This window comes from Aliivibrio salmonicida LFI1238 (genome assembly GCF_000196495.1).
In the GTDB taxonomy this organism is placed as follows: Bacteria; Pseudomonadota; Gammaproteobacteria; order Enterobacterales; family Vibrionaceae; genus Aliivibrio; species Aliivibrio salmonicida.
The window spans coordinates 288,357-346,027 of record NC_011312.1 but is presented as its reverse complement, the minus strand read 5'-3'; the positions used below and the strand labels follow the sequence as shown (position 1 = coordinate 346,027).

The window sequence follows — 57,671 nt, the reverse complement described above, 5'->3', positions numbered from 1 at the left end:
TGAGTCATTGCCTCCATCATACAGACTATTTCCATATCGACAATCTTCCCTCTTCCGCCTACTATGCTCCTCGTATTCTACATTTAGCCAATAAAGAGATGAACACCACAGCATGATTACTTTTTCAGACATTCAATTACTTCGTGGCGGGAAGCCATTATTAGAACAAGCATCAGCAACCATTCACCCTGGTGATAAAGTTGGCTTGGTCGGAAAAAACGGCTGTGGTAAATCCACTCTTTTTGCCTTAATTAAAGGCGAACTAAGTGTTGATGGCGGCTCAAATCGAGTTCCTCACCATTGGGAACTCGCGTGGGTAGCGCAAGAAACTCCGGCATTAGAGCGTAAAGCACTGGATTATGTTATTGATGGCGACCGTGAATATCGCAACTTAGAAGCTCAACTCATCGAAGCCGAAGAAGCCGATAACGGAACATTAGTTGCTGAATTACACAGTAAGATCGACATCGTTGGTGGTTATACCATTAACTCACGTGCGGCTGAATTATTAAATGGTTTAGGCTTTTCACAACAACAGATGGATTGGAATTTAACTCAATTCTCTGGTGGCTGGCGTATGCGTTTAAACTTAGCTCAAGCACTACTTTGCCACTCGGATCTTTTGTTACTCGATGAACCAACCAACCACTTAGATTTAGATGCCGTTATGTGGCTAGAGCGTTGGTTACAAAACTACCCAGGCACCTTAATGCTCATTTCTCATGACCGCGATTTTCTGGATCCAGTAATCAATCGTATTGTTCATGTTGAGAATCAGCAACTAAACGAATATACCGGTAACTACTCATCGTTCGAGATCCAGCGTTCTGAAAAACTAGTGCTGCAACAAGCGAAATATCAGAAGCAACAAAAGAACATGTCACATATGCAGTCCTACATAGACCGTTTCCGTTATAAAGCCTCTAAAGCTCGCCAAGCGCAAAGTCGTATTAAAGCACTAGAGAAAATGGAAAAAGTATTACCTGCACAATTAGACAACCCATTTACGTTTAATTTTAGAGAACCTGATGCTCTGCCAAATCCAATTTTAATGATGGATGAAGTAAGTGCCGGTTACGAAAACAATACCATCCTAGAACAAATTCGATTGAATTTAGTTCCAGGTAGCCGCATTGGTCTATTAGGTCGAAATGGCGCTGGTAAATCGACCTTAATCAAAATATTGTCCGGTGAACTCGCACCTCAAAGCGGCATATTCACGTATTCTCAAGGCGTGAAAATTGGGTATTTTGCACAACACCAATTAGAAACGCTGCAAGTTGAAGAAACGCCACTGCAACATCTAATGCAAGTTGCCCCTAATCATACCGAGCAACAGTTACGTGATTACTTAGGCAGCTTTGGTTTTAAAGGCGAAAAAGCCTTAGATAAAGTGGGTCCGTTTTCTGGTGGAGAAAAAGCACGCTTAGTTTTAGCTCTCGTTGTATGGCAAAAACCAAACATGCTGCTACTCGATGAACCAACCAACCACCTTGATTTAGACATGCGCCAAGCCTTAACCATGGCGCTGCAAACCTTTGAAGGCGCAATGGTTATTGTTAGCCACGATAGATATCTACTGCGTGCAACAACGGATGATCTTTACCTCGTTCACGATCGTCAAGTAATGCCTTTTGATGGTGACTTAAACGATTACTACAAGTGGCTAACAGAACAAAATAAATCAGAGCGCAAAGAACAACTGCAACAAGATAAACAAGACAGTCCAAGCGCCTCAACCAGCTTAAGTGCGGCTGAGAAAAAAGAACAAAAACGCAAAGAGGCTGAATTCAGAAAACAAATCGCCCCACTGCGTAAAGAAGTAACAAAGCTTGAAAAGAAAATGGACGCTCTGAATAACACCATAAGTAAAGCAGAAGAAGAATTGGGTGATGTCTCCCTGTATGAGGCAGAAAACAAAAAACGCTTAACCGAAGTATTAGCAACTCAAGCATCAGCAAAATCAGAGCTAGAAGATGTTGAGATGGAGTGGATGGATCTTCAAGAACAAATTGAAGAAAAAGAAAATGAAGCCCGCTCATAACGGAATATTGACCCCAACCCAACAGGCGCAGTTAACCACTGATGCCTTTTGGGCTTTTTCTCTATCCCACTATAAAAAAGAAGGTGTGCAGCAAGCATGCCTTACTCTTCAAGACCAATATTCTGGTAACGTAAATTTAGTGCTCTTATTCATATGGCTAGATTCACTTGCCATTTCTATTTCAAAAACACAACGCCATCAGCTTCAAGATGCCCTTTTTTATACAGACCCACTACTTATCTCTTATCGTTCATTAAGAAAAAACATCAAACTTACTGAGTCAAAAACGCTTTATCAACAAGCCCTTAATTTTGAATTACAGTTAGAAAAGCAGCAACAACATGATCTATTACACACACTGCATCGTATTGATTTAAACCAAACTCAATTAACGCATTCAACGTTACTTTCTCTTTATTGCGTTTCGCTTAATGCCCAAAGTTTGCTCAATACATTACACCCTTAATGACCATAAGTGATGACCTATGATGGATCAATTTACGCCAATAACCGGGTTATCAAACGCCCATATTCAAACCTTATTACCGCGATTGCTGCGTCGTCACCCCTTATTTAATGCGTATTGGCAACGACTCGAATTACCCGATGGTGACTTTGTTGATTTAGCCTGGAGCGAAAATCCAAACACCGCAGGTAACAAACCTCTGTTCATTTTATTTCATGGGTTAGAGGGAAGCTTTGAAAGTCCTTATGCGAATGGATTATTATCTTCAGCCAAAGAACAAGGTTGGTTAGGGGTAATGATGCATTTTAGAGGGTGCAGTGACGTACCTAATCGTTTAGAAAAAGCCTATCATTCAGGTGAAACCGAAGACGCTCGTTTCTTCCTAGAAACCATCCATGACCGCTTTCCAAATCGAGTCAAAGTGGCTACTGGCGTTTCTCTTGGCGGCAATATGTTGGTTAACTACTTAGCAAAATATAACTCGAATACATTACTCAATGCCGCCACCATTATTTCCGCACCTTTAGATTTATCGGCGTGTTCAGAGCGAATTCAACAAGGATTCTCTCGTGTATACCAAGGGTATTTGTTACGCTCATTAAAAACCAATAGCATCAAAAAGTTAAATAGCACAAGAAAACATATCGTTGGTTTAGACAAAGACATGATTGCCGCCATTCCTGACTTACTGCAATTTGATAATTTAATCACCGCCCCCCTCAATGACTATGCCGATGCCCAAGATTATTATCAGCAATGCAGCGGGTTACAATTTCTCAATGACATCAATATTCCAACACGGATCATTCACGCCAAAGACGATCCTTTTATGACAACCGCGGTGATCCCTACTCATCCTCTTCCTAACTGTGTACACTATCAACTCACGGAACATGGGGGCCATGTTGGCTTTATTAATGGCTCAATGACCAAACCAAACTTTTGGCTAGAAGACACCGTAAATCGGTGGTTTCAAACTGTTGTGTAACGCTCTTTAATTTAGATTAGGATTAGATAGAAGTATGATCATTCCTTGGCAAGACATTGCTCCAGATACGCTAGAAAATTTAATTTCAGAATTTGTACTGCGAGAAGGCACGGATTATGGAGAAATGGAATGCAGCCATCAAGACAAGATAGAGCAGGTTAAACTACTACTCAAAAATGGTGACGCCATGGTGGTATTTTCAGAGCTTCATGAGACGGTAGATATTCAAACCAAAGCCCGTTTCAACCCAAATATGACCAATCACGACTTTGAGTAATTACGTCACCAAATCACTCACAATTTTTAAACTATAACGTATCATTTAAATCAACCCTGTTATAACATCTTCCCAATTAAGGAAAATAGACAGGGTTTGTCATGTCCGCTAAACATCCAATTATTGCCGTGACTGGTTCATCTGGCGCCGGCACTACCACCACCTCAGAAGCTTTCCGTAAAATGTTCAACATGATGGATATAAAAGCCTCATGGCTTGAAGGTGACAGCTTTCACCGCTTTACTCGTCCAGAGATGGATGTCGAGATCCGTAAAGCAAAAGAACAAGGTAAGCACATTAGCTACTTTGGCCCTCAAGCAAACGACTTTCCTGCCCTTGAACAATTTTTCCATCAATATGGTATTGATGGCAGCGGACAATACCGTCGTTATCTTCACACCTTTGATGAAGCGGTTCCTTTTAATCAAATGCCCGGAACCTTTACCCCATGGCAAGAACTGCCAGATAACACCGATGTCCTTTTTTATGAAGGCCTTCATGGCGGCGTCGTTGATGGAGATATCAATGTATCGCAGCATGTCGACCTATTGATTGGAATGGTGCCGATTGTAAACCTTGAATGGATTCAGAAATTTGTTCGAGATACCCGTGATCGTGGTCATTCTCGTGAAGCCGTGATGGATTCTATTGTTCGATCAATGGATGATTATCTAAATTACATCACACCACAGTTTTCACGTACTCATATTAACTTTCAACGCGTACCCACGGTTGATACCTCTAACCCATTAAACGCCAAAGGCATTCCAAGTTTAGATGAAAGTTTTGTTGTTATTCGTTTTCGTGGTATCGCCAATGTCGACTTCCCCTATTTACTTGCAATGATTGATGGTTCTTTCATGTCACGCCATAACACGTTGGTTGTTCCTGGCGGTAAAATGAGTTTTGCAATGGAGCTAATCATTCGTCCTTTGCTTCAGCAACTTATTGAAACTGGTAAGATTGGTTAATCTCTTTATTAAAAGATCAGTGACAAACTTGGGTATGTGTCGAAAATAGTGAATAATAGAGAGTCTATTCACTATTTTTGCGATGCCATGAAAACTTCTCCTTTTGCTATTTGGCTCAGTGCAGCCCGTCCAAAAACATTACCTTTAGCGCTTGCTTCTATCATGACCGGCTCGGCTCTGGCGTATTGGAATAACCATGCTTCTGCAACCATTACCATAATGGCCTTCGTTACCGCCACTTTACTGCAAATTTTATCCAACCTCGCCAATGATTATGGTGATGCAGTAAAAGGCACAGATAATGATGAACGCCTTGGGCCACAGCGTGCCATGCAATCCGGCCTTGTCACTCAAGCTACGATGAAGAAAGCCATTGGTATTAATATTGTCTTAACCATTATCAGCGGTTTAATCTTGGTTTTTAGCTCTCTTCATCAAACCATGGACATTATCGGATTCATTATTCTTGGTCTTTTAGCGATTGGCGCGGCTATCGCATACACCATGGGTGATAAACCTTATGGGTATCGTGGACTTGGTGATATCTCAGTATTTATCTTTTTTGGTCTACTGGGGGTTGCAGGAACTTACTACTTACAAACAGGCCATTTGTCCTCCTCTTTGCTTCTGCCTGCTATTGCTTGTGGCCTTTTGGCTGTTGCCGTCTTAAATATTAATAATCTGCGTGATATTGATAATGACGCCGCCTGTGGGAAAATGACACTGGCGGTACGCATGGGTCCAAATTGGGGTCGTAAGTATCACGCCATCATCATCGCGATCAGCTTTACGTGTCTCGCCCTATTTAGCGCAACGCAAATCCACTCTTTAGCTGGTTGGTTATTTTTAATCCCGGCACCTTTTGTACTGAATCATGTTATTTCAGTGATGCGAGCACCCGATGGCGAAGCCATTAGACCAATGATGGGAACGGTCGTGCAATGTGCTTTATTCACAAATATCTTCTTCTCACTTGGTTTGTATTTATCTATATAACCTTGAGACTTGTCATAGTAATGACCTAGAAAGTACGTATATTAAAATCTTCACACGTTTAACTGCCACCACAACCAGAAGGTAAGCCTCACGATGGAATATAATACTTCAGCACTTTGTGACATTTATTTAGACCAAGTTGATGTTGTTGAACCAATGTTTAGCCACTTTGGTGCAAAGAGTTCATTCTCAGGACAAATCACGACAATCAAGTGTTTTGAAGATAATGGACTTATTAGCCAACTACTGGATGAAAAAGGTGAAGGTCGTATATTATTAATTGATGGCGGTGGCTCATTACGTCGTGCATTGATTGACGCTGATCTCGCAGCAAAAGCGGCACACAATGGGTGGGAAGGATTGATCGTTTATGGCTGTGTACGTGAAGTCGATTATCTAGAAGAAATAGAATTAGGCATTCAAGCGCTTGCTTCTATTCCTGTGGGTGCAGCAAAGAAAAATGTCGGTGAAATAGATGTTGCCGTCAATTTTGGTAGCGTTACCTTTCTACCGGAAGACTACCTTTATGCCGACTCAACAGGGATCATTATCTCGCAAGAACCATTAGAAGAAATGGGCGAGGAAGAGTAGATCAGACGACTTCGCCTTAAATACCAAAATCTATGAAAGCGGTATAGTCAATAGAAGGGGGAATTAGAGGGGGTTGGGGTTGGTTATGCACATTATCGTAATTCAGATAAACCAAATCTCATCACTAGCAACCCTCCTAACCTCCCCTTATATCAACATCACCGATCTCAATAATCTATCAAGGGGATAAACGGTATTTTGGTCAACGACCACGATCACCTCTGAATCCTGCAAGGGAGCCGTAAGCGTGCGGGGAACTACACCTTGTCTTTTACATTCCAAGGTAAAAGTGAATCGATATCTGGCGATCCAACACATAAACGATCTAGACAATACCTAATATAATCGTAAGGGATTAATCCGTTTGCCTTTGCTGTTTCTACAATGCTGTAAAGCATTGCACTTGAATCTGCACCAGCCGTTGAACCCGAAAATAACCAGTTTTTCCGGCCGATAACAAACGGTTTAACCGCTCGCTCTGCTCGATTGTTATCAATAGATAACAATCCATCATCAATATAACGAACTAATTTATCCCATTGATTTAATGTATAGCTAATCGCCTCACCTAATTTTGTTTTAGGTGATACTCGACTAACTGCGCTATCAAGCCAATCACGGAGCTCTTTAAGTAAATCGCGGGCTTCTGTCTGCCTAGCAACATACTTGGCTTCAGGGGAAGCCTCTTTTAATAACGATTCGATCCGGTATAGCTTTTGGATTTTACTCAATACCCAATCTGCACTCCCTGTTTTCCCTTTTACTTGAACACGTTGAGCCTCAATAAATCGTCGACGTGCGTGTGCCCAACAGCCAACTAAAATCGCTTCAGTTTGTTCATAACCTTGGTAACCATCGGTATGTAAATACCCGTTATAACCTTTTAAAAAGTTAACTGGATGGTAGCCATGCCTGCTAGATTGATAATCATAAAGTACAATTCCAGGCAAAACACCAGAGCCTGGAGAATCATAGCCAGAGCAGTAGACCCACATATAACATTTTGCTTTTTCAACATCCAACACATTTACCGTTGTTTCATCACAATGCAGAGTGGGTTGTTCAAGCAAAATACGATGTAACTCGTTATTAAGAGGGGTAAATAGTACCGAGCATTTTATTAACCAATCCGCCATCGTTCGCCGTCCAATAATGATACCCCATTGCTGAAATAACGTTTCTTGACGATAAAGTGGAAGACTGTATTGAAATTTAGCCGTAATAATTTGAGCAAGTAAACTTGCGGTCGCAATCCCTTTAGGGATTGGTGACGCTGGCATTGGGGCTTGTTTAATGTCTACTGAAGTATTGTTTTTTTCACAATTTCGGCAAGCATATTTAGGACGAACATGTTGAATAACTTCCACTTTAGCTGGTACAAATTCCAACTTTTCACTGATGTCTTTACCCATCGCATGCATCTCTAGACCGCAACACTTACAAGTTTTATCTTTTATGTCGTGGATAATAACAGTACGCGGTAAGTCTTCAGGTAAGCGTTGGCGTTTTGGCTTTTGACGAGTGTAGGTAATCGTTTGTGTGTCATCATTTTCAATGATGATTTCTTCTTCTGTTTCATTGAATAAATCAAATTGAGTCGAGTCAGATTCACTGCTTTTACCAAAGCGCTGATGTTGAGCCAGTCGAAATTGCTCTAGAAGACGGTTATATTTATTTTCAAGCTGAAGCACAAGTGCTTTCAGCTCGTCAATGGTATCAGGAAGTGGTTTTATTTTATCAGTCATGTAGATGACTATATAACGATAATACAGGTAATCAATCGGTTGCCTCCTATTCTTGACTGAGAATCAACTATTTAAAGGGTTGTTTGATAATGTACCGGTTGATGTCCTAAGATATCAAAACCTTGTAATAGCAGTGTCAGTTGCTGCTCTGATAATGCTAACGTATCGTTATTTATATTTCGTGGCCATTTGAAGCGGTCTTCATCTAATCGCTTGTACCATAAAGCGAATCCTGTTTTATCCCAATACAATATTTTGAGTTTATCACGAGGCTTATTGCAAAATATAAATAGAGCATCACTAAACGGTGATAGTTGCATTTCTTGCTCAACAATCACGACAAGGCCATTAATGGCCTTGCGAAAATCGACAAAATCACGATGAAGATAAATGGTGGAAATATCAGTAAATACATTCATGATTGATACCCTTTTAATAAGAGTCCTATCCAGTGAGGTTCAGTATTAGCTGGCAATGTTAATCGCAATTTTCCGATAGAAAGTTGAATATCTGGTAATTGTGGAGTGGCGATGATAGTTGATGTTAACGCTTCTACTTTCAAGAAAGTAGAAGCGTTAATCTTTTGTTTCCATCGTGCTTTACGTGCACTAAATGTCTTTGGCAGAATATTATGGTTACGACAAAATTCAGCGGCACTAAGCTTGCTAGATTGCTGAGATTCAAATAGAGCGTGCCATTGCTCTGGTGTTCTCTTTTTATCTTTTTGCATAATTACGTTCTCGTTAAATGAAAGATCGTAAGATACGCATAATGAATTTTATTTGTTAGGTGTAGTTCCCCGCACGCTTACAGGGAGCCTGCGATCGATCTAAATTCTGATCGAAAAAAAACCGCAGATGCTTTCACATCTACGGTTTCAAATTCATTTCATTTTAACCAATTCTACATTTTGGCTAAATAGATTTCATTAGTTCAAAGTGAAAACACCGCGCTTACGATAGTAAGTGAGCATCGACAACGCAGAAATAATGAAAGCTATGACGAAAAAATAGAATTACTCTACTTCTTCCATCTTACCTAATAAACCACGGATGCGAGCTTCAAAACTAGCTTGCTCATCACGTGCTTTCTGAGCTTCTTGCTCAACTTCAGAACGACCGTTATTTGCTTGCTCAAGATTTTGAGTTAGCTCTGCGTTCGTTTCTTTTAATTCTTCAACTTCCATTTGTAGCAGTGCGATTGTATCTACTGCCATCTGAACTTTAGCTTCTAGTTGTTCTAATATTTCTAAAGACATTCCTGCCACCTTAACTGTAATTCTAATTGAAATGCAGGGGCATTATTGATTCCCTGCGAAACTTGTTTTCTATTCTACTCAGCAATTGCAATTCTGCCATAGTGTTATTCATTAAATTGCATTATATGAACAAAAAAAAGACAGTTTTAACCAACATCTGACCTTATTTCTTAAGATTAAAACGAACCTCATACTAAAACTAGAAATTTAGCCTGATTATTTGAGTTCAACCACATGATTTTTAGTCCCATTATCTTCTTTAAATTTCATCAAAAATAACTCTTTCACCTAAAAAGCAAACGTTTCCTTTTTTGTTGTGATAAAATCTTCGCGATTTTTATCCATTCATCGATTATTCGGAGCAAATATGAAACGCGATCTAGCAATGGCTTTTTCTCGAGTTACTGAAGGTGCCGCACTGGCTGGTTACAAATGGCTTGGCCGTGGTGATAAAAACGCTGCCGATGGCGCTGCTGTTGAAGTAATGCGTACTCTTCTGAACAAAACTGACATCAGTGGTGAGATTGTTATTGGTGAAGGTGAGATCGATGATGCACCTATGCTATATATCGGCGAGACCGTCGGTACCGGTGGTGATGCCGTAGATATCGCAGTTGACCCAATTGAAGGAACTCGCATGACAGCAATGGGGCAATCCAATGCACTTGCTGTACTTGCTGCTGGCGAAAAAGGCAGTTTCTTAAAAGCTCCTGATATGTATATGGAAAAATTAGTTGTTGGTCCTGGTGCTAAAGGTGCAATCGACCTTAACCTTTCTCTCGAAGAAAACTTAGAGAATGTCGCTAAAGCATTAGGCAAAACACTAGATACGCTAGTTGTAACCACCCTTGCTAAACCTCGTCATGATGTCATGATCGCGAAAATGCAAAAAATGGGCGTTCGTGTATTTGCTGTGCCTGATGGCGATGTTGCGGCTTCAATCCTAACGTGTATGCCAGACAGTGAAGTTGACGTAATGTACTGTATCGGCGGAGCACCTGAAGGGGTAATTTCTGCTGCCGCTATCCGCGCATTAGATGGCGACATGCAAGCTCGTCTTCTTCCTCGTCACGAAGTGAAAGGCGATACAGAAGAAAACCGAGCTTATGGTGAAGAAGAGCTCAAGCGCTGTAAAGAAATGGGCGTAGAAGCGAACGTTATCTTAAAAATGACAGACATGGCTCGTAGCGATGATGTTGTATTTGCAGCAACTGGGATCACGAAAGGTGATTTGCTAGAAGGCATTACTCGCCAAGGCAATATCGCAACAACGGAAACACTGCTTATTCGTGGACGTTGTCGCACCATTCGCCGCATTAAATCAATTCACTACCTAGAGCGTAAAGACGCAGAAGTGAGAGATTTTATTCTTTAATTAAAAGCGGGAAGATCGGTCCTATGGGCCTAGTTCCTGTGACGTAAATTTGAACCGTGGATGTGAGAGCATCTGCGGTTTTTTATTTTAAGAGAATTTAAGTTTCAGATCGGTCGCAGGCTCCCTTGCAGGATTCAGGGGGATCGTTGTGGTTACAGCGAATAATAAACAATCCCCTCCCCTTAATAAGGGGAGGGTTAGGGAGGGGTTACTACGATAAAGGTTGAATTGAGTTCATAGTTAACTTGATCTATGCGCTGTAAGTTCTGACCCCCTCCCAACCTCCCCCTTAGTAAGGGGGAGGAGCTAAAGTCAAAAGCAAGCGCCCTGAATCCTGCCCTTTCATCTCAAAAAAGACACATGCCTTAAATATCCCTCATCCCACTTTTCCAAATATCAAAAAGCCGACTAAGCTGAATGTATTGTTATAAAAAGACAAGGAGTCAGCCAATGCCTAATTCTTATCATCAAACCGCCTTACCTTCATTTGACGAACTTAAAGCATTAGCAGAAAAGGATCCTGAACAATTAGAGACATTACGCCACCAATTAAGTATGGAGTTTATTGAAAGCCTTCCAGAAGAGCATCAAGGACCATTACTTGCTCAGCAAAGTCATATAGAACGTGTCATAAAAAGAGGCAATAACCCTAACCATATCAATATATTATTAGGACACGAACTCGGTAAGCAATTTGTTCGTTTTGCCAATTGCCTAAATAACCTGAATTCTGGATAAAACATGCTTTAAGCGAGGATTAGTTCAAATTCACATTCTGATAGCTTAATTCGTGGCTTTTGTTTTTTTAAACAATAAGCCACAACGCCTGAAATTACATTTAGCATGAAACCAGTCACGCTACGATGACGGCTATGTTCAATTTGAGAGATATTCTTCAATTGGTCATTTATCGTTTCGATAATGTATCTCTTTGATAACATAGCCTTATCAAAAGCACTTATCTCTTTTGCTTTCATGTTTTTTCGCGAGGTAGTCACTAAATCGACATCAGAGTTCTTTAAGCTCTCACTCAACTTTTTACCTATGTACCCTTTATCAGCGTACAATTTCCCCGAGAGTTCTTTGCATAAATCAGGTACAGGAGTCCTATCATTTACATTGCCAGCTGTGATTTTCAGCGAAATAATTTCTCCAAGATGGTTAATCAATAAATGAAGTTTGAAGCCGAAAAACCATCCCATGGTACCTTTTCCTCTTTTCGCAACACCATCAAAGACTTTATGGCGAGGAATTCGAATGTTATGGCATACTTTAAGACTCGTGGAGTCAACAAAAGCAATGCCAGTCGGCTTACCTTTGATAGATTGAAAATAGGCACACATTGGGGCGATTAGGCTAGGCATTTTGCTCACAAATCGAGTGTAGCTAAGTAAATTTGGAAAGTATCCTTTCCAATATTGATGAACTAACCCGATATAGAAGTTCTTGAAATCTCTATGATTTGATTGATGAAAAGCGATGACAATAGTCATACATTCACTAGTAGACATTACTGACTGACGTTTTCTTTTTCTCTCACTAGCCTCAACAAGGTATTTTTCCCATTGAGATAAGAATTGATAACAAAAATCATCGACATCACAAAATATATCAACTAATTTATTCATCTTGCCCACCTTTTAAAATACGTTCAAATAATTCTTGGTCGAAAGATCTGATCGTTAGGTGGGCAATTAGTTCAGCCTTATCCAGAATTCAGGTTAAATAAACCCATGGATGAGCATCAAGCCGCCGATATTATTCAATTTCCTAATGCTCAATGTAAAATCAAACATTAAAAAATACGCAGGGGCTTTGTCTCGCAGCCGTACTTATTGACCCACTTTTTGAAAGCTTTCTTTTTCCATATCACGCACATTAATCGTGAGGCTATCAATATGGCTCGCCTGTTCTGCTAGTACATCCATTAATGCTCGACTGAGTTCTCTTTTTTGCTCAGTGGTTCTGCCTGACAGTAGCTCGATGGTAATGTGAATAAAGTCCACACTATTTCCTTTATCGCCAACTAACCATGAATGCACTCGAATCGCCCTTGATTTAACATCATCAACAGAAAACAGTTCCGACTCTATCGCCACTTGATGTAAATCTTCTAACAAGCCCTGCATATTTAATCGTTCGTCTGCTGAATTTGAATATTCCATAACTAAGTGCGGCATCATTACTTCCTTGTTTGTGTAGCAGAATAAAAGTGATTACTTTTCCATCATTCAGTGAAAGAGATTAAGTTACAATCCCCTCAATAAAAAAGTGCACAAGTTATCACACTTCATTCCACGTAAATTAATCTCAACATATTTCGCTTTTCAGTTCATAATCTTTCGCACTTCGAAATAAAAGCATTAAAATTATGCATAAAAATGATTTTAGACACTAAATCTGTCGTAAAATCTGTTATATTTTTACGCAAGTTTTTTACATTAATTTGAATTGGAGAGAATCCTATGCGTCATCCTGTAGTTATGGGTAACTGGAAATTAAACGGCAGCAAAGAAATGGTTGTTGATCTATTAAACGGTCTTAACGCTGAACTTGAAGGCGTTACAGGTGTAGACGTTGCAGTTGCTCCACCAGCACTATTTATTGACCTTGCTGAGCGTACGCTTACTGAAGCGGGCAGCGCGATCATCTTAGGTGCTCAAAACTCTGACCTAAACAACAGCGGTGCATTCACTGGCGACATGTCTCCAGCTATGCTGAAAGAATTTGGTGCTACTCACATCATCATCGGTCACTCTGAGCGTCGTGAATACCACAACGAATCAGACGAGTTTGTTGCTAAGAAATTCGCTTTCCTAAAAGAAAACGGCCTAACGCCTGTTCTTTGTATCGGTGAATCTGATGCACAAAACGAAGCTGGCGAAACAATGGCTGTTTGTGCACGTCAACTTGACGCTGTTATCAACACTCAAGGCGTTGAAGCTCTTGAAGGCGCTATCATCGCTTATGAACCAATCTGGGCTATCGGTACTGGTAAAGCGGCTACAGCTGAAGATGCACAACGCATTCACGCTCAAATCCGTGCTCACATTGCTGAGAAATCAGAAGAAGTAGCTAAGAACGTTGTTATCCAATACGGCGGTTCTGTTAAGCCTGAAAACGCTGAAGCTTACTTCGCACAACCAGACATCGATGGTGCTCTAGTTGGCGGCGCAGCACTTGACGCGAAAAGCTTTGCAGCTATCGCTAAAGCAGCAGCTAAAGCAAAAGCTTAATTAAGATTCGAGAACCGAGGACGCTTCGCCCTAGGGGCGAGGAAGAACTTGGCTCGGTGAACAATTTGAAACCGTAGATGTGAAAGCATCTGCGTTTTTTTTGTTTTTAATAGCAGGGTTGAGGGTGATTGCTGGAAACTATACGCTGCGCTGACTAGAACGCTTCGCTCTAGAGACTATAAAATCAAAAGCACTAATTTTGAACTCCATCGAAATTCTTTACTAACCACTATCCTTTGTCATCAGTAGCTTCTATGGTTTATCGTGTTTACCGATATAAGCCTAAATTCTAATGACGCTTATTTATAATAAATCAAAACACAAAACACTCAGGCAAAAGCTTAGATCTGAAGTTCCAACAGCAGAACGTGTATTATGGAATAAACTTCGACGAAATCAGCTCAATGTTAAATTTCGACGCCAATATGGTATTGGCCGGTATGTTTGTGATTTTTATAATGCTGAATATAAATTAGTCATTGAACTTGATGGTGATAGTCACTTTACTCCTGAAGCTGAAAACTATGATGCTATACGAAATGAATACATGCGTAATCTTGGAATGTCGGTACTGCGCTTCACAAACCAAGATATCATGAACAATATTAATGGTGTTATCGAATTTATTTTAATACATATAGATCAATTAAAATCCGAATAATACCTACCATCATCACAATAACCCCTCCCTAGACCTCCCCTTAGTAAAGGGAGGGAACTGTATTGTATTCGCTGAAATTACAACAACTACAATCGGCTCCTCCACCTTAATAAGGGAGAGGCTGGAAGGCGATAAAAAACCAACAACACATACCAAGCTCACTATGAATTTAATTCTACCATCACCGCAATAACCCCTCCCTACCCCTCCCCTTACAAAAGGGAGGGGACTGTATTATATTCGCTGAAATGACAACAACTACAATCAGCTCCTTCCACCTTAATAAGGGAGAGGCTGCGGGGGTAAAGAGCCAACAACACATGACCAAACTAACTATGAATTCAACTCTACCATCATCGCAATAACCCCTCCCTAACCCTCCCCTTAGCAAAGGGAGGGACTGTATTGTATTCGCTGAAATGACAACAACTACAATCGTAAACGTGCGGGGAACTACACCTTGTCTTTTACATTCCAAGGTAAAAGTGAATCGATATCTGGCGATCCAACACATAAACGATCTAGACAATACCTAATATAATCGTAAGGGATTAATCCGTTTGCCTTTGCTGTTTCTACAATGCTGTAAAGCATTGCACTTGAATCTGCACCAGCCGTTGAACCCGAAAATAACCAGTTTTTCCGGCCGATAACAAACGGTTTAACCGCTCGCTCTGCTCGATTGTTATCAATAGATAACAATCCATCATCAATATAACGAACTAATTTATCCCATTGATTTAATGTATAGCTAATCGCCTCACCTAATTTTGTTTTAGGTGATACTCGACTAACTGCGCTATCAAGCCAATCACGGAGCTCTTTAAGTAAATCGCGGGCTTCTGTCTGCCTAGCAACATACTTGGCTTCAGGGGAAGCCTCTTTTAATAACGATTCGATCCGGTATAGCTTTTGGATTTTACTCAATACCCAATCTGCACTCCCTGTTTTCCCTTTTACTTGAACACGTTGAGCCTCAATAAATCGTCGACGTGCGTGTGCCCAACAGCCAACTAAAATCGCTTCAGTTTGTTCATAACCTTGGTAACCATCGGTATGTAAATACCCGTTATAACCTTTTAAAAAGTTAACTGGATGGTTGCCATGCCTGCTAGATTGATAATCATAAAGTACAATTCCAGGCAAAACACCAGAGCCTGGAGAATCATAGCCAGAGCAGTAGACCCACATATAACATTTTGCTTTTTCAACATCCAACACATTTACCGTTGTTTCATCACAATGCAGAGTGGGTTGTTCAAGCAAAATACGATGTAACTCGTTATTAAGAGGGGTAAATAGTACCGAGCATTTTATTAACCAATCCGCCATCGTTCGCCGTCCAATAATGATACCCCATTGCTGAAATAACGTTTCTTGACGATAAAGTGGAAGACTGTATTGAAATTTAGCCGTAATAATTTGAGCAAGTAAACTTGCGGTCGCAATCCCTTTAGGGATTGGTGACGCTGGCATTGGGGCTTGTTTAATGTCTACTGAAGTATTGTTTTTTTCACAATTTCGGCAAGCATATTTAGGACGAACATGTTGAATAACTTCCACTTTAGCTGGTACAAATTCCAACTTTTCACTGATGTCTTTACCCATCGCATGCATCTCTAGACCGCAACACTTACAAGTTTTATCTTTTATGTCGTGGATAATAACAGTACGCGGTAAGTCTTCAGGTAATCGTTTGTGTGTCATCATTTTCAATGATGATTTCTTCTTCTGTTTCATTGAATAAATCAAATTGAGTCGAGTCAGATTCACTGCTTTTACCAAAGCGCTGATGTTGAGCCAGTCGAAATTGCTCTAGAAGACGGTTATATTTATTTTCAAGCTGAAGCACAAGTGCTTTCAGCTCGTCAATGGTATCAGGAAGTGGTTTTATTTTATCAGTCATGTAGATGACTATATAACGATAATACAGGTAATCAATCGGTTGCCTCCTATTCTTGACTGAGAATCAACTATTTAAAGGGTTGTTTGATAATGTACCGGTTGATGTCCTAAGATATCAAAACCTTGTAATAGCAGTGTCAGTTGCTGCTCTGATAATGCTAACGTATCGTTATTTATATTTCGTGGCCATTTGAAGCGGTCTTCATCTAATCGCTTGTACCATAAAGCGAATCCTGTTTTATCCCAATACAATATTTTGAGTTTATCACGAGGCTTATTGCAAAATATAAATAGAGCATCACTAAACGGTGATAGTTGCATTTCTTGCTCAACAATCACGACAAGGCCATTAATGGCCTTGCGAAAATCGACAAAATCACGATGAAGATAAATGGTGGAAACATCAGTAAATACATTCATGATTGATACCCTTTTAATAAGAGTCCTATCCAGTGAGGTTCAGTATTAGCTGGCAATGTTAATCGCAATTTTCCGATAGAAAGTTGAATATCTGGTAATTGTGGAGTGGCGATGATAGTTGATGTTAACGCTTCTACTTTCAAGAAAGTAGAAGCGTTAATCTTTTGTTTCCATCGTGCTTTACGTGCACTAAATGTCTTTGGCAGAATATTATGGTTACGACAAAATTCAGCGGCACTAAGCTTGCTAGATTGCTGAGATTCAAATAGAGCGTGCCATTGCTCTGGTGTTCTCTTTTTATCTTTTTGCATAATTACGTTCTCGTTAAATGAAAGATCGTAAGATACGCATAATGAATTTTATTTGTTAGGTGTAGTTCCCCGCACGCTTACAACGTTTCTAATTGTTTGATGTGATTTTTTACGGTACGGATAGAGAGTTCACAATATTGCGCGAAAGCACATGCCGTGCACATCGGCGTTGTCTGCCAGCTTTAACAACACCAGATTAAGATTAAGGATGAGGATGTGAGGGGGCATAATGTGTGGGATAGTGGCAAGGCGTGTCCGGTGATGGTGATTAATTACTAAGCTAGAGACTAGAAACTAGAGACTAGACCGCTTCGCTCCTATAAAAGCAAAGCCAAAGCTAAAAAAAGATCAAGAGCAGAATGCATCACTGCTCTTGATCTTTCTAGTTTCTAGTTTCTAGTTTCTAGTTCTTCTTTTCTAAATGCGAATCTCACTAATACCACCGCCACACCTAACATGCCGCCTAATAATACTGACAACACACAAATTAAGGCACGTTTTGGTCCGGCTTTCTCTTCTGGAATAACCGCTGGGTCTATGGTTTTAAAGGCAAACTCCGCTTCAACCTCTGCCAACATCAGGTTTTTAGTTTGATCTTCAATTAACTGATAAAACACTGAGCGCATGTCAGAGATATCGGTTTTTTGTAACTGCTGCTCTAAATATCCGATATTACGTTTGGTTTCAGTAAGAGACTTATCTTTCATCCAAAGGTTCAAATCAGCCACTAACCACTCTACCCATTGTTGAGCAATAATTGGAGAAATATGAGTAACGGATAAAGTAACTAAACCCGTGTCTTTAGCATCAGCGGTACTTAAAAAACCTTTAAACGCTTTGTGTGCTTGCCAATCTGTTGGTACTGGTGACTCATCTGGTTTAACTTCACGCACCCACTCTTTTGTTTCTGTATTATAAACCTCAGGGTCAATGATTAACTCACCCGACTGTTTATTCCATTCAGTACCTGCAAATAACGGTACAACCAAATCATGCTTGGTAATAAAGGCATTAATGAATTGACGAGATTGCAAAACGGCTAATGACATACCTTTGCTGTCAGTACCACCGCCGCCAATGTTAATACCTGCTAATGAGGCTAAGCCACCTAACTCTCCTGCCATTACCGCAAGGCCACCGCCGCTCTCGCCCGCAGGGGCTAATACAACTTCCGCTTTGTAGGTGTTAGGTTGTGATAACGCAAATAATACGCCACCGACAGCAAAAATAAACGTGGTTGCTATGATTATCCATTTGCCTTTCCACAGTGCGCCAAAGAGCTCACGTAAGTCGATCTCGTCGTCGGCGGGCATTGCCGGTGGAAACGCTAAATGTTGAGAATGTGGCAGTTGTTGTTTTTCATTCATGCTAGAAACTAGAAACTAGAGGCTAGAGACTATAAAAGCTTGGTTTATTTGGCTTTTTGAGTCTTTATGCTCTTTGTTTTCCTTATATTTGAGAGTTAGAAAGAGGCTAGAGGTTAGAGACTAGGCCGCTGCGCTACTAGAAACTAGATCGTTTCACTACTATAAGAGCAAAAAAATAAGTCCGAGGTCGGCTCTTGATCTTATAGTTTCTAGCTAGCGAAGCGTATAGTTTCTAGTCCTTAATCGCGCTCCACGCTACACCGATTTGATACAAGATCTGCGTTGCTGAGGTTAACGTACTTAGGCCATCTAGGTAATCGGTGTCTAGTGGTACGATAATGGTATCACCTGGGGCTAGTGGTTTATCGCTGCGGCTGAACCAGTATGAGTTATTTGGGACCATCACTGAGCCATCTGCACGTACTACGTAAATACGGTCAGTATCGGCTTGTTTTTTAGTACCGCCAGCGACTTCAATGTATTCTTCCACTGTCATATTAGGTTCAAACAATTGATTTGAGGCAAACTGAACTTCACCCATGATGCTGATCACTGGGTTTCTTGCAGGAATATACAGCTTATCGCCTTTTTCTAGCATTAAGTTGGCAATTTCATCCCCTTCGATTGCTCTTGGGATAGAAATAACCATGCGACCCATGGCTTCTGTTTTCGCCAATTCATCAGCAATTAACATCGCATCACCTGGTGGGGTCGTATATTGTGCGCTTGAGTTTTGACGACGCAGTGCTAAGTTACCAATCTCTTGCTTTAGTTGCATGTTTAAGATTTTTAAACGCTCTTCTTCTAGGCGTTTTAATCGTTCGCGACTAAAGACTGAGCCATCAGCATACGCATATTCTGTTAAACCACCGGCGCGCTCAATCACTTCTTGTAAAGTCTCACCACGGGTAAATGAGTACGCCCCTGGGAACATCACTTCACCTTGTAACTCAATGGTGTAGCCTTCTTGCCAATTTGGTTTGGTTTTTACAATTAAGCGATCTTGACCTGTTAAAGTAAAGTTTTTCTCACCTTCTACTGATAGTGCATCTCTTAACGAGATCTTCTTCTGCTCGATAATTAACTCACTGCCATTCACATCACGAACCGTCCATTCAGCACTGTCTAGGTATGCTTCTTCGGTTAACCCACCTGCGGCTAAAATTATTTGTTTAATGGTGCCGATTCTTGATAACGGATAAACACCTGGGTACTTAACGGCACCGCTAACTTCAATTAACCGTGCAGGGTTATCTAGCGTCGCTTGTGATTTCAGGCGATCGATAATTGGGGTTAGTAATTTCTCTCGGCTTTTTTGTATTTGTTGTTCACCTCTTGATACGGTATCGATATCTTCTGTTTTCAACGTTGTTACAGACTGAGTTTCAATAATTGCCCCTGTCTCAACATCTACTCTTTCTACATTTTTTTTCTGTTCACTGTGTTTCACTTTCACTTCAGCATCAGCATAAGACTTAAACCAATAATCAAGGTCTAATCCACTATTGAACACAAAAATTTGATCGCTTTCTTTTAAGCTCAGGTTTTCTTTTGAGCTAGGGTTCGCAATGGCTTCGCCTAGGTTAAATTGCAGTACTTCTATATCACGTTGCTTATTGATTTCACGTACAATTAACGCGTAATTTAAATCGGCATTTTGTTTTAAATCGGTACGAACTGAAGAGACAATATCGCTAACCTTCATGCCTTGTTTAAAGTTATACGCGCCTTGTCTTGCGACTTCTCCACGCAGTGCAACTGCATTATTTAATGATTCTGCCGCTTTTGATATCACCACTTTATCACCATTTTTAATGATGAAGTTTTTGCCTTTTGATGTACTCATGTCTACGGTAAATTGCTCGTAACCATTCGATCCCATACGAGTAATATTTATTTTAGATAGGAAAGCATTTGGCTGTAAACCACCACCAAAAGAAAGTAAACGAGAAAGGGTGGTTTTGCCTTTTAATTCATAAATCGCAGGACGTTTTACTGCACCATGTAGCTCAACACTTGAGTTTTTAGTTGGGATATACAGGGTATCACCGCTTAACAAACGAACATCACTGCGTGAATCGCCTTTTAGCAATAAGTCATACACATCAAATCGCTCAACCACTCTGCCTTTACGCTTAAGTTCAACATAACGTAGACTGCCTGATTCTTTAATTCCACCACTGGCAATCAATGCTTGGGTCACGGTCGTTAGGCCATTGACGTTATAAGCCCCTGGCTGTGTGGCTTCACCTACCACATACACTTGCATGGTGCGCATTGCCCCCATTGATACCAATACATCTACACCTAACATTTTCTGTTTAATAATACCAGTTAGGTGTTTTTGCATATCAGCAAAGGTTTGACCAGAGACTGCAACTGGACCAAATTCAGGGAAATTTAAACGCCCTTGTCTATCAATAACCAGGTTTAGCTCTTCACTGCTTTTACCATAGATTTGAATAGCGACTTCGTCACCGGGAGCCATGACATAATCATTAGGTACCGGTAGGTTATCGACAGACGTTAGTGTCTTCACTTTCCCTAAAAACATATCGTAGCCAAACGCTGAGAATCGTTCACTTTTATCAGCAACAGAAGGTACTATTGGAGCACTGGCTCTCACTGGTTGTTGTTCTGTTTTTCCTTTCGCCCTATGTACAGGAGAAGCACTGCCTGTAAGTACACTAACATCTACCCCATATTGACGAGCTAATTGCTCTTGCTGGGATTTAGGTAGTTTCTGAAATTGGGCCATTTGTTCAGCGCTTGGTGTAAATGCCATCGTGCTGGTGCTTATCATCGCAAATAAGCTGGCGGTAAGGGTTCTTTTCATCATCATTTTGTTATTTATTCACTTGTGAAAAATCAGTTAAAAAATAAAAGGGTCGGTCAAACTAAGATAAATCGCTAAAATCTAAATTCGTAACCTAACGATGCATTAATTTGATCATCGTCAGTTGTGGTTTTCATTTGTGTGTAGCCAAGCCCTAAATGCACCATGCCTGAAGCGGCTGGCAATCGATAATTGGCTTGAGTGGTCTTACTTTGGCTACTCTGGGTATCATCCCATTCAGATTGCTGATAACTCAGGCTTACATTATGATCATTACTCATTTGCACATAGAGCGCAACAGAATAACTATTGTCTACAGCATAACTTGAGTTAGCGTTAAATGACGCCTCATTCTCAGAGGTGCTTTGTTGAGACTCAAGTACTAACCGTACCGTTTGCCCCTCTATATTAACACTGCCACTCCAACCTAATAGCAAGGCACCTAACTCTGTGGTGTTCTCTGTTGAGGCAAGCTCTGCATATACGCTGTGATATACATGGGTTTGCTCTTCAGCACTGTCATTAGAGACGTTAATCGATGGTAACGTTAACTTAGCATCGACGGCGGCTTGCTTAATGCTGTCGTCTGAATCGCTACTGTTATTACTATCGAACCAGACTTGATACGTTAATCCATATTCAAAAAATGAAAAGGGCTTAGATACAAGACGTGTCGCACTGTGGTAATTAAATTCGGCGTCATCTGGTTTCGCAACGACAGTTTCAATATTCCAGACACCTAGTACTCTGTTTTTTCCAATATAGCTGGCACTTATATCCGGATCGGCTTTGGCGTAAGACCCAAGAATTAGGTTATGTTGCCAACCTTGCCCCCACCATCTGTCTACCGTTCCGATGGAGAATAACCAAGCGCCTAGATTAAGTGATAGATAGGAGTCATCCCAGCGGATCTCTTCCTCGCCTTGATAGTTTGAATAACTGGTCGTCACTCGAAACGCATAGCTAGTATCAAGATATTCGTAGCTGGCAGATGCCCCCCACTTATCTTTACTAAATTGGCCGAACCCAGTTGATGGAGCCTCTTCATTACTGGCGACAAATTTAGCTGAGCTTTGGCCTCTATTAAGTTTTGCCGAGTTCATGCTGTATCGCACTTCTCTTTGGGCGAGCGTCACTGACAAATCATGAGAGGTATCATTATTGATAATATCATCACCAAATAGAGACCATCGTAATGGGTATTGATTGGTCGGTGACGATATTACGCCAGAATCAGACAACACCTGTAATGACGAGCGTAAAAAAGGATCATTCGCTTCTAGCCAAGGGGATGCCATTGCTGGCGTTGCCATAAAGGTAATAGCCGAATAGCAACACGCTAATGCCGCGGCTATTGGCGTGAGGCTTCTTTTTTTATTGGTGTAATTAGCCATTACTGTATGCATTATTAAATATTTACCAAATCGGTTTTTTAAAATCACATAAGGCGAGTATTATATCAGCAATGTGAGAAATGATACATATAAGACATGGCATTTATTTAAGCGCATTTTTATTGTGAATATAAATACTAGCAGGTATACTTTTCATGTGCGCGGGATCTGCGTATACATCGATGTAACGCTTTTTTATAAACATATAGTTATAAAAAAAACATTTATTTAAAGGAAATTTTCCATGAAAAAGACTGCTATCGCTCTTATGCTAGCTATGACTGCTGGCTCTGCATTTGCCGCTGCTGAAGCAACAACTGCTGCTGCTTCTACAGGTTCTGCTGCTGGTACTGCTGCTGGTACTGCTCGCGCAACTACTGCTGCTGTTGGCGTTGCTGGTACTACTGCTATCGCTGTAGGTGCTGTTGTTGCTGTTGCTGTTGCTGTTGCTGATTCAGGTTCTGATACTGCGACTTCAACGTCTACATCTGTTACTCAATAAGCCATAATAAGCTAAAAACAAAGCCATCAACACCGTGTTGATGGCTTTTTTTATATTTTTAATAAATTACCGAAAGTAGAATTCATGAAAAATATTACTCTATATTTACTTACCTTTGGCTGCTTTTTATTAACTGGCTGTTCACAAAAAATTCAAGATGTACAGTCGACGTTTAATGAGGCTGTATTTGGTATGAGTGATGTTGAACTTTCTGCCGAGCATATTAATGAACTGCCTTATGCTAGCGCTTTTGTTAAAATCAATGACAGTCACAACATATTTATGGTACTTGCTTTAGCTGAAAGTAACCCGACAACTGGTGTAACTCAGCTTAAGTGGCTCTCCTCTGACAACGTAATGATCGTCACTGAGAATGGACGTATTATAAAAACCCTTGCCCTACCTAATTACAATTTAATCGCATTAAACTCTGTTGCCTTACCTAAATTAAGCCAACAACTTACCGCGCCACAACAATGGCAAGCGGTTTATGATTGGATGCCAGATTATCGATATCATTACCAAGCAAGTATTCATGCTCTACCTGGTGAAAAAAGTACATTAACCTCTCTTGTTTGGACAAAAGAAGTGACAGCTATCCAGGAGTTAGTCTCTTTTTCTGCCTTAGACTTAACGTTTACTAATCAATACTGGTTAGATAATACTGGCGAGGTAGTAAAAACTCGTCAATTTATTGGTCCAAACATGGCCACCATTGAAATGACTTTCCTTAAACCTTTTCGTTCTTAATTAGGAGTGACAATGCGTATTTTTGGTTTTCTCTTTTTATCACTCTGCTCTTTCTTTTCTTATGCTAGTGACTCTGCACTCTCTATTACATTAGTTAAAAACAGCGTGATTTTATCTTTTCCTCAAGCAACTCGATTAGACTCTGCACTACTAGAATCACTTAATTATAGTAATATCTATGCTTACCCTTTAGGCCTCATTCTTAGTGATGACGAGAAAAAAAATACTGTTATTCAACAGCAAGAGAAACTGTCACAACAGCTAAGTAAGCTCGGTGAGTACTCTCCTTTTCTTTCATGGACCGAGTCAACTTACCAACTCAACTCAAGCTTACTCATTAATCAATTGGCTCAGCTATCTTTTGTTTCTCGCCTCTTTATTCCATTAGATATCGATGAAATTAGAATAAAAAAAGAAAATAATCCACTGCTGAGTGGGCAGTTCTCGCTATTTGTGCCAGAGCGACCAACAACCATCACCGTTCTTGGATTAACGTTATCTCCTAAACCACAAACTCTGTCATATATAGAGAATGGTAGTGTAAAAGATTATCTCCATAACGTTGATGTCAGCTCTCAAGCCAATACGTCTCAGGTTTATGTGATTCAACCTGATGGTGTCGTACAAATAGCGAGTAATAATCAATGGCAGAAAAATACGGTTTCAATTGCGCCCGGAGCCACGATTTTTATTGGATTTAATGAGTTACCTGATTCATTGTCATCAATTCACCAAGATATCATTCAACTTTTACGTAATAAGGTAAATTAATCATGCCGTATCCTAAATTTGCCTTATCTTTAATTGCAAGTGCGATTACTGCTACTTTTTCGACTTTTTCCTTGGCTGCAGAAAGTAGTGAATATATTGAACCAATAACCTTTACCCCTTCCCAAACTGATTTTGGTGGCGTTGGTTTAATGCAAATGCCTTCAGGACGTAATGCTGAAGAGGGGACATTCAGTTTTAATACTAGCTTCAATAATGAATATCACTTTTATAACCTCTCATTGCAATTGATGCCGTGGCTTGAAACTACAATCCGTTACACTTTAACTCAAGACATGAAATACAGCAGCGACCCTAGTTTTAGTGGAGATACCACTCATGCTGATAAAGGCATCGATTTCAAGGTTCGTCTATTAGAGGAGAGTGACTGGCTACCTGAAACCTCTATCGGTGTGCGTGATTTTGGCGGTACTGGTTTATTTGATGGTGAATTTGTTGCGGCAACCAAGCGTTTTGGTAATCTCGATGTCACCGTGGGCATGGGTTGGGGCTACCTTGGACAAAGTGGCAATATTACTAATCCATTTTGTAAAGCATCGGATAAATATTGCTCGCGTGAGTCTGACTTTAAAGGCAATGGCGGCAGTGTCGATTTTGAGCGTTGGTTTAAAGGCTCTGCGTCACTCTATGGTGGTTTGGAATATCAAACCCCTTTCCAACCGCTGCGCTTAAAACTTGAATATGATGGCAATGATTACAGTCAAGATTATCCGGTAAAAGGTGGCGTCGCTGATATGACTCAGCACACCCCATGGAACTTTGGTGTTTTATATGGTTTAGGTGATTGGGGAGATATGCGTTTAAGTTATGAACGAGGGGATACTCTCACCTTTGGCTTTACGTTAACCACCAACTTTAACACAATGAAAGCTAATTGGCGTGATACCCCTGAAACCGTGTATCAGGCACCATCAGTTAATCATGTGGATGAAATAAACTGGAATTATATCGAACAAGAATTAGATAATAATGCCGGTTATTCTAACAGTAAATTTTACGTAAAAGGCAATGAATTAACGATCGTTACTGGGCAAGAAAAGTATCGTAATAAAGATATTGCTCATCAAGAAGCGGCGGCAATTTTAGCAAGTAATACTCCTGAATATATTCAAACTTATCGTATTATTGAAGAAAATAATTCCTTACTCACCACTGAGACCGTGATTGATGCTGAACGTTATAAAGATGCAGCGCAATTTAATTACGTGGGCGCTAAAATTACAGATGCAACCGTCACTCAAGATATCTCTGAGACTGATTCAATCAATGATGATAATTTAAAACATGACTCATTTGACCGTTGGGATGTGAATATTTCTCCGTCTTTACGTCAATCAATTGGTGGTGCTGAAGGTTTTTATCTGTATGAGATAGGCATTAAAGCAGGATCCTCTTATTGGCTTACTGATAACCTGCAAGCTTCTGGATCTCTGTATTTAAACCTTATTGATAACTATGATAAATTTAATTACATCGCACCACCCGATGCGACCGAGGTTCCTCGTGTTCGTACCATGTTTAGAGCTTATGCCACTGAAAGCGCTTTAAGACTGGAACGTTTACAGCTTACTTGGTTTGATGAATATGCTGAAGGTCTATATGGGCAGACTTATGGTGGTTATTTAGAGAGTATGTTTGGTGGCGTTGGTACTGAGATATTATACCGCCCTATAAATAGCCGCTGGGCTGTTGGCCTTGATTATACGTACATTCAACAACGCTCTCCTGATAATTGGTTTGATTTCTATCAAGATGACCGTCAATACAGCGAAGCCGATGGACGTTATTACAATGTTCGCTCTCAAGGAACAACTGGCCACTTAACCGGATATTACATGCCTCAATGGTCATTTTTAAAGAGTACGCTATTAAAGGTAAGTTATGGTGAGTTTTTAGCAGGCGATAAAGGCTATCGTGTAGATTTTTCTAAACAGTTTGATTCAGGTGTTATTGTTGGTGCTTATGCAAGTATGACTGATTTATCTGCGGAGGAATTTGGTGAAGGCAGTTATACCAAAGGGTTTTACCTCTCTATTCCTTACGACATCATGACGGTTAAACCAAGTAAAAATAGAGCGTACTTTGATTGGCAACCTTTGACTCGTGATGGCGGGCAGATGTTGTCGAAGGAAAATACGTTGTTTGGCTTAACAGATGCAAGACAACCGTGGTATACGAAGAAAGGGCTTTAGGACTATACGCTGCGCTGACTAGAACGCTTCGCTTCTATAAGATCTTAAGGTAAGAGCAGGGTTGAGGTTTCAGGTTTAAGAGCGGACGCGGTTGGTTTGACTTTTGTTCTCCCCCTTTTTTACCTTACTTTTGAAAGTGATGGTGTTTATATAAGGGGGAGTTGATTAGAAACTAGAGGCTATACGCTGCGCTAACTAGAAACTAGAGGCTAGAACGCTTCGCTTCTATAGGAGCAAGGTGAGTGTAGGGTTGAGGGTTGAGGCTTAAAAGCGGATCGCGGTTGGTTTGGTGTATTATAAAAGAGCGCAGTGGATGCTGCGCTCTTTTTTAATATGTTATGGTGAAACTACCGATATGAAATTAGATTGTTTAACTCCTAATTGATGTTTCATTTCTAATCCTGGAGCAATAAGCATATCAATATACCCATCACGAGGAGGATTTTCTTTAATATTTGAGTAACTCATGAACCCTGAACGAGCTTCATTCGTAATATTATCACCCATCAAGAAAGATACATTTACAGGAGTTAAACTATCTGGGTATGTAACATCTTCAATATAACTAGGGATCTCAGGGATAAACATATCTCTATCATTCGTATAGATTGTATGTCTTGTCACTCCCGCTGTATATTCTAATTTTATCGTATCAACATCTAACGAGGTTAGCGTTTTAACATTCACATAGCATGTTGAGCCACCACATTCAAATGCAGGGGCTGGGATTGTTTGCATATCAAGAGAATCTAATACAATAGAAATATCACCTGTTGCACTTGCTGTCGAGTTTACAGTGATCTTCCAAGAATTCAATGTTCCTTTGTAAGTTGCTGAATAATTAAATTCATCACCTAACTTTGCATACGAGGTAAAAATAGATGGCTTAGTGGCCCATGAGTTCCAAGTAAAAACTTGACCTTTATAATTTGAAAAAATAGTCATATCTAAAAAAGAAAAATCACTTGAATCTCTCAAATCAATATTAATAAAGCTAGTTAAAGCGTCTAATGCATGAGAAGCTGTACTGGTACTCGTCATATCACTTAATGCAGAACTCGCTTGATAGTTAAAACCTGTAATTTGATTATCGGCATTAAAACCACTCAATAAAACATATTCATTATTTAAAGTTTCTATCTCTGTTTTAGTTGTTCCAGAACCTTTTTGACTTTGTCCTGTTAAAAAGCCTTCGACACTACTTTCTGCAACACCGTCAAATGTTCCAATAATCACTTTTTTATTTTTTGAATTTTTAACTAAATTTATTCTCTGCATAGCACTTTTGAGTACCTTGTTCTACATTTACTTTAATTAATGCATCTGATAATAATTCTTTTTGAACTGTAAGTAAGTGCTTAGAACCATCCTTTATAGAATCTACGATTGTCACATAACCACCATCAGGGATATCATTCTCTGAAAATGTTAATGTCGCTGTCGTAGGATTTATATCAAATTTACTAAGGTTCGTATCTGTATATAAAACACTATTAGCATCATAAACGAGGATATCAGTGATATTTGGTGCTTGAACAGCAAAAGTATAAACCCATTTTGATTCGTCTATATCATTAGTATCAACATAAAACTCGGTTGGGGCTTTTCCAGCACAAGAAGACAACATATTTTTTTGAGTATTCGCTTTCATTTGAACAAACTGCCAAGTATATTTAGTTGGGGCAGGAGTACCGCCACCACTACCGCCGCCGCTATCGCTGCCGCCGCATGCTGTTAAAAGTAAAGTACTGAAAAGCCCGATTGGGATCATCTTATTCATAGTAAAATCGTATCCATTGTAATCAAATCATCTTGTTTAAATAATGCACAATTCATGCCAATAATGTTACCGAATTCTTGACATTCAGTCGTATAAAAAGCGAGTAACCCTGCTCTTATCTTAAAGATCTTATAGGAGCGAAGCGTTCTACTCTCTAGCCTCTAGCCTCTAGCCTCCACACGTTGACTCATAACCTTCAAGCGTCAAAAGACCTCGAAGAATAAACCCATGATAACGCGCTTCGATAAGTTGATACTCTAACTCTGGCGCAAACAAAAAAGTGACATGCTCTGCACCCGTTTGCTCAACAGGGATAACCTCTAGCTCTCCCCATTTTTCAAATGTCTTAATCTGCTTTTCATGCACTTGGTATTGGTAAGGTTCAATGCCATCAGACGCTTGACGATTTAAACGAAACGTTTGTTTACCTTGCAGTAGGTTTTCACGAATTTGAATCGATAACGTATCAACATCCCTTAATGGAATCTCTTTAGAAAAATAAGTCGATTCTTTACCATCAATATCAACGTCTGATTGATGTCCTCCGTCGGTAAAGGTTACCTTCATATCTCTTGAACGGAAACCTGACACTTTTTGATGAAACTTGTCTGTTACCCATTCATTCTCTAACTCTGACCAAGAGACTTCAGCACTTTGCGAGTAAGCGGTGCCAATACCTAGAATACTGGCTTTGCTATTGGAGGTGATGATTGCTCTAGTGCCTTGCCAAGCTTCTACTCGCTTCATTTCTCCAGTGTGAATACCACTTAGATAAATGCCATAGCTTGATGCGACAGAGCACGATGCCTCTCGAACTTGCTCGTTTGCCATGACAGATTGAACACTGGCGCTCATCGCTAAAGTAAGGCAAATAAGACGGAACCCCATTAGAAGACTTCGTTTACGTTTAAGTAGAAATTGGTTTCATTTTGACCGATACCAACATCCGCACGCAAATTGATATTATCTTTGACTTTAAATCGAAAGCCCGTACCGTAAGATGTCATTAATTCGTCGCTTAACTCACTAACGCTTGGGGCAACACTGCCAACCGCTCCCCAGAAAACCATGCCATAGCGCTGGAAAATTGGCAGTCGGTATTCTACTTGTCCCATCATCATTTGATCGTCTCTGTATCTGCCTTTAATGTAGCCTCTCATCGCACTTGAACCACCGAGATCTGGCATTATATTCCAAGGAGCTTCACCCTGTGTAAAGTGTCCTTGAATTTGCCATGCGATAAGGCCCGGCAAACCGTTTAAATCGATATAATTAGCGACTTCTAAATCATAGGTTGAAAAAGAATCTGCTTTATCATTGTGATACAAACCGGCATCAAACTGAAGTAACCAGCCTTTTTTGGCATTAAGACGATAATCTCTAGAGTCATACACACTCGTAATAATAACTCCTGAGCTAAGGTTATCAGGCAGGTATCGGTCTGATTGATATGAGCGACCTGTAGTGACCAATTCTAAGTTTTCCGCTTTGGCGTAAGTTAAATCGGCACCGATACCAATGAAATAGTTATTAGCGACCTCTGTCATCCAACGAGGTTTAAAACTATATACCTGTTCGTCAAACTCATGATAGTTACTGTCTTTATTTCCTTGTTCGATTCCTTTGCCATAATACACTGCGGCTTCATTATGCAGTTCTAACTCAAGTAATAGTCGTTGCTTTCCTTGATTGAAAAAGCTCATGTTCTCGACTGAGACACCATAGGATTTATTCATTGAGACGAATGAGTTGACCACTAATGAAGAAGGCTGTTCTTCAACCGCAGCATTTTCAGTTTTATATAAACCAACCATCAGCAAACCGACACCAAACTTTTTCTCTGGTGTGTAATACGCGGTGGGTAAGTAACTCATATCGATGACTTTGCTTTCATCAAAACCACCATCAGCACCAAAAACGTCTAATAGGTTATCAACCCAAGTCGGCTCCATGTCTTTTGGTGTGTCAAATAAAGGCTCAATGGCGGCGGTAAGTGGGTTTGATATGAATAGGATGGTACTAAGGATGATGCGTTTCATTTAAGTCATTCTGTTATGAGTTGTGGTGTGGGGCTATACGCTGCGCTAACTAGATACTAGAGCGCTTCGCTTCTATAAGAGCAAGAGCATTATCAGACATGATTATTACACCAGCTATACACGTTTTTATAGTCTCTAGTCTCTAGCTTTTCTGAATTCTATAATCTGCTTTGATAATGCGCTTCTAATTCTAATATCTGTGCTCTGCCTTGCTCTGTTGCTATTGGTCTAACGACATTTAGCATTTGTAACATGCCTTGATAAACCACCGCCTCTGTTATTTCTTTATCTGACAATTGTGCGGTTTGGTAACTTATCCAGCATGACGATACGAGGTGTAACGTTTTGGTTAGCGCGAGTAATTCATCGTCTTCAAGCGCAATAAGGCCTGAAGTTCTAAATCCTTTCATGATACTAATAAGGTTATCGTTTAGGGATTCTTGTGCTTTGGTGTATTTTTCTTTTAACTCCGTATCTCTGCTTAAGATATCGGGTAAATTGGCGTAAAAGAAACGGTAGTTCCACATCAACTCAAAAATCGAATCTAAATAACTCAACATGATCTGTACACTAGGCATTGTCGATTGGTCTTCTTCTGCCATTGGTTTAAAGCGTGTTTTTAGCTCGTTCGCATAGTTATCAAAAATACTATTGATGATCGCTTCTTTATTGCCAAAGTGGTAATACAAATTACCCGGACTGATTTCAAGATGCGCCGAAATATGGTTGGTGGTGATATTTCGTTCACCATTTTGGTTAAAAAGGGTTAAGGCACCGAGGATTATTCTGTCTTTTGTTTTCATTGCTTTTTCCGCGCCAAATAAATTCAAATATTTCAAAATTGTAACTGAAAAAGTTATATGAAACTAGGAGCTATACGCTGCGCTAACTAGAGACTATAAGATCAAAAGCCCACGCTTCACTTTTTTCTCTTATCTTTTTGAATGATTGTTGCAATAACTTTTGCGATTTCTCTTGTTTCTTTAACTAAAATAAGCGCTGGTTCTTTTGGCACACTAGAGGTTTCAATTGCTATCAATAGCTGCGTAAGTAATTCGCCACATGAGCCTTTAGCATAATAGTAAAATCGAATCTTCTCCTTAAGTGTCTCTCGTTCCTCTCCCTCTGAGATATTTGAAGGCACAGATAACGAAGAACGTAGTATTTGATCTTTTAGGGCAAAGTTTCTATTCCCTTCAAATAACTCAATTACATCACAAGCCAATCGAGCAGAACGCTGCCATATTTTCAACTTTTCAAATAACACATTTTCACCTTTAATTTTATATAAATGATTAAATAACTCTCGCCGATAGACATACCCGCTCTTATAGTCTCTAGTCAGCGAAGCGTATAGTTTCTAGCCGCTCCAAACATCTCTAGCTATGTAAAATACATAAATAAACTATCAGCTATAAACACTCCCGCACTTATAGTCTCTAGCTAGCGCAGCGTATAGTTTCTAGCCTCCAGTACCCTCTCAAACTCCTCGCGCACGTTATCCTCGCCATGCACCACAACCACCTCCTTCCTTCCCTCCTCAATCCCATCAACAAACTTAATTAAATCTGCTTGATCGGCGTGGGCTGAATAGCCTGACATGGTATGGATTTGAGCATTTACATCTACTGGTTGATTATCTATCCAGACCGTTGATCTTTGGTTTTGCAGATCTCGGCCTAGAGTACCGTGGGCTTGGTAACCGGCAAGAATAATGTCGGTGCGTTTATCTGGTAATAACGCTTCTAGATAATTCATCACTCGGCCTCCAGCGCACATGCCGCTGGCGGCGACTATTATGCAGGGCTTTGCGGTGCTTTTTAGGCGGTTGACGATTTGCATATGTTCTTTGTGACTTTCTATGGTGATGCATTGTTCGAAATTAAGTGGATGCCGTTGATTGTTGAGTTTGGTTTTCGCTTCTTTACTCCAGAGTTTTTTGAATCGGCGATATTGTTTGGTGACTTTGTTGGCTAATGGAGAATCTAAAATGATAGGAATTTTTGAGTCTATTTTGTTGTGATGAATTAAGTGCTCAATATCAAACAACAGCTCTTGGGTTCTGCCGACTGAGAATGCGGGAATAATGATTGCGCCACCATCTTGTAGTGAACGTTCTATTATCTCTTGCAGTCGCTTTGCTCTGGTTTCTACACTGTCGTGAAGTTTGTTGCCATAAGTGCTTTCTATTACTAATAAGTCGGCACGTTTTGGTGAAATTGGATCGGGAAGTAATGGGGTATTGGATGGACCAAGATCGCCTGAAAATACGACGATTTCATCGTTGGGGAGTTTGATTTCGACGTAAGCGGAGCCGAGGATGTGGCCGGCGGGTTGGAATCTTAAGAGCAGGTTTAAGGATTCAGGACGCTTCGCTTTCAGGGAAGAACAAGAACTTTTAGAGTGAGAAGGTACCATTGTAGAGGTGAGTTTAATTCGGTGCCATTGGTTGTATGGAATGGGTTTTATCTGTTTTCTTATTAATTCTAATACTCTTTCTCTTTGGCCTTTGTTTAGCCCGAGTTGCAGTTTTAAGCCATCATCTAGCATGAGTGGTACTAACTCAGCGGTTGCTGGTGTGCAGTATATGGGTTGCTTGAAGCCTTTTGTTAATAACCAAGGTAAGCGACCGATATGGTCTATGTGGGTATGGGTGAGGATTAATGCTTTGAGGTGTGAGATGGGAAATTCAATATCAAGTTTTTTGTCATTGCCATGTTTATCTTTAGCGTCTTTGCCTTGAAATAAACCGCAGTCGATTAATATGCCGTGCTTATTGCCGTTGCTATTAATGCAGAGTTCATGGCAAGAGCCGGTGACGCCGAGTTTTCCGCCGTGGTGTTTTAGGTTTATTTCAAAATTTGTGCTTTGGGTTGAGTGTTTTTGGGGTGTTGGCATGATAACTCCATTTTAAATAAACTATACGCTTTGCTAACTATATTCACTGCGTGACTAGAGACTATAAAAGCCAGTAATACTGATTTATCAAATATATCACTACCTCATAAATTCCAGCTCTTAACTTTTATAGCTCAATTTCTATTGATTAAGCATTCGATACTTAATCAATCCACTTCATTCATTGTACTTACAACTTGCTTTTCGGTTCATATCTCATGAATCACTTACAACAATATGATTTTATCGTTTCTAGTTAGCGAAGCGTATAGTCTCTAGTGACGACCACTCACTAATACCCTGTCGCAAAATTACCGCTGCCTTTTACTCCTTTCTTTGCTACAATCGAATCAATTATCTAAATAAATCGTGGTATCAAAATGATCATTGTAACTGGCGGCGCTGGCATGATTGGCAGCAACATTATTAAGTCTTTAAATGACAACGGCTTTAACGATATCTTAGTGGTTGATAACCTGAAAGATGGCAAAAAATTCAAGAACCTAGTTGATCTTGATATCACTGATTACATGGATAAAGAAGATTTCATTACGCAAATCATGGCGGGTGATGACTTTGGTACAATTGATGCTATTTTCCACGAAGGTGCGTGCTCTGCTACCACTGAGTGGGATGGCAAATACATGATGATGAACAACTATGAATACTCGAAAGAAGTGCTTCATTTTTGTATCGAACGTGAGATCCCATTCTTATACGCATCATCTGCTGCGACTTATGGCGATACTGATACCTTCATTGAAGAGCGTGAGTACGAAGGTGCATTAAACGTTTACGGCTATTCTAAACAACAGTTTGATAACTACGTTCGCCGCCTATGGGCTGATGCTGAAGCGCACGGTGAAACGGTTTCTCAAATTACCGGTTTCCGTTACTTCAATGTCTATGGTCCTCGTGAGCAACATAAAGGTTCTATGGCTTCGGTTGCTTTCCATCTGAACAATCAAATGAATGCCAGCGAAGATCCTAAACTGTTTGAGCGCAGTGATGAATTCAAGCGTGATTTCGTTTACGTGGGTGATGTGGCTGCGGTTAACTTGTGGTTCTTAGAAAATGGCGTATCAGGTATTTTCAACTGTGGTACTGGTCGTGCTGAACCGTTCCGCGCTGTTGCGGATGCGGTAATTAAGCACCACGGTAAAGGCGAAGTTCAAAGCATTCCGTTCCCTGAGCATTTAAAAGGCGCATATCAAGAGTTTACGCAAGCAGATTTAACTAAGTTGCGAGCTGCGGGTTGTGATGTTGAGTTTAAGTCGGTAGCTGATGGTGTTGCTGAGTATATGGCGATTGTTAATAAGTAAAGCTCTGAGAAGTAAAAGCTATACGCTTTGCTAACTAGAAACTAGATCGCTTCGCTTCTATAAGAGCTAGGTTTCAGGTTTCAGGTTTCAGAAAGAGCGTAAATCAAGCTCAAGAGCGCTACAACTGCTCTTGAACTTATAGTTTCTAGTTATCAGGATAAATGAAAAAAATGAAAAAAATAAGCTTACCTTTAATTGCTACAATACTTTGCTTTCTATTCTTCAGCACCCCTATTATTTATCCTGACTCTTACGTGGTTGCTCCGCTTTTATTGGCACTATTTGGTTTGTTTTTACTGCCAAAAACCTATCACGCCTTTAAAAACAGAGACGTTAAATACATTAGCTTATCCATGGTTGGGTATTTTATTCTTACCATCATCTCTTTTCTGTATTCAGGAGGAGAAACCAGCCAACTTGATATGCCAAGCCGAACGGTGTTGGCCTCTTTCATTTTATGTTTTTTAGTCACTTATAAACCCAATCCGGCACCACTATTTCTGGCTGCACCGATTGGAGCGGCGATTGCAGGCTTCATCAGTTTTTACCATAGCTTTTATATTGGCGGGTGTGCTTTTGTCGGTACGTTTGGTTACATGCCAATTCAAATTGGAGGTATTATCGCCTCATTAGCCACATTCTCTGTTATCTCGTTTTTTTATTACCGTAAAACAGAACAGAAGAACTTTGCTGTATTCAGCTTCGTTGCCGCTAATTTAGGCTACATCGCCACGTTATTATCTGGTGCTCGCGGTGCTTGGCTATTAACTCCCTTTGTTTTACTTATTGTTCTGTATTTAAATAAAGAGTTAATAAATAAAAAAATAGTCGGTTACGCTCTACTTGCTGCAATTATCGATTTATCTATTGCCTCAGCCCAAATCACTTCTCGACTTGATGCAATACAGTCTGATTTAACTCAATACTCAGCTGAACAATCCGCTAGTTCTTCTGGTGCACGCTTAGAGATGTGGAAATCTGCATTATATAGCGCACAAGAATCCCCATTATTTGGTCAAGGATTTTCTGGTATTGAAGCAGCAAAACAGCGCCAACTCGACGCTGGACTCATAGATCCAATTGCCTTGAAATACTCTCGAGCTCATAACCAATATTTAGAAGATTTACAAACCAAAGGGATTTTTGGTCTCTCTGTATTGCTGATCATGTTTGCGGTGCCTTTTGCTTTTTTCAAAAGAAACCTGAAACAATATATCAATGATTCAGACAAAGACACACACTACTTTTTGGCCCTAATGGGAGCCTCGCACGTCGCACTGGTTGCAGGCTATGCCCTTACCCAACATTACTTATCACATCACTCAGGCATTTTATTCTTTGCCGTTGGCATCGCCATACTGAGCGCCTTAGTGATTAACCAAAGAAAACCATCATGAAAATTTTGATCATTGGCCCATCTTGGGTGGGTGATATGGTGATGTCGCAATCACTGTATATCACACTAAAACAACAAAACCCTGACGCTGTTATTGATGTTATGGCTCCGGCATGGTGTAAGCCTATTTTGGAACGCATGCCTGAAGTGAACCAAGCGATTGAAATGCCGCTTGGTCATGGTGCCTTTGATTTGTTTGGTCGCCGCCGTTTAAGTAAGCAGCTTAGCGCTAATAATTATACTCATGCTTATATCTGCCCTAATTCCGCTAAATCGGCATTAATACCTTGGTTTGCTGGTATTCCAATTCGTACTGGCTGGAAAGGCGAGATGCGCTATGGCCTACTTAACGATTTACGTTCAAATAAGAAATCATTTCAATACATGGTCGAACGCTATGTGGCATTGGCTCATCCAAAATCAGAGATGATTAATTCAAGCTCATTAGGTGGGCTAGATACTTTACCTCGACCTAAGCTTGCTATTGATGCTGATACCCAGCAAGCAATGTTAACTAAATTTTCTCTATCTGCGGATAAACCTGTTCTTGGCTTATGCCCTGGTGCGGAATTTGGCCCGGCAAAACAGTGGCCTGTTGAGCATTACGCAGCTGTAGCTAATGAGATGATTAACCAAGGCTATCAAGTATGGTTATTTGGTTCAGCAAAAGATAAAGAAACCACTGAAGCCATTAAATCTTTGGTTCATTCAGATAATCAAGCATCGGTATTTAACCTAGCGGGTGATACCAGTTTAATTGAAGCTGTAGATCTGCTTGCTGCTTGTAAAACGGTTGTCAGTAATGACTCTGGCTTAATGCATGTAGCTGCTGCTGTCGGTTGTCATGTGGTTGGGGTTTATGGTTCAACATCACCAAAGTACACGCCACCATTAGCTGAAAAAGTTGACATTGTGAGTACAGATATTGAATGTCGCCCTTGTTTTAAACGCGAGTGTGAATTTAAGCATTTGAAGTGTCTGACCGATCTTGATCCACAACTAGTGCTGGATAAAATTAGTCCCAAAAGCCACTCGAATGAATCTGTCATTCAGGTTACTTCATGTTAATCCGACTAGTTTATACCTTACTATTAACACTTCTCTCTCCTGTTTTATTGTTTGGTTTATATAAGAAAAAACCAAACAAACCTCAATTTGGTGACCGCTGGAAGGAGCACTTTGGATTTACTCCTACGCTAAAAAAAAGCGAACAACCACTCTGGATTCATGCGGTTTCAGTTGGAGAAGCGATTGCTGCGACACCATTAATTAAAGCATTAAAACAGCAGAGCCCTGAACAGCCAATCCTAGTGACAACCACAACAAGCACGGGTGCAGAGCAGATTGCCAAGTTAGGTGATTTAGTTGAACACCGCTATATGCCTATTGATTTCCCATTTGCTGTGAACGGATTTTTAAAAACGGTTAATCCAAGTAAATTACTGATTATTGAAACAGAGCTGTGGCCAAATACCTTACATTCTGTCGGTAAATCTAACATTCCTATTTATGTGGTTAACGCACGTTTATCTGAGAAGTCTTGCCAAGGCTACACCAAAATTCAACCTGTTTTTACCGAGCTAAGTAAGCACTTAACAAAAGTACTATGCCAAACCCAAGCGGATGCAGATCGCTTTGCGCGTTTAGGTATCAATAAAGAAAGATTATGTGCTACTGGCTCTATCAAATTTGATATTCAAATCTCGGATGAGATAAAACAGCAAGGCCAAGAGTTACGTCAGCTATTAGACAATGACCGCCCTATTTGGATTGCAGCTAGTACTCATAAAGGTGAAGATGAACAAGTTCTTGATGCTCATAAAGAAGTATTGAAAGAGCACCCTAACGCCTTGTTAATCTTGGTACCTCGCCACCCTGAGCGTTTTGATACGGTATTTGAATTAAGTAAAAACTCGGGATTTAGCAGTATAAGACGCACCTCTAACAAAACGGTTACCGCTGAAACTCAAGTTTATCTTGGTGATACCATGGGTGAAATGCTAGTTCTGATCGGCGCGGCTGATGTGTGCTTTATGGGCGGGAGTTTACTTGGCGATAAAGTCGGTGGGCACAATGTTTTAGAGCCTGCTGCGCTAGGTGTGCCTGTTATTATAGGGCCGAGTTATTATAACTTTAAAGAGATTGTGGATACGTTACGAGGTGAACAAGGGATTGTTATTTGTGAGCCGACTCAACTTAGTAATCACATCGTCAAGCTGATTGATGATAGTACTGAATATCAATTACTTCAAAACTCCGCTTCTAATGTTGTTCAAAGTAATCAAGGTGCTTTAAATCGTACGATCGCTATCTCAAATATATAATCACGATTATCAGTAGTCATATCTAAATTAAATAAGGTTAATTTTCATGAATGTTTTTCTTGTGACATCCCCCTTTCAATATATTTGTGCAAATGAAGCAAGATGTCATTATGCGACTAATGATAATATCCTCCTGCTTGTAAAACAAGATATGGAGCCCGCAATTAGCCAAATGACAAAGATTGTTAATGAAAATGATTGGACGCATGTGATTAATATTGAGCGAAGCCAACGAACATTCTCAATGCCGAAGGCCATCAAAGCGGTCAATAAGATAAGAACGAATAGCTCTATTAAGCACTTTTTTCATGGCGAATATAACGGATGGCGAACCAAATTTCTGTTACGTAACTTGAAACCTGATACTGAAATTTATTTCGATGATGGTTCGTTAACTTTAGGGGAATATGAGCGCTTTATCAAAACAGAGCACACTTTCTATCGCCCACGATTTGTAAATGATCTGATAATAAAAATGCAGGGACTAAAGCCTATTGGTCGACTACCCATTTCTAAAAAGTTAGAGATTTTCACAATTTTTGATATAAAGGATCCCACGGTGCCAGTTGTCAAAAATGATTTTTCTAACATGAGAGAAACATATAATTTGAATGACGATCACCAGCGCGAACATTCTAATGAATACGCTCTCTTCTTAGGCCAAGGTAGCATTGATTGTCATGGGACAATTAAGTCTTTCTACTTAGATGCAATTAAGCGTTTTGCTAAAACTACAGGAAAGAAAATCTTATATGCACCTCATCGTACAGAAACTTCAGATATCCGCAAAGAAATTTTGAAGATTGAAAACTTGACGTATCACGATTCAACACTACCTATTGAATTAGAAATTGCAGAAAAGCAACTAAATATCAACAACATAGGCGGGATAGCATCTACAGCACTGTACACTTTAAAAATCATTTACCCTCATATAAAAATATATTCTGCAAAACAGTCTAAAGAAGAATATCATACACAGGTAACTTATACTGACAATGAGCTGATGCTTGAACTCTTAAAATCTATTGGCATTGAATTATTCTAATCGAGTAGAAGGAGGCCTCTAACAATGAGTACTGTCCCTGCTCTTCGAACCATTTTATTGTAATCGTCTAATTTAAGTTCAGAACCATTAAAAAATATTCAGAATGATCTACAAATTGATCATCAATAAGTTTCAATCTTGTGATGAATTTGCTAGATCGTAACAATAACCGACACACTCTTACCGTTTAAAAACTCGCTCGGACTCAGAAAATTTAATGTCTTTCTAGGTCGAGAATTAATCAAAAACTCTGCCTGTTTAATCTCTTTTGCAGTAAGTTCTCCAATGGCCATTCCCTTTGGGAAAAAACGTCTTAGTAAACCATTGGTATTTTCATTCAAACCTCGTTGCCAAGAATGGTAAGGTTTAGCAAAATAAATGTCACAGTTCAGATGCTTAGCTATCTTAGCATGACCTGCGAACTCTCCGCCATTATCAAATGTGATTGTTTTGCAAAGCTCTTTAAAGGGCTTCATCATGCGATTTATCCCGCGAGTAACGGCCTTTTTGGATTTATTGCGTACTTTGCACGTAACTAATAGCTTAGACACTCGTTCTACCATCGTTACTAAATACCCGTCTTGACCATAAACAGTGTCACCTTCCCAGTGACCAACCTCAGATTTATCATCGACAATAGCAGGGCGTTGAGATATATCAATGCGGTTAGGAATGAGTCTTGCTCCTGCTTCTACACCTTTGCGTTGTTTGTATTTTTTGCCTTTTCGAGCAAGCATCCTTTGCCACTGCTCTCTTTTAATTGCGTTGTAAATAGTACTGCAACATATTGTATTTTCTATTTTTTCTCTACGCATTCGTCCAGATATTTGCTCTGGGCTCCAACCAAGCTGAAGATATAGGTGAATTATTTTTTTATTCTTTTGGCTGCATTTTGTGTGCTTAATCGAAAGTGTTCTTTTTTGGAAAGCGTGTTTATGCGCTTGCTCGGCAGAATAGCTTCCAGCAGGACAACGTCGTAGTTCCTTTGAAATGGAGCCATTGCTCCGTTTTAATTTTTGTCCTATTTCACGAGCAGAAATACTATGTGTATTCCACGCTTCAATCTGGTATCTTTCACCTAGTGTCAGTTGCTTATATTGGTATCCCATGGGGTTACCTTAGTTGATTGTGTGAGAGCTTGAAGCTTATAGGCAACTGACTCTCAAATCTATACCAAAGTGTGTCGGTTATTCTTGGAACCTAGGTTTTTAAGAAATACCTTGTAAATTATAAAGACTAATTTAATCAAATCCCTTTTAAAAAGCATACTCATGCGATTTACCTGATGCTGTTAATATTAAGTTATATTTTAATAATCCAAAAGATATATTTCTTTCGGATTATTAATTAACACTATAAAACTAGATGGATTTTAACACCCACTCACCATTATTATCCTTATTGAACAATTCAGTATTGTATAAGCCATCTACAACATCCCAAAATTGCCTATTCGAATAGCCTAGAAAATTACAAAAATCTTCAATGCATTTAGGATCTAATTTCGCATCTTTAGCTTTAACTAACTCCACCGCTTCTTTTCTAGTCAACATTCCATAACGCACCATTCTTGCAGCATAATCCGTCGCTGATGCATGACCAAATTTTGGATATTTTAACCAAGGGTGAACCAAGTAAGCCCGAGAATCAACTTGATCAAAGTTCTCTACATGATGAGTTCTATCCCACTCATGTGTTAAATCTTTAAATCCACGTTTTGTTGCAAAATTATAGTTCGTAAAACTATCCCAAGGAATAAAATAACCAAGATACATTGGGTCGATACGGTCTAACTGTGATTTTGTTGGAGCGTGACAAAGTACAAGATCGTTATCTTGAATGTTATCATCAATTAAATCTTCAAATGGAATATCACTAGCTACACCATTATCAATAATATTTCTAGCTGAATAAGTTTCAACTGCATCCGCACCACCATATTCGAAACTTACATTTTCACCATAGACCAAAAGCGCTGTATTAAATTTTTCAGCCATCATTAATGGATATGTATATATTAACCGGTCAATAAACCACGTCGGCTTACCATATCGTTCAAATGTCTTTCTCATCAAATGCTTCTGCACCTTGATGTTAGGTTTCAATGATATTATGTCACATCCAAACTCTTCAGAAATATTTCTAATATTATGCTTACCGGCATCAGTCATAGGAAAGTTATCTTCAACCGAAACCAGTAATGGATTCATCTTCATAACTTCTTTCATGAAATATACTTGATAGTGACTATCTTTACCGCCAGAAACGGCGATCATACAATCATATTGCCCTTCACCATTAATACCACGATATTTTTCGCAAAGTTTTTCTAACTCTTTATACCTAGAATCCCAGTCGATATTTTTCTTTTTCTCATGATTTAGACATGGGGTACAAATACCATTTTCATCAAATGCTATCCCAGGTCTAGTATCAGGCATTACACATTTAGAGCAATATTTCATTTTAGTTCTCCTTTACAAAAAAATTCAGCCAGTTCAAAATCTAACTTAGTATCTATATCAAACGACACGTGATTATCCATTACATAAGAAAAAGATTCTGATGTATAACGAATTTCACCTTTATTCTTTAGCTTATCTACATCAAATAAATATAGAGCACCGTTTAAGCGATAAAACTCTTCTAGATCTTGTGAACGTTGCAAGGCCTCTTGACGTAAAAACTCCCCCATAGATCCATCTTTCGGTAAAGTATTAGTCCAGAGTGGTGAATGCTCACAAGGTGTTACTGATACGACTGAAAATGCTTCTTTTTTAATAAATAATTCTAGGGCTTCATCAATATGCTGAGCAGTACGAAGCGGCGATGTCGGTTGTAAAATAACAACAATATCTACATCAGAACCAAATTTATTCAAGGTATAGAAAAGCACACTTTCTGTTGTCGCTGTATCTGAAGCTAATTTTTTAGGTCTCAATTCAGGAACGTCAACACCAAATCTTTGTGATACTTCCACAATTTCTTGATCATCCGTACTGACAAATACGGTATCAATCTATTTACTTTGTTGTGCCGCTTCAATAGACCAAGCTATTAAAGGCTTTCCATTTAAAGGAAGTATATTTTTCCTTGGTAATCTTTTACTGCCGCCTCTAGCAGGAATAATCGCCATTATTTTTTTATTACTAATCATTATAAAACACCCAAAGTATGAATATCCGCTTGTGCACGATTAAAATCATCCATACGACCGATATCTAACCAATATTCATGAATAGGGAACATAAGAATGTTATCGCGCTCATTCATATGCTGTTCTAGCAATGTTGGCATATCAATATGGTGATTTTCAGGAACCGACTGGATCACGCGTGGCGACACGACATAAATACCAGCATTAACAAAGAAACGTTGAATTGGTTTCTCTACCATACTTGTAATCTTGTTTCCTTCACCATTAATCACGCCATAAGGGATTTGATAATCGTACTCGCGAACACACATGGTTGCATCGGCTTCATTTTCTGTATGGAAATCTAATAGACGTTCAAAATCGACCTTGGTAAGTACATCTCCATTCATCATGATTAATGGTAGGTCTTTTGGTAAATCATCAGGAAGTAAACCAAGCGCCCCACCAGTACCTAGCGGAAAATCTTCATGAACATAGCTGATCTTTACACCTAAATCAGATCCATCACCAAAGTGCTGCTGGATCTGCTCTGGCATATAGTGTGTCGATATATAGAAATTTACAAAACCCGCTTTAATAAAGCTACGAATAACTGTCTCTAAAATTGGCTTATTACCAATTTTAAGCATGGGTTTAGGGCAAGAATCTGTTAGAGGACGCAAACGCGTACCAAAGCCACCTGCCATGATAAATACAGGGTTGTGATAGGTTTTCTCTTCAAATAAGTGATGGAGCGTTTCTAGCCCTACCACTTTATTTTCTTCCATTAATGGTATCGCAAGAATCCCTTCGCTCTCCATTAATTTAACTAACTGCTCTTTTGCTGTATTCACTGATGCCGTAATAGGTGAGCAACTCATGATATCTACAACAAGGGTATCTAAAGGTAAGTTATTTAAAATACTTCTACGAATATCACCATCTGTAACTACACCTAAGAGCTGCTGTTCATCATTAACAACTAATGCGATTCTCAATGATTCATTATCAATAACTCTAAGCGCATCAACAATGGTGGATTCCGGTTTAATTAATACTTTTTTCCAAGAATAACTCATGACTTACCTTATTACTTATTTCAATACCGAACGGCTTGGGTAGCAGATTTGTTCAGAAGATATATTTTTAGTCACTATAGCACCCGCACCAACAATCGAACTTTGTTCAAGCGTAATGTTTTGAATCACAGTTGCGTTTGCTCCAATATATACATATTGATGTGTCGTCACTTGACCACATAATATTGCTTTAGGCGCAATATGGTTATACTGACCAATCATGCAGTCATGCTCAATAATTACACCACTATTAATAATACTGTGAGCACCAATCACTACACCCGCTTGAATGATAGCCCCTGAAAAAATTTGAGCACCTTGCTCTATCTCAGCAAATGAGGATACTTGAGCGCTATCAGAAATCACGGTTTCAAATGAATATCCAAGAGATATAAAATACTCATTTAGTTTACGCTTTAACCCTGACTTAGGGAGCATGCCTACGCCATTAACCAAGTATACTGAGTCTGGTGAAAAACCAAGTACATCGTCATCATTTTTAAGATGTGTTAAGCCAGAGAAAACACGACGCTGACTAATATCCTCTGGGCTAACAATAGCAAGAATTTCACGCTGTTGTGAACGAAGGATATCAACTAAGACACTTGCGTGACCTCCTCCACCAATCACAACCAGAGGCTTTAACTCTGTCTTACTCAACAATTAAATCTCCTGCTTTATAATCTTGGCTTGCAGGTTGATTCAATAGAGCCCAGTAGTGGTATGGCGACATGCCTGATCCTGGGCGTTTAATTGTAAGGTTATCTTCTGTAATAAGATCACCTTGTTGAATCGCTTTCGCTGCCACTAAACTTTTACGCGCAACGGCTTTGTTTTTTACTTCTGATACCGTTGGACTTTTCACTCCCACACCTAAAGCAACTTCAACTTGGCGTATTGCGCTTACCATAGCTGTTAATTCTTGAGGCTCTAAAGAGGCTTTATGGTCTGGGCCTTCCATGTTTTGGTCTAACGTAAAGTGCTTTTCAATTAAAACCGCACCACGAGCAACAGCAGCAATTGGAATGGTGATCCCTGCACTGTGATCGGAATAGCCTGCAGGTAACTCAAATGCACGACCTAATGTATCCATTGCTTTGAGATTGATTTCAACCATTGGAGCTGGGTATTCTGTAGTGCAATGCAATATTGTCACTTTTTTCTTTAGTGCTTTCTGACCTTGCTCTGAAGCATAAGCTTGCTGAAAAGCTAACTCACTTGGCTCTTCTGTTTTATCTGCAACATAACCAAAAGCAATGACGCCTAATACTGCTTCAATTTCTGACAAGGTTGCCATGCCAGTAGAGACAATTAAATCACATCCAGTACGAGCGTGCTCTAAAACCAATGGGGCATTGGTAATTTCACCTGATGGAATTTTAAGACGAGTTAACCCTAAATCATTTACTAAAAAATCAAGGCTTTCTGAATCAAACGCGGTTGAAAGAAATTCAATACCTAACGATTCACAATGCTTAACTAGCTGATGGTGAATATCATACGAAAGCTCTAATCGACTTAACATTGCTAATTGTGATTCTTGCTTTTGTGTATTGGTAACTTGATACTCTGCTTGAACTGCATCTTCCGTTACTAGATTTTTTGCTTTAAAGGTTTGAAATTTAACAATGTCTGCACCTGCGTGATAAGCCGCATCAACAAGTTGAAAGGCCAGATTTTCATCACCGTTATGGTTAACGCCAGCTTCTGCAATAATTAGGGTCATGACTCTCTCACTCTACATCGTTAATAGTTATATCGTAAAACGCTTTGCTTGGTGTGAATTGCAACGATTTAATCATTTCAATCACTTTACCGCTAGTATCACCCTGACCATATGGATTATGGATCTTTTCATCAGCAAGTTTATAAGTTCGGTCTATAGCAACTTGTATCGCGTCTGAAATCGACTGTTGATTAGGTTCAACATTCAAAACACTCTTAGCGGCTAAACGCCCTTTTTGTCTTGAACCTATATTTACGGTCGGAACATCAAAGGCAGGCACTTCAATTATTCCGCTTGATGAATTACCAATAACAGCAGTTGCATGCATAACCGAGCTAAGATAACGAACCTGTCCTAAAGAAGGGATTGCTAATACTCGTGTTGGATTGCTACGAGCGTATTCTTCAAGAATTGGAATTATACGTCGCCCACCATCATCGGCATTTGGATACGTTAAAATAACTTGATGATCTGGGTACTCATCTAACGCATTTAATAAGGCTTGAAAACTCTCTTCTGGTGCTTCATTACCGAGGGTTACAGGATGATAGGTTACCAAAAAGAAAGGCTTATCTAAAGTAAAATCTAATGATTCAGATAACTCTGCCACCGTCATAAATGTCGCACGTTTTAAATGGTCTAACCCAATAGCACCAACATTTTGCACTCGACTCGGATCTTCACCTAATTGTATAACACGTTGGCGATAGTCTTCAGTTGATGTTCCGTGCAAGTAACTAAGTTTAGTGATTGCATGGCGAATCGCATCATCATAAGCACCTTCAGTGATTTCACCACCATGTAAATGAACAATGGGAATACGCATGATCATTGCTGTTTGTGCGGCAGCTAACGCCTCAAAACGATCACCAAGAATCACTAGAACATCAGGTTGTAATCGTGAAAGCGAATCTGCAAACCCTAACACACCCAACCCCATACTTTTGGCTGTACCTACTGCTGAATCGGATGAAAGAAGAATTTCAATTTTTTCATCAATCACAAACCCATCGGTTTCTATTTGCTTATAGGTTTCTCCGAATTCTGGAGATAAATGCATGCCAGAAACCAAAAGTTGCAACTGAAGTTCTGGGTCATTTTGAATATCTTTTAAAAGCCAAAAGAGCAGGCCATACTCTGCTCTTGTCCCTGTAAAAACGGCTACTTTCTTATTCATGAATAGCTGACTCATAATAAACCGATTACCTCTTTGTTGTCTTTCATTACAGCTACAGTGCAACAGGCGTGCTAGGTAAATTAATCAAGTGTGCTTCAATATATTCAGACTGAGTTAAATCACCACGAGGTGCCTCTTTAAACATTGGCAAACGGTGCATCAATTGCCAGATTGGGCGAGTCATTACACCTGATTCATTGGTTTGTTTTAAAATATCATTACGCGCGTCTACTGACGGACAAATCACTGCATTTAACCAATAATTTGACTGTGCATATTCAGGCTCAGACACAAATTGGAAATCACTTTCAGCAAAAAAATCTTGATAACGATTTGCCAATACTCGCTTCTGAGCTAAGTATGGTTCTAATACTTCCATCTGAGCACAACCTAACGCTGCATTAAGGTTCGGCATTCGATAGTTAAAACCGGCTTCATCATGATAGAACTCATAAGGATGTGGTACTTTTGCTGTCGTAGTAACGTGTTTTGTTCGAGCTCCAAGCTCTGCCGTTTTGCATAGCACCATACCGCCGCCACCAGTTGTAATGATCTTATTACCATTAAAACTAACCGCACCAAAATCGCCTAACGTACCCGTATGTTTACCTTTGTAAAAAGAGCCTAAGCTTTCAGCTGCATCTTCAACTAAGGTAATATTCCATTTATGGCAAACGGCAATCAATTCATCTAATTCGACAGGGTGTCCAAAGGTATGCATTGGTACAACCGCACGAATTGGACGTTTAGTTTGTGAATGAATACACCCCGTTTCCGTAACTTGTGCATGTTGAGTTAAATACTCATCCATCGCTTTAGGACAAAGCCCTAAGCTTACAGGTGATACATCGACAAAGATTGGTTCTGCACCCATGTGATGCAATGCATTACAGGTTGCAACAAAAGTAAGCGCTTGAGTAATAACAAAATCACCATGCTGAACGCCTGCCATATACAAGGCAGCATGAAGCGCAGCTGTTCCATTAACCGTCGCAACCGCTTTTGCTGTTCCTGTATAGGATTCTATTTTCTGTTCAAATTCATCTACAAATTTACCAACGCTAGATACGAAAGTACTTTGAATGGTTTCTAGAACATACTTCTGCTCATTGCCATCAAACGTTGGGGCATGCAGTGGAATAAAGTCATTAGTTTGATAAATATCTCGCACAAACTCAACTAGTGGTGTTTTGTTCATTACTTTGGTCTCCACTTTCTTAATTACATTTTGCTATCAAGGTACTTGCCTGTTTCTTTGTGCCCAAAATCAGGGATCATGGTAAAGAATAATTGTACGATTTCTTCTTTAGTCCACTGACGATCTGACTTCATTTGACCTATTTTTTGTTCAAATAGCGCAAGTAACTCTTGTTGATAAAGTGGATCATTTTTAATGATGCCTAAATTATCAAAACGCGCCATATCTAGTGTTTCTTTATCAGTGAAAAATTCTTCAAAATCTTTTTCACCAGTAGTATCACTAGAGGTAAATAAACATGGCCACTTACCTTGAGCAGGTAATGTTTTAGCTAATTCGCGAGCTTCATCTTCGCTGTCACATAAATGAGGTTCATAACCAATTTGCTTAAGATATTTTACCGCAATATCTGCGAACGAAATTAAATGCAGTGCTTCGCTTAATTTAGGGAAGAAGATGTCTCGGTTTTCACCAAAAATACACGACATTAAACACAGTTCACCTGACTCTTGTGGAGTAACGAAATAACGTTTGATGTCATTTGGCGCTACAATCGGTTGGTTCTTTTGAATTCGCTGATTAAAACCATGAAGCAAAGAGCCGTCAGAAAAAGCCACATTCGCAAAACGAGCGGTAGAGATAGCCATTTTTTCACTCTTACGCATTAAGAACATTTCCATAATGCGCTTTGAAGCACCCATCATGTTGACAGGATTTGCTGCTTTATCGGTAGAGACACAGAAATATTTTTTCGCGCCAGCATCAATTGACTGTTGAATTGTTTTGTCAGTATTAAACACGTTTACATCAATCATACGCATCAAAGTGAATGGATCTTTTTCACTACGTACATGCTTAAGTGCAGATAAATTCAATACATAATCATACTGGCCATCGGCTTTGATAAACGCATCATATTCAATAGAACCGATATCTAATGCAAAAGTTTGAAAGTCACCATTGATGTAACCAAATGAGCTACGAATATCACGCACTAACTCAACCATGTTGTTTTCACTGATATCAACAACATGTAGCTTTTGAGGGTTACGCTTGAAGATCTCTTTTGTCACCGCTTGGCCGATTGATCCTGCACCACCGAGAACAAGGAAGCGAGATTGAGAGACGATACGAGATAGTTCAGCTTCATGGCTAGCAATATCTTGTGTAAATAAGGCATCGGTACGACCGATAAGGGATAGAATTGGATTCATGGTTACCACTTTTATACAATTTTCATACTATAGGGGAAAGGAATAGAGATATTTAATCGAATTAGATAATCTACACTTCCTGCATTTAAATAATTACTCAGCATTTAAAAAGTACGCTCAATTATATAAGCGAAATAACTCTTGAATTGAACGCTTCTCTTCATCTTGAGTTCTTTCTGCATTAAGCTGTAAAGATATTTTCTCTTCTTTAATTTTACTTGCTAGCTCTTTACTTGATTCAAAACTAAGTATATCCAAGCCTAAAGCATCTCGAAACCCAAAATTATTAGCCGTATCTTCTTGTATACACACAATACCACCAGCCCATTTGATAAATTGTCTTGCGGTACTTGCACCACCTCGTCCTTGCAATATGATGTGAGAGCATGACATTACCAATGCTGTATAACCTAAAGGATTCAAAGCGGTGACATAGCTTACATCAACCGTTTTCCTTTTTATATGCCTCAAATAGATCAAATGTAAATCAAGAAACATACGCTCTTTTCTCTGTTTTTTATGCCACAATATTAGAAATTTATACTCATCACCCAACACAGCTGTACATTCTTTTATAATCGATATTATAGTTCTCAAATCAAATGATTTCTGCTTGGTACCGATCAATATTTTTTTCTCAGAGTCTGCAACTATCTTATTCTTAATATATGCTTGCCTTAGGCATTCAGACTCTAACGTAGGCAACGTATCAAAAATCACCCCTGCATCTATAAACTCTATCGTTTCACGCTTCAACAGTGTTACCAGTTTTTGCTCAAATGTTTTTTTATGAGCAATAAATTTATTTATCTTCCCTAGAACCCAAATATCATCTCTACCAATTAAAGCTTTATTATCTTCAACAATATTGTCGTGTTTCTTAAATACTCTCCCCCAACGATCTACTTCATCATCTGCCAGAAAAATGTGCACTTTATCCACAATGCTTTCGTTTAATTCTAGAACTTGCTTAACATAAGATGAATTACCTTTATGTAACGACATAAAAGTAATAGTTTTTGCATCTAATGCCGATGCTATCACTTCTGGGTTAATTTGAGCATATGTCACTTGCTCTATTTTATTAAGATTATCCATATGACCAAGCATAGGAAAAACAATAACAACTAAAGATTCAGGAGAAATTTTAGCTCTATGAATTAAAGCATCTGCGTATAAATAGAAAAATCGATCATTGTCTGCGATAAAAAAAACATGCTTATCTTTGATGTCTATCATGATTGAATTTCCTTTAGAATCTTAATTAACTCATTGCACACAAGTTCTCTCTCACTTTCTAACAAGTTGTAAAACATTGGCAATCTTAACAATCGTTCACTTTCTTCGGTTGTATATTTATCTTCAGCATGAAAACGACCAAATTGAAGACCAGCGATAGAACTATGTAATGGTATATAGTGGAATACAGCTAATATACCTCGATCTTTAAGTTTATTTAAAACTTGAGTTCTAACCTCTAAATTTTCTACTTTAATATAGAACATGTGAGCATTGTGTTTTACTTCTTCCGGTATATGAGGTAAATCGATTAAACCTTCATGCTGAAATGGAAGTAGTTTATTAAAGTAAAACAACCAATCAGATAATCTTTTTTTATTAATTTTATCAGCACTACCTAATTGAGCCCATAAATAAGCCGATTGAATTTCACTAGGAAGGAAACTGCTTCCAACATCAACCCAGCTGTATTTATCTACCATCCCCCTAAAGAATTGACTACGATTTGTTCCTTTTTCTCTTAGTATCTCTGCTCGTTTTATAAATCTAGAGTCATTAATAAGCAATAGTCCCCCCTCACCGCCACTGGTGTAATTTTTAGTTTCATGAAAACTAAAAGCCCCTAAATGGCCAATAGAGCCTAACGCTTTTCCTTTATAAGTAGACATTACCCCTTGAGCAGCATCCTCTATTACGAATAATGAATACTTATGAGCTAAACTCATAATAAGATCCATTTCACACGCAACACCAGCATAATGAACAGGAACAATCGCCTTTGTTTTTTTTGTTATTGCAGCTTCAATTAAATTCTCATTAATGTTCATAGTTTCAGGGTGAACATCAACGAAAATAATTTTAGCACCTCTTAAGACAAAAGCATTTGCAGTACTAACAAAGGTATAGCTTGGCATAATAACTTCATCACCAGGCTGAATGTCAATAAGAAGAGCTGCCATCTCTAATGCGTGAGTACATGAAGGTGTTAACAAGGTTTTTTGTGCTCCAGTAGCATTTTCAAACCAGGTTTCACATTTTTTTGAAAAATGTCCATCTCCGGCAAGACAACCACTTTTAATTGCTTGATCAATATATGAAATCTCATTATCTGTTACTGGTGGTTTATTAAATGGAATCATAAAAATACTCTGAGGCTATGTAAAACATGTTATTTACTATAACATAAATTATTTTTCAACTTATCTAACAGGCTTAATGATCATGCAGTTAAAAAAACGCGTTTGGGACTCTAATTTTTTCAAGAAACCTATTTATGATATAGATTTAAATGGGAAAAGTAGTATCGATATTCTAAAAGATGACAATAATACTAACTGCTTAATAACAACTAAAATAAAAAATCAAGATTCATATAAAATCAATGAGTTATGTGAACTAGGATATTCATACTGTGAAGGGGAACTTGATTTTATCAAACAAATACAACCAACAGAGTCTACAATATTGTCTAATACAAATATCACACCAGCGATTCCTCAAGATCTTCCTGAACTCAATGATATTATAGATAATTTATATGAATATTCTCGCTTTAAGTCCCCATGGTTCTCACAACAAGAAAAGATACGTTTCTATACTGAATGGGTGAAAAAAGCAGTTCATGGTACATTTGACGATATTTGCTATCTACTAAAAGATAAGACAAATCACTCTATCTAAGGCTTTATAACTCTAAAAGTTAACGGTAATTCAGGCCAAATAGGTTTAATTGGGGTCTCTGAATACGCTAGAGGCAAAGGTGTTGCTTCTCAGCTTTTAGACCATGCATCAAATTATTTTTCATCGAAAGGTTGCCACTGTTTTACAGTCGCAACACAAACTAGTAATTTACCAGCGATCAATTTATATATTAAGAATAATTTTCAAGTAAAAAATTATTCTATTTGGCTTTATAAGGCTCTTAACAATCATTAATACCACTATCAGCCCAATACCTCTCATGCTTCATGGTATCTCTGAGAATATCCCAATTACCCGAAACTCTATCTAACCATGGATGGTACAAATGGATTTGTACGGCAAGTCCATTGAGAGATTTATTGGTAACACCGACTAAGTTTAGTCGATAGTCAACATCACTGTCTTCACCTACTGCTGGCGCTTCATATCTCATATCAAAGCCGTTTATTTTTAATAAATCTTCTTTAAATAATGAGAAGTTACAACCTAAAATCGCTTTGGCTTTCTTTCCTTTAAACAGAGATTGTTGCCACAGCTTAGCAAATCTAAGGCCTTTTTCAATATGGCGACCTTTTGTTTGTTTATCTCCATTAGATAACATGTACCGTATTAAAATTTCTAGCTTATTTTCACTAAAAAATGCTCCTGGAGATACGCTATTCATAACTCGTTGAGTATACAGCTCTGGGAGTTCAACTCGACGACCACTTAAGCTACGCCCTTTTTCTGCATTATTAAAGTGATCCTCAATAAAGTGCTTTTCTGGGATACAATCACCATCAATAATGATCAAGTAATCACTACTGGATTTGAGCACTGCATGATTAAGGATACGATTCTTTCTAAAACCTTTATCTTCATGCCACACATGCTTAACGGTAAAAGGTAAGGATTCTTTACGGGTATTAATGAAATCAATAGCTTCTTGCTTTGAACCATCATCCGCGATAATCACTTCAAAATTGGATTCCGTTTGAGTAGATAAGGCTTTAAATATTAACTCTAAGCATACTGTATTGTTATAAAATGCAATAATTAAAGAGGCTTTTGGTTTTAGCATCTAGTCCTCCTGCTTTATGGGTGTGACTTGAGATAATATCATCGCATTTTTATCTTTCTCAGATAATTGAGGTGGAGTCGTGATTGGCCATTCAATACCAATAGCCTTATCATCCCAAGCAATTGAGATTTCTGATTTTGGGTTATAATAATCCGTGCATTTATAGACAAACTCAGCGTCTTCACTTGTCACATAAAAACCATGAGCAAAGCCTTCTGGCACCCAGAGTTGATGTTTGTTTTCAGCAGAAAGATAAGTGCCAACCCATTGACCAAAGGTTGGGGAATTTTCACGAATATCAACCACTACATCAAACACCTCTCCTGAAACTACACGTACTAGTTTCCCTTGGGTGTTTTCTGTTTGGTAATGCAAGCCACGCAAAATCCCTTTTTTAGATTTTGAATGGTTATCTTGTACAAACTGAGTTGGTTTTCCCGTCACTAATTCTTCAAACTTCTTCTGGCTCCATGTTTCCATGAAAAACCCACGTTCATCCCCAAACACCGTTGGCTCGAATATTTTTACATCAGGAATATTGGTATCTATAACGTTCATGATTCGTTTCTTATCCCTTATCTTTATAAACTTGAAGATTATCCAAGGCCGTAGTCCAGTTACTTGCTTGAATACTAAAAGTATCGGTAATTTTAGAGGTATTCATCGTTGAGTTTGTCGGTCGTTTAGCCGGTGTCGGATATTCAGCTGTTGAAATAGAGCAGAGTGTAGGTATTGAATCTAGTACTTTTTGCTCTTGGGCTTTTGCAAAAATGGTGCGGGCAAATTCATACCAACTTACATGAGGTAAGCCTGAATAATGGTAAATACCATAATACTTATTCTCATCTACTTCTGCTGTGTTCTCTGCTAGCTGCATCATGATGTTAATTAAGGTGGCCGCAATGTCTTTTGCATAAGTTGGCCCACCAAATTGATCACCAACAATGCTTAATGCCTCTCGACCAGCCCCTAAACGCAGCATAGTTTTGACAAAATTATTACCTTGCTCACCAAAAACCCACGCCGTTCTTAAAATAATATGTTTAGCATTTTCTGCTATCACTGCTTTTTCGCCAGCGAGTTTACTCAGCCCATATACACCTTGTGGGTTTGTGACATCGGTTTCACTGTAGCAACCTTGCTTATTTCCCTCAAATACATAATCGGTAGAAATATGAAGTATGGTTGCTCCAATTTGTGCAGAAGCTTGTGCTAAATAACGAGGACCGAGTTCATTAATCGCATAAGAGCTTTCCACTTACTCTTATGCTTTATCAACGGCGGTATGATCTGCTGCGTTAATAATAAAATCAGGCTGAAATTCTGTAACTATAGCGTTCACAGCACTCTCATCGGTGATATCTAATTCAGACCTATCGACCGCGAGCAGTTGAGCTCTTCCCGTTAATAAGAGAGTTAAATGACTACCGACTTGCCCGGTTGCACCTGTAATAAGGACCTTTAGCATTATAATTCTTTCTGTTTATTATCGTTAATTAATCGGGTTAAATATTGGCCATACTCATTCTTCATCATCGGGGTTGCGAGATCTAATATTTGCTCATCTGATAACCAACCATTACGCCATGATATTTCTTCTAAACACGCCACTTTTAAGCCTTGTATATGCTCAATGGTTTGCACAAATGAAGAGGCTTCATGCAGACTCTCATGAGTCCCTGTATCTAGCCACGCAAAGCCACGAGCTAATAATTCAACATTAAGAGAACCATCGTTAAGATACATTTCATTAAGCGTGGTAATTTCAAGCTCACCACGATGAGAAGGCTTAACTTGTTTTGCCATTTCAACTACGCGGTTATCGTAAAAGTATAATCCTGTCACCGCATAATTCGATTTAGGTTTTAGTGGCTTTTCTTCAATTGAGATTGCTTTCATTTTTTCATCAAACTCAACCACACCAAAACGCTCTGGGTCTTTTACTTGATAACCAAATACGGTGGCACCTAAGTCACGTGAAGCCGCATTCTTTAACGTTTTAGAGAAAGATTGACCATAGAAAATATTATCACCAAGTACTAAGCAGACTGGGTCATCACCAATGAACTCTTCGCCAATAATAAAAGCTTGAGCTAAACCATCAGGGCTTGGTTGAATTGCGTATTCAAGGTTAATCCCAAAATCAGAGCCATCGCCTAATAAGCGTTTAAAACCTGCGTTATCTTCTGGAGTAGTGATAATTAAAATATCTTTAATACCGGCGAGCATTAATGTCGATATCGGATAAAACACCATTGGTTTGTCGTAAATAGGTAATAACTGCTTTGATACTCCACGAGTTAATGGATATAGGCGTGTGCCTGAGCCTCCGGCTAAAACAATCCCTTTCATTATCTAATTTCCTTATGTACAACCTGTTCACTTGATACGCCTAAACGTTCTCCTGCATAAGACCCATCAAGGACGCGTGACCACCATTGTTTATTGTCTAAATACCATTGAACGGTTTTTCGGATCCCTGATTCAAAGCTCTCTTCTGGTTTCCACCCTAATTCATGCTCAATTTTTGAAGCATCAATAGCATAACGAACATCATGACCAGGGCGGTCTGTTACGTAGGTAATTAAATCAAGGTACTGAGCAACACCTTCAGGTTTGTTCGGCACTAACTCTTCAAGTAATGAGCAAATGGTCTTAACTACTTCAATATTGGCTTTTTCGTTATGACCACCAATATTGTAGGTTTCGCCAATCTCACCTTCAGTAACGACTTTATATAGCGCGCGAGCATGGTCTTCTACAAACAACCAGTCTCGAATTTGCATTCCATTGCCATAAACAGGTAAATACTTACCTTCTAAGGCATTTAAAATCATTAATGGGATCAGCTTTTCAGGGAAATGATATGGCCCATAGTTATTTGAACAATTAGTAATAACTGTTGGTAGGCCATAAGTACGTTGCCATGCACGAACTAAATGATCTGAAGAAGCTTTAGACGCGGAATAAGGGCTTGATGGCTCATAAGGGGTTGTTTCGGTAAACAAATCATCTGTACCTTCTAAATCACCATACACTTCATCCGTTGATATATGGTGAAAACGAAAGGCTTGCTTTTTATCATCAGCTAACAAATTCCAATAGGCACGCGTTGCTTCAAGTAAAGTATAAGTACCGACAATATTAGTTTCAATGAACGCAGCAGGGCCATCTATTGAGCGATCTACATGTGACTCAGCAGCTAGGTGCATGACTGCATCAGGTTGATATTCAGAAAAAATACGGTCAAGTTCAGTGCGATTACAGATATCAACGTGTTCAAATGAATAACGATCTGATGCTTCAACCTGACTCAAAGACTCTAGATTTCCTGCGTAGGTAAGAGAATCAACATTGATGACAGAGTTTGATGTATTGCTGATAATGTGGCGAATAACTGCTGAGCCAATAAAACCTGCGCCGCCGGTGACTAAAATATTCATATTTATCCTTTAATCTAAAATCTACTTACTAAATCGACTAATCTGCTCTAATGCTTCTTGAAGATGTTGATAATTTAATTCAGCATCTTTCATTGGACGGTTAGTCTTATCTAACAATTGATATTGTCCTGTTGCACCAACTTCTAAAATCGACTCTTTATCAATAATTGCATAACCACTGTAGTTTGAAGTCATGATCCAATTACGATCAACATGCTTGCCTAATAGATCTTCACCTACTGAGTAATCTTTAATGTTGTTTGTTACACCTAAGTAGTTTTTCATCAAGGTTGGAACGACATCTTGGTGGCTAGTTAAATCATCTGCCGTCCAATCTAACGCTTTACCATTTATCTTTGGCCCAAATATAGCAAACGGAACCTTCACCTGAGCGTCTGTAAAGTTACTATTATGACCCCAGAAATTCATGCGGTTATCATTCATTTCTTGACCGTGGTCACCCGTAATAATCACTAACGTATTTTCTAAATCACCCGTTTCTTTTAGTTTATCTAATACTTGTTTTGCTACACTATCAACAAAATGTACACTCGTTTTATAGCGATTAAAGAAAGGCGTTGGATCGCTATCATTACTCAATTCTAAATAATTAATCTCATCTAGCATTGGCTCATATCGATGTGCATAATCTTTAGGGAAATCATACCCATGCGGTGCATCATAGAATAAGAATGAGAATGCAGGTTTAGAGGTATCACGCTTGCTGTACCACTCTAGCCAATCTTTAGTTAGATCTTTATCTAGTTCTGATGGCGAGCCACCTTCTGATTTAATGCGTAAATTTGGAATGTTTTTA

The 57,671-nt window shown here is 39.2% G+C and carries 55 protein-coding genes and 3 pseudogenes (1 of these 58 only partly in view); 22 read left to right on the top strand and 36 right to left on the bottom strand.

Annotated elements, in window-relative coordinates:
* Positions 1 to 112: 112 nt before the first annotated feature.
* From VSAL_RS01760 to rraA, 7 genes are all read left to right on the top strand, one after another.
* Positions 113 to 2,044, top strand: a complete 1,932-nt coding sequence (locus VSAL_RS01760) for an ABC transporter ATP-binding protein (protein ID WP_012549133.1) — start codon at positions 113 to 115, stop codon at positions 2,042 to 2,044.
* The gene (locus VSAL_RS01755; protein ID WP_012549132.1) at positions 2,028 to 2,510 is read left to right on the top strand and encodes a TIGR02444 family protein; all 483 of its coding nucleotides are present in this window, start codon (positions 2,028 to 2,030) and stop codon (positions 2,508 to 2,510) included. Before VSAL_RS01760 ends, VSAL_RS01755 begins: the two co-directional genes overlap by 17 nt.
* Before the next feature lie 19 nt (positions 2,511 to 2,529).
* Entirely contained in the window at positions 2,530 to 3,498 is a 969-nt protein-coding gene (locus tag VSAL_RS01750) for a hydrolase (RefSeq protein WP_012549131.1), read from the top strand.
* 34 nt (positions 3,499 to 3,532) lie between these two features.
* Complete coding sequence (locus VSAL_RS01745) at positions 3,533 to 3,775, top strand: YheU family protein (protein ID WP_012549130.1); 243 nt, start codon at positions 3,533 to 3,535, stop codon at positions 3,773 to 3,775.
* A 101-nt stretch (positions 3,776 to 3,876) separates the two neighbouring features.
* The gene (locus tag VSAL_RS01740; RefSeq protein WP_012549129.1) at positions 3,877 to 4,746 is read left to right on the top strand and encodes a phosphoribulokinase; all 870 of its coding nucleotides are present in this window, start codon (positions 3,877 to 3,879) and stop codon (positions 4,744 to 4,746) included.
* Positions 4,747 to 4,833: 87 nt separating this feature from the next.
* A complete protein-coding gene (locus VSAL_RS01735; RefSeq protein WP_012549128.1) occupies positions 4,834 to 5,742 on the top strand; it encodes a 1,4-dihydroxy-2-naphthoate polyprenyltransferase in 909 nt (302 codons plus the stop codon).
* Positions 5,743 to 5,835: 93 nt separating this feature from the next.
* Entirely contained in the window at positions 5,836 to 6,333 is a 498-nt protein-coding gene (gene rraA, locus VSAL_RS01730) for a ribonuclease E activity regulator RraA (protein WP_012549127.1), read from the top strand.
* A 257-nt stretch (positions 6,334 to 6,590) separates the two neighbouring features.
* On the opposite strand, the gene VSAL_RS01725 is transcribed toward rraA, so the two are convergent.
* The 4 genes from VSAL_RS01725 to zapB all read right to left on the bottom strand — a co-directional run bounded on the left by VSAL_RS01725 (position 6,591) and on the right by zapB (position 9,336).
* The gene (locus VSAL_RS01725) at positions 6,591 to 8,078 is read right to left on the bottom strand and encodes an IS66-like element ISVsa2 family transposase (protein WP_012549008.1); all 1,488 of its coding nucleotides are present in this window, start codon (positions 8,076 to 8,078) and stop codon (positions 6,591 to 6,593) included.
* Positions 8,079 to 8,149: 71 nt separating this feature from the next.
* Positions 8,150 to 8,497 carry an IS66 family insertion sequence element accessory protein TnpB gene (gene tnpB, locus VSAL_RS01720; protein WP_012549126.1) on the bottom strand — a complete coding sequence of 116 codons (348 nt, stop codon included), beginning with the start codon at positions 8,495 to 8,497 and terminating at the stop codon, positions 8,150 to 8,152.
* Complete coding sequence (gene tnpA, locus VSAL_RS01715; protein WP_012548925.1) at positions 8,494 to 8,808, bottom strand: IS66 family insertion sequence element accessory protein TnpA; 315 nt, start codon at positions 8,806 to 8,808, stop codon at positions 8,494 to 8,496. The genes tnpB (VSAL_RS01720) and tnpA (VSAL_RS01715) overlap by 4 nt, the downstream gene beginning before the upstream one ends.
* A 285-nt stretch (positions 8,809 to 9,093) precedes the next feature.
* A complete protein-coding gene (zapB, locus tag VSAL_RS01710) occupies positions 9,094 to 9,336 on the bottom strand; it encodes a cell division protein ZapB (protein WP_012549125.1) in 243 nt (80 codons plus the stop codon).
* Positions 9,337 to 9,703: 367 nt separating this feature from the next.
* Here zapB and glpX point away from each other — a divergent pair, with 367 nt between their 5' ends.
* Together glpX and VSAL_RS01700 are read left to right on the top strand one after the other, a co-directional pair.
* The gene (gene glpX, locus VSAL_RS01705) at positions 9,704 to 10,711 is read left to right on the top strand and encodes a class II fructose-bisphosphatase (protein WP_012549124.1); all 1,008 of its coding nucleotides are present in this window, start codon (positions 9,704 to 9,706) and stop codon (positions 10,709 to 10,711) included.
* Positions 10,712 to 11,161: 450 nt separating this feature from the next.
* Positions 11,162 to 11,449 carry a DUF3135 domain-containing protein gene (locus tag VSAL_RS01700; RefSeq protein ID WP_044583160.1) on the top strand — a complete coding sequence of 96 codons (288 nt, stop codon included), beginning with the start codon at positions 11,162 to 11,164 and terminating at the stop codon, positions 11,447 to 11,449.
* A gap of 8 nt (positions 11,450 to 11,457) precedes the next feature.
* Here the strand turns inward: VSAL_RS01700 and VSAL_RS01695 are convergent, their stop codons facing one another.
* Both VSAL_RS01695 and VSAL_RS01690 read right to left on the bottom strand, forming a co-directional pair.
* A complete protein-coding gene (locus tag VSAL_RS01695) occupies positions 11,458 to 12,339 on the bottom strand; it encodes an IS982-like element ISVsa6 family transposase (protein WP_012548944.1) in 882 nt (293 codons plus the stop codon).
* A gap of 204 nt (positions 12,340 to 12,543) precedes the next feature.
* Positions 12,544 to 12,891: a 5-carboxymethyl-2-hydroxymuconate Delta-isomerase gene (locus tag VSAL_RS01690; protein WP_044583159.1), complete on the bottom strand. Its 348-nt coding sequence runs from the start codon at positions 12,889 to 12,891 to the stop codon at positions 12,544 to 12,546.
* 285 nt (positions 12,892 to 13,176) lie between these two features.
* Here VSAL_RS01690 and tpiA point away from each other — a divergent pair, with 285 nt between their 5' ends.
* Both tpiA and VSAL_RS01680 read left to right on the top strand, forming a co-directional pair.
* The gene (gene tpiA / locus VSAL_RS01685; protein ID WP_012549122.1) at positions 13,177 to 13,947 is read left to right on the top strand and encodes a triose-phosphate isomerase; all 771 of its coding nucleotides are present in this window, start codon (positions 13,177 to 13,179) and stop codon (positions 13,945 to 13,947) included.
* Between the two features lie 292 nt (positions 13,948 to 14,239).
* Complete coding sequence (locus tag VSAL_RS01680; protein WP_012549121.1) at positions 14,240 to 14,608, top strand: endonuclease domain-containing protein; 369 nt, start codon at positions 14,240 to 14,242, stop codon at positions 14,606 to 14,608.
* A 453-nt stretch (positions 14,609 to 15,061) separates the two neighbouring features.
* Here the strand turns inward: VSAL_RS01680 and tnpC are convergent.
* From tnpC to VSAL_RS01650, 6 genes and pseudogenes are all read right to left on the bottom strand, one after another.
* Positions 15,062 to 16,514 (bottom strand): annotated as a pseudogene (gene tnpC / locus VSAL_RS01675) (IS66 family transposase).
* A 71-nt stretch (positions 16,515 to 16,585) separates the two neighbouring features.
* On the bottom strand, positions 16,586 to 16,933 hold the full coding sequence (tnpB, locus tag VSAL_RS01670) for an IS66 family insertion sequence element accessory protein TnpB (protein WP_012548924.1): 348 nt from the start codon (positions 16,931 to 16,933) through the stop codon (positions 16,586 to 16,588).
* Complete coding sequence (tnpA, locus tag VSAL_RS01665) at positions 16,930 to 17,244, bottom strand: IS66 family insertion sequence element accessory protein TnpA (protein ID WP_012548925.1); 315 nt, start codon at positions 17,242 to 17,244, stop codon at positions 16,930 to 16,932. The genes tnpB (VSAL_RS01670) and tnpA (VSAL_RS01665) overlap by 4 nt, the downstream gene beginning before the upstream one ends.
* A gap of 389 nt (positions 17,245 to 17,633) precedes the next feature.
* A complete protein-coding gene (locus VSAL_RS01660; protein ID WP_012549120.1) occupies positions 17,634 to 18,611 on the bottom strand; it encodes a Wzz/FepE/Etk N-terminal domain-containing protein in 978 nt (325 codons plus the stop codon).
* Positions 18,612 to 18,843: 232 nt separating this feature from the next.
* Positions 18,844 to 21,453: an SLBB domain-containing protein gene (locus VSAL_RS01655; RefSeq protein WP_012549119.1), complete on the bottom strand. Its 2,610-nt coding sequence runs from the start codon at positions 21,451 to 21,453 to the stop codon at positions 18,844 to 18,846.
* A gap of 68 nt (positions 21,454 to 21,521) precedes the next feature.
* Positions 21,522 to 22,841: a capsule assembly Wzi family protein gene (locus tag VSAL_RS01650; RefSeq protein ID WP_148234225.1), complete on the bottom strand. Its 1,320-nt coding sequence runs from the start codon at positions 22,839 to 22,841 to the stop codon at positions 21,522 to 21,524.
* Between the two features lie 244 nt (positions 22,842 to 23,085).
* Between VSAL_RS01650 and VSAL_RS01645 the strand changes: the two genes are divergently transcribed.
* The 4 genes from VSAL_RS01645 (at position 23,086) to VSAL_RS01630 (ending at position 27,074) form a co-directional block, all read left to right on the top strand.
* Complete coding sequence (locus VSAL_RS01645) at positions 23,086 to 23,343, top strand: hypothetical protein (RefSeq protein ID WP_012549117.1); 258 nt, start codon at positions 23,086 to 23,088, stop codon at positions 23,341 to 23,343.
* Between the two features lie 84 nt (positions 23,344 to 23,427).
* Positions 23,428 to 24,093 carry a YjbF family lipoprotein gene (locus VSAL_RS01640; protein WP_012549116.1) on the top strand — a complete coding sequence of 222 codons (666 nt, stop codon included), beginning with the start codon at positions 23,428 to 23,430 and terminating at the stop codon, positions 24,091 to 24,093.
* Positions 24,094 to 24,105: 12 nt separating this feature from the next.
* Positions 24,106 to 24,864: a capsule biosynthesis GfcC family protein gene (locus tag VSAL_RS22285; protein ID WP_049940317.1), complete on the top strand. Its 759-nt coding sequence runs from the start codon at positions 24,106 to 24,108 to the stop codon at positions 24,862 to 24,864.
* Between the two features lie 2 nt (positions 24,865 to 24,866).
* Entirely contained in the window at positions 24,867 to 27,074 is a 2,208-nt protein-coding gene (locus VSAL_RS01630) for a YjbH domain-containing protein (protein WP_012549114.1), read from the top strand.
* A 336-nt stretch (positions 27,075 to 27,410) separates the two neighbouring features.
* On the opposite strand, the gene VSAL_RS01625 is transcribed toward VSAL_RS01630, so the two are convergent.
* The 7 genes from VSAL_RS01625 to VSAL_RS01595 all read right to left on the bottom strand — a co-directional run bounded on the left by VSAL_RS01625 (position 27,411) and on the right by VSAL_RS01595 (position 33,791).
* Complete coding sequence (locus VSAL_RS01625; protein ID WP_012549113.1) at positions 27,411 to 28,352, bottom strand: hypothetical protein; 942 nt, start codon at positions 28,350 to 28,352, stop codon at positions 27,411 to 27,413.
* Positions 28,330 to 28,854 (bottom strand): hypothetical protein, encoded by a 525-nt coding sequence (locus VSAL_RS01620; protein ID WP_012549112.1) that lies wholly within the window; start codon positions 28,852 to 28,854, stop codon positions 28,330 to 28,332. The genes VSAL_RS01625 and VSAL_RS01620 overlap by 23 nt, the downstream gene beginning before the upstream one ends.
* Before the next feature lie 168 nt (positions 28,855 to 29,022).
* A complete protein-coding gene (locus tag VSAL_RS01615; protein WP_197535567.1) occupies positions 29,023 to 29,709 on the bottom strand; it encodes a hypothetical protein in 687 nt (228 codons plus the stop codon).
* A 32-nt stretch (positions 29,710 to 29,741) separates the two neighbouring features.
* Positions 29,742 to 30,893, bottom strand: coding sequence for a BamA/TamA family outer membrane protein (locus VSAL_RS01610; protein ID WP_012549110.1), 1,152 nt, complete (start codon positions 30,891 to 30,893; stop codon positions 29,742 to 29,744).
* Between the two features lie 158 nt (positions 30,894 to 31,051).
* Entirely contained in the window at positions 31,052 to 31,696 is a 645-nt protein-coding gene (locus tag VSAL_RS01605; RefSeq protein ID WP_012549109.1) for a TetR/AcrR family transcriptional regulator, read from the bottom strand.
* A 116-nt stretch (positions 31,697 to 31,812) separates the two neighbouring features.
* A complete protein-coding gene (locus VSAL_RS01600; RefSeq protein WP_012549108.1) occupies positions 31,813 to 32,160 on the bottom strand; it encodes a four helix bundle protein in 348 nt (115 codons plus the stop codon).
* A gap of 176 nt (positions 32,161 to 32,336) precedes the next feature.
* Complete coding sequence (locus VSAL_RS01595; protein WP_012549107.1) at positions 32,337 to 33,791, bottom strand: MBL fold metallo-hydrolase RNA specificity domain-containing protein; 1,455 nt, start codon at positions 33,789 to 33,791, stop codon at positions 32,337 to 32,339.
* 380 nt (positions 33,792 to 34,171) lie between these two features.
* Between VSAL_RS01595 and rfaD the strand changes: the two genes are divergently transcribed.
* The 5 genes from rfaD to VSAL_RS01570 all read left to right on the top strand — a co-directional run bounded on the left by rfaD (position 34,172) and on the right by VSAL_RS01570 (position 39,881).
* On the top strand, positions 34,172 to 35,113 hold the full coding sequence (rfaD, locus tag VSAL_RS01590) for an ADP-glyceromanno-heptose 6-epimerase (protein ID WP_012549042.1): 942 nt from the start codon (positions 34,172 to 34,174) through the stop codon (positions 35,111 to 35,113).
* A gap of 170 nt (positions 35,114 to 35,283) precedes the next feature.
* The gene (locus tag VSAL_RS01585) at positions 35,284 to 36,510 is read left to right on the top strand and encodes an O-antigen ligase family protein (protein ID WP_012549043.1); all 1,227 of its coding nucleotides are present in this window, start codon (positions 35,284 to 35,286) and stop codon (positions 36,508 to 36,510) included.
* A complete protein-coding gene (gene waaF / locus VSAL_RS01580; protein ID WP_012549044.1) occupies positions 36,507 to 37,577 on the top strand; it encodes a lipopolysaccharide heptosyltransferase II in 1,071 nt (356 codons plus the stop codon). The genes VSAL_RS01585 and waaF overlap by 4 nt, the downstream gene beginning before the upstream one ends.
* Complete coding sequence (gene waaA, locus VSAL_RS01575; RefSeq protein WP_012549045.1) at positions 37,571 to 38,833, top strand: lipid IV(A) 3-deoxy-D-manno-octulosonic acid transferase; 1,263 nt, start codon at positions 37,571 to 37,573, stop codon at positions 38,831 to 38,833. The genes waaF and waaA overlap by 7 nt, the downstream gene beginning before the upstream one ends.
* 46 nt (positions 38,834 to 38,879) lie before the next feature.
* Positions 38,880 to 39,881: a polysialyltransferase family glycosyltransferase gene (locus tag VSAL_RS01570; RefSeq protein WP_012549046.1), complete on the top strand. Its 1,002-nt coding sequence runs from the start codon at positions 38,880 to 38,882 to the stop codon at positions 39,879 to 39,881.
* 152 nt (positions 39,882 to 40,033) lie between these two features.
* Here VSAL_RS01570 and VSAL_RS01565 read toward each other — a convergent pair whose 3' ends face one another.
* The 11 genes and pseudogenes from VSAL_RS01565 to rffA all read right to left on the bottom strand — a co-directional run bounded on the left by VSAL_RS01565 (position 40,034) and on the right by rffA (position 51,789).
* Complete coding sequence (locus VSAL_RS01565; RefSeq protein WP_012549047.1) at positions 40,034 to 40,990, bottom strand: IS30-like element ISVsa7 family transposase; 957 nt, start codon at positions 40,988 to 40,990, stop codon at positions 40,034 to 40,036.
* 252 nt (positions 40,991 to 41,242) lie between these two features.
* Positions 41,243 to 42,346, bottom strand: a complete 1,104-nt coding sequence (locus tag VSAL_RS01560; protein ID WP_012549048.1) for an N-acetyl sugar amidotransferase — start codon at positions 42,344 to 42,346, stop codon at positions 41,243 to 41,245.
* A pseudogene (locus VSAL_RS01555) lies at positions 42,343 to 43,038 on the bottom strand (acylneuraminate cytidylyltransferase family protein). Before VSAL_RS01555 ends, VSAL_RS01560 begins: the two are co-directional and overlap by 4 nt.
* Complete coding sequence (locus VSAL_RS01550; protein ID WP_012549049.1) at positions 43,038 to 44,096, bottom strand: nucleotidyltransferase family protein; 1,059 nt, start codon at positions 44,094 to 44,096, stop codon at positions 43,038 to 43,040. The pseudogene VSAL_RS01555 and the gene VSAL_RS01550 overlap by 1 nt, the downstream one beginning before the upstream one ends.
* A gap of 15 nt (positions 44,097 to 44,111) precedes the next feature.
* Positions 44,112 to 44,756, bottom strand: coding sequence for an acetyltransferase (locus VSAL_RS01545; RefSeq protein WP_012549050.1), 645 nt, complete (start codon positions 44,754 to 44,756; stop codon positions 44,112 to 44,114).
* The gene (neuB, locus tag VSAL_RS01540) at positions 44,749 to 45,822 is read right to left on the bottom strand and encodes an N-acetylneuraminate synthase (protein ID WP_012549051.1); all 1,074 of its coding nucleotides are present in this window, start codon (positions 45,820 to 45,822) and stop codon (positions 44,749 to 44,751) included. Before neuB ends, VSAL_RS01545 begins: the two co-directional genes overlap by 8 nt.
* Positions 45,823 to 45,829: 7 nt before the next feature.
* Entirely contained in the window at positions 45,830 to 47,014 is a 1,185-nt protein-coding gene (neuC, locus tag VSAL_RS01535; RefSeq protein ID WP_012549052.1) for a UDP-N-acetylglucosamine 2-epimerase, read from the bottom strand.
* 37 nt (positions 47,015 to 47,051) lie between these two features.
* The gene (locus VSAL_RS01530) at positions 47,052 to 48,197 is read right to left on the bottom strand and encodes a LegC family aminotransferase (RefSeq protein ID WP_012549053.1); all 1,146 of its coding nucleotides are present in this window, start codon (positions 48,195 to 48,197) and stop codon (positions 47,052 to 47,054) included.
* Between the two features lie 23 nt (positions 48,198 to 48,220).
* Complete coding sequence (locus VSAL_RS01525; RefSeq protein WP_012549054.1) at positions 48,221 to 49,411, bottom strand: UDP-N-acetylglucosamine 4,6-dehydratase; 1,191 nt, start codon at positions 49,409 to 49,411, stop codon at positions 48,221 to 48,223.
* A gap of 117 nt (positions 49,412 to 49,528) precedes the next feature.
* A complete protein-coding gene (locus VSAL_RS01520; RefSeq protein ID WP_012549055.1) occupies positions 49,529 to 50,650 on the bottom strand; it encodes a hypothetical protein in 1,122 nt (373 codons plus the stop codon).
* Entirely contained in the window at positions 50,647 to 51,789 is a 1,143-nt protein-coding gene (gene rffA / locus VSAL_RS01515; protein WP_012549056.1) for a dTDP-4-amino-4,6-dideoxygalactose transaminase, read from the bottom strand. The genes VSAL_RS01520 and rffA overlap by 4 nt, the downstream gene beginning before the upstream one ends.
* A gap of 82 nt (positions 51,790 to 51,871) precedes the next feature.
* Between rffA and VSAL_RS01510 the strand changes: the two genes are divergently transcribed.
* The gene (locus VSAL_RS01510) at positions 51,872 to 52,330 is read left to right on the top strand and encodes a GNAT family protein (protein ID WP_044583155.1); all 459 of its coding nucleotides are present in this window, start codon (positions 51,872 to 51,874) and stop codon (positions 52,328 to 52,330) included.
* A 6-nt stretch (positions 52,331 to 52,336) separates the two neighbouring features.
* On the top strand, positions 52,337 to 52,585 hold the full coding sequence (locus tag VSAL_RS24210; RefSeq protein ID WP_083799305.1) for a GNAT family N-acetyltransferase: 249 nt from the start codon (positions 52,337 to 52,339) through the stop codon (positions 52,583 to 52,585).
* On the opposite strand, the gene VSAL_RS01505 is transcribed toward VSAL_RS24210, so the two are convergent.
* The 6 genes and pseudogenes from VSAL_RS01505 to VSAL_RS01480 form a co-directional block, all read right to left on the bottom strand.
* Positions 52,572 to 53,411, bottom strand: coding sequence for a glycosyltransferase family 2 protein (locus VSAL_RS01505; RefSeq protein ID WP_012549057.1), 840 nt, complete (start codon positions 53,409 to 53,411; stop codon positions 52,572 to 52,574). The genes VSAL_RS24210 and VSAL_RS01505 overlap by 14 nt on opposite strands.
* On the bottom strand, positions 53,412 to 53,969 hold the full coding sequence (gene rfbC / locus VSAL_RS01500) for a dTDP-4-dehydrorhamnose 3,5-epimerase (RefSeq protein ID WP_012549058.1): 558 nt from the start codon (positions 53,967 to 53,969) through the stop codon (positions 53,412 to 53,414).
* Positions 53,970 to 53,979: 10 nt separating this feature from the next.
* Positions 53,980 to 54,879 (bottom strand): annotated as a pseudogene (gene rfbD / locus VSAL_RS01495) (dTDP-4-dehydrorhamnose reductase).
* Positions 54,879 to 55,763, bottom strand: a complete 885-nt coding sequence (rfbA, locus tag VSAL_RS01490) for a glucose-1-phosphate thymidylyltransferase RfbA (RefSeq protein ID WP_012549059.1) — start codon at positions 55,761 to 55,763, stop codon at positions 54,879 to 54,881. The pseudogene rfbD and the gene rfbA overlap by 1 nt, the downstream one beginning before the upstream one ends.
* Positions 55,763 to 56,854: a dTDP-glucose 4,6-dehydratase gene (gene rfbB / locus VSAL_RS01485; protein WP_012549060.1), complete on the bottom strand. Its 1,092-nt coding sequence runs from the start codon at positions 56,852 to 56,854 to the stop codon at positions 55,763 to 55,765. The genes rfbA and rfbB overlap by 1 nt, the downstream gene beginning before the upstream one ends.
* A gap of 21 nt (positions 56,855 to 56,875) precedes the next feature.
* Positions 56,876 to 57,671: the end of a DUF3413 domain-containing protein gene (locus VSAL_RS01480; RefSeq protein WP_044583366.1), read on the bottom strand. It continues 1,043 nt past the right edge of the window; the window shows 796 of its 1,839 coding nt (coding positions 1,044-1,839); its start codon lies off the right edge, out of view — the gene reads right to left on this strand; the stop codon is at positions 56,876 to 56,878.

Bases quoted from the DNA above. Each gene is read 5' to 3' on its own strand.
- tnpA (WP_012548925.1), bottom strand. From the start codon at position 17,244: ATGCAAAAAGATAAAAAGAGAACACCAGAGCAATGGCACGCTCTATTT.
- VSAL_RS01740 (WP_012549129.1), top strand. From the start codon at position 3,877: ATGTCCGCTAAACATCCAATTATTGCCGTGACTGGTTCATCTGGCGCC.
- VSAL_RS01620 (WP_012549112.1), bottom strand. From the start codon at position 28,854: ATGAATAAGATGATCCCAATCGGGCTTTTCAGTACTTTACTTTTAACA.
- VSAL_RS01695 (WP_012548944.1), bottom strand. From the start codon at position 12,339: ATGAATAAATTAGTTGATATATTTTGTGATGTCGATGATTTTTGTTAT.
- rfbA (WP_012549059.1), bottom strand. From the start codon at position 55,763: ATGAAAGGGATTGTTTTAGCCGGAGGCTCAGGCACACGCCTATATCCA.
- VSAL_RS01570 (WP_012549046.1), top strand. From the start codon at position 38,880: ATGAATGTTTTTCTTGTGACATCCCCCTTTCAATATATTTGTGCAAAT.
- VSAL_RS01655 (WP_012549119.1), bottom strand. From the start codon at position 21,453: ATGATGATGAAAAGAACCCTTACCGCCAGCTTATTTGCGATGATAAGC.
- VSAL_RS01525 (WP_012549054.1), bottom strand. From the start codon at position 49,411: ATGAATCCAATTCTATCCCTTATCGGTCGTACCGATGCCTTATTTACA.
- VSAL_RS01560 (WP_012549048.1), bottom strand. From the start codon at position 42,346: ATGAAATATTGCTCTAAATGTGTAATGCCTGATACTAGACCTGGGATA.
- glpX (WP_012549124.1), top strand. From the start codon at position 9,704: ATGAAACGCGATCTAGCAATGGCTTTTTCTCGAGTTACTGAAGGTGCC.
- neuB (WP_012549051.1), bottom strand. From the start codon at position 45,822: ATGACCCTAATTATTGCAGAAGCTGGCGTTAACCATAACGGTGATGAA.
- VSAL_RS01625 (WP_012549113.1), bottom strand. From the start codon at position 28,352: ATGCAGAGAATAAATTTAGTTAAAAATTCAAAAAATAAAAAAGTGATT.
- VSAL_RS01750 (WP_012549131.1), top strand. From the start codon at position 2,530: ATGATGGATCAATTTACGCCAATAACCGGGTTATCAAACGCCCATATT.
- VSAL_RS01690 (WP_044583159.1), bottom strand. From the start codon at position 12,891: ATGCCGCACTTAGTTATGGAATATTCAAATTCAGCAGACGAACGATTA.
- rfbB (WP_012549060.1), bottom strand. From the start codon at position 56,854: ATGAATATTTTAGTCACCGGCGGCGCAGGTTTTATTGGCTCAGCAGTT.
- VSAL_RS01605 (WP_012549109.1), bottom strand. From the start codon at position 31,696: ATGAAAACAAAAGACAGAATAATCCTCGGTGCCTTAACCCTTTTTAAC.
- waaF (WP_012549044.1), top strand. From the start codon at position 36,507: ATGAAAATTTTGATCATTGGCCCATCTTGGGTGGGTGATATGGTGATG.
- VSAL_RS01650 (WP_148234225.1), bottom strand. From the start codon at position 22,841: ATGGCTAATTACACCAATAAAAAAAGAAGCCTCACGCCAATAGCCGCG.
- VSAL_RS01755 (WP_012549132.1), top strand. From the start codon at position 2,028: ATGAAGCCCGCTCATAACGGAATATTGACCCCAACCCAACAGGCGCAG.
- zapB (WP_012549125.1), bottom strand. From the start codon at position 9,336: ATGTCTTTAGAAATATTAGAACAACTAGAAGCTAAAGTTCAGATGGCA.
- rraA (WP_012549127.1), top strand. From the start codon at position 5,836: ATGGAATATAATACTTCAGCACTTTGTGACATTTATTTAGACCAAGTT.
- VSAL_RS01630 (WP_012549114.1), top strand. From the start codon at position 24,867: ATGCCGTATCCTAAATTTGCCTTATCTTTAATTGCAAGTGCGATTACT.
- VSAL_RS01735 (WP_012549128.1), top strand. From the start codon at position 4,834: ATGAAAACTTCTCCTTTTGCTATTTGGCTCAGTGCAGCCCGTCCAAAA.
- VSAL_RS01530 (WP_012549053.1), bottom strand. From the start codon at position 48,197: ATGAACAAAACACCACTAGTTGAGTTTGTGCGAGATATTTATCAAACT.
- VSAL_RS01550 (WP_012549049.1), bottom strand. From the start codon at position 44,096: ATGAGTTATTCTTGGAAAAAAGTATTAATTAAACCGGAATCCACCATT.
- waaA (WP_012549045.1), top strand. From the start codon at position 37,571: ATGTTAATCCGACTAGTTTATACCTTACTATTAACACTTCTCTCTCCT.
- VSAL_RS01725 (WP_012549008.1), bottom strand. From the start codon at position 8,078: ATGACTGATAAAATAAAACCACTTCCTGATACCATTGACGAGCTGAAA.
- rffA (WP_012549056.1), bottom strand. From the start codon at position 51,789: ATGATTCCATTTAATAAACCACCAGTAACAGATAATGAGATTTCATAT.
- rfaD (WP_012549042.1), top strand. From the start codon at position 34,172: ATGATCATTGTAACTGGCGGCGCTGGCATGATTGGCAGCAACATTATT.
- VSAL_RS01610 (WP_012549110.1), bottom strand. From the start codon at position 30,893: ATGAAACGCATCATCCTTAGTACCATCCTATTCATATCAAACCCACTT.
- VSAL_RS01520 (WP_012549055.1), bottom strand. From the start codon at position 50,650: ATGATAGACATCAAAGATAAGCATGTTTTTTTTATCGCAGACAATGAT.
- VSAL_RS22285 (WP_049940317.1), top strand. From the start codon at position 24,106: ATGCGTATTTTTGGTTTTCTCTTTTTATCACTCTGCTCTTTCTTTTCT.
- VSAL_RS01640 (WP_012549116.1), top strand. From the start codon at position 23,428: ATGAAAAATATTACTCTATATTTACTTACCTTTGGCTGCTTTTTATTA.
- tnpB (WP_012548924.1), bottom strand. From the start codon at position 16,933: ATGAATGTATTTACTGATGTTTCCACCATTTATCTTCATCGTGATTTT.
- tnpA (WP_012548925.1), bottom strand. From the start codon at position 8,808: ATGCAAAAAGATAAAAAGAGAACACCAGAGCAATGGCACGCTCTATTT.
- VSAL_RS01745 (WP_012549130.1), top strand. From the start codon at position 3,533: ATGATCATTCCTTGGCAAGACATTGCTCCAGATACGCTAGAAAATTTA.
- VSAL_RS01595 (WP_012549107.1), bottom strand. From the start codon at position 33,791: ATGCCAACACCCCAAAAACACTCAACCCAAAGCACAAATTTTGAAATA.
- VSAL_RS01700 (WP_044583160.1), top strand. From the start codon at position 11,162: ATGCCTAATTCTTATCATCAAACCGCCTTACCTTCATTTGACGAACTT.
- VSAL_RS01615 (WP_197535567.1), bottom strand. From the start codon at position 29,709: ATGAGCGCCAGTGTTCAATCTGTCATGGCAAACGAGCAAGTTCGAGAG.
- VSAL_RS01660 (WP_012549120.1), bottom strand. From the start codon at position 18,611: ATGAATGAAAAACAACAACTGCCACATTCTCAACATTTAGCGTTTCCA.
- tpiA (WP_012549122.1), top strand. From the start codon at position 13,177: ATGCGTCATCCTGTAGTTATGGGTAACTGGAAATTAAACGGCAGCAAA.
- tnpB (WP_012549126.1), bottom strand. From the start codon at position 8,497: ATGAATGTATTTACTGATATTTCCACCATTTATCTTCATCGTGATTTT.
- neuC (WP_012549052.1), bottom strand. From the start codon at position 47,014: ATGAGTCAGCTATTCATGAATAAGAAAGTAGCCGTTTTTACAGGGACA.
- rfbC (WP_012549058.1), bottom strand. From the start codon at position 53,969: ATGAACGTTATAGATACCAATATTCCTGATGTAAAAATATTCGAGCCA.
- VSAL_RS01645 (WP_012549117.1), top strand. From the start codon at position 23,086: ATGAAAAAGACTGCTATCGCTCTTATGCTAGCTATGACTGCTGGCTCT.
- VSAL_RS01510 (WP_044583155.1), top strand. From the start codon at position 51,872: ATGCAGTTAAAAAAACGCGTTTGGGACTCTAATTTTTTCAAGAAACCT.
- VSAL_RS01505 (WP_012549057.1), bottom strand. From the start codon at position 53,411: ATGCTAAAACCAAAAGCCTCTTTAATTATTGCATTTTATAACAATACA.
- VSAL_RS01760 (WP_012549133.1), top strand. From the start codon at position 113: ATGATTACTTTTTCAGACATTCAATTACTTCGTGGCGGGAAGCCATTA.
- VSAL_RS01680 (WP_012549121.1), top strand. From the start codon at position 14,240: ATGACGCTTATTTATAATAAATCAAAACACAAAACACTCAGGCAAAAG.
- VSAL_RS01585 (WP_012549043.1), top strand. From the start codon at position 35,284: ATGAAAAAAATAAGCTTACCTTTAATTGCTACAATACTTTGCTTTCTA.
- VSAL_RS01565 (WP_012549047.1), bottom strand. From the start codon at position 40,990: ATGGGATACCAATATAAGCAACTGACACTAGGTGAAAGATACCAGATT.